The following is a 57,671-nucleotide window of genomic DNA, read 5'->3' on the forward strand; positions in this document are numbered from 1 at the left end:
CGTCCGCCGCATGGGCGAAGCCCCAGTCGAGCAGCGCCCGCGCATCCGCCGCATAGGCGGGGACCGTGCGCAGCAGGGAGACGATCAGAGTACGGCCGTTGCGGGTCGCCGCGCCGACGAACGTGGCGCCGGCCGCCACGGTGTAGCCGTTCTTGATCCCGATGGTGCCGTCGTAGGTGCTCATCAGCGCGTTGTGGTTCGCGATCTCGAAACGCTCGTCGCCGCGCCCCGGCAGCGAGGCCCGCGGGATTGTCAGGTAGCCGCGCACGACCGGCTGGTTGAGCGCCGCGCGGCCGATCACCGCCAGGTCATGGGCCGTCGTGTGCTGGCCGGGGGAGTCCAACCCGGTGGGATCCCCGGCCACGGTGTCGCGGGCGCCGAGCTCGGCGGCCAGCCGGTTCATCCGGTCGAGGACGGCCCGGYGACCACCAGCGGCCTCCACCAGAGCCACCGTGGCGTCGTTCCCACTGGCGATGAGCATCGCCGTGGCCAGGTCACGCACGGTGTAGTGGACGCCGGGAACGAGCCCGACCCGGGTGCCGTCGACCCGTGCCGCCTCGTCGCTGATCGCCACCTGGCGGTCGGGAGGAAGGCTCGGCAGCACGACGAGCGCGGTGAGTATCTTCATCGTGCTGGCCGGCAGGTCCGGCAGCTCCGGGTTACGGGCGGCGAGGATCGCGCCGCTGGTGGCGTCCGCGACCAACCAGGCCTCGGCGGTGATGCCTGCCGGCGGTGACACGCTCGCCTCCGGCCCGCCGGAGGCGGCCGGCGCCCCTGCCGCGGGTGCCGGCGCTGTCACCGCGGCCGCAGCCGGTACCGGAGTCGCCGCCGGTACCCGAGCAGCAGGGGACACCGCGGCCAGCGGCTCACCCGGGATCGCCCGGGCGGCCAGCGGCCAGGGCGGAAGAGGAGCACCCGTACCGGCTCCCACCTGCCCGGTGCTGGCCAGACCGGTGCTCGCCTGGCCTGACGTCGCCGCGGCGGGTGATGGGGCAGCGGTGAGCGCGATGAGAAGCGTGGCAACGAGACCCACCGTCGCGGCGACCGCCTGCCGGACGCGGTGCGGGGCAGGCTGGTGAGGGCAGGGGCGACGCGTGCGGCCGGCGTGCACCTACCGAACGTTACCGGTCGATCTTCGTCTGGTGAGTTTCCCGGCTCACGTGTCTCGGATACGTGTGCGGGTCGTGCGGATAGGTACCTTTCGTCCGCCCCGCGAACCAGTTCGCGTCGGGATGAAGAGATGGCCCCCTGTGGTACCCGCGTCCGCGGGTGTCGTCTCGGATGGGGCACCGGTCTGCGGCGTGGGCGCGGTGCCCTGACCGGCGCGATCCCACGGCGTGAGATCCGTCGAGGCAGGGGCGGCCGGAGCTGGCTCCGCCGGTGTCGGCGGGACGACGGTTGACGTGCCGGACGCTGACGATGCCGCCACGACCGTGCGGGCCGGAAGCGCCGCGGACCCGTTCGGGGTTGCCACAAGAGGTTGCGCCGCGGGCGCCACCGGCACGAGCGCCGAGCGGATCAGGTCCTCGATGTCACCACGCAGCGACTCGAGCTGATGTGACAGCTCGCCCCGCATGTACTGCCGGGTGGCCGTGTCGCTCTGCGCCAGGCGCAGAGCCGCGACCTCGCGGGTCAGGAACTCGGTGTCCTCCCGCATCCGGATCGCGGCGGCCCGGTCCTCGGCCAGCGACGCGCGGTCCCGGTCGTCCTGCCGGTTCTGGGCGAGCAGGATGAGCGGCGCCGCGTAGGCCGCCTGGGTGGAGAAGGCCAGGTTCAGCAGAATGAAGGGATAAGGGTCCCACCGCAGCAGCGGCATGGCCACGTTGAGCGCAATCCAGACGATCACCACACAGGTCTGAATGGCGAGGTATCGCCCGGTACCGAGGAAACGGGCGATGGTCTCCGCTCCCCGGCTCAGAGATTCACGATCCACCCGGGCGGAGATCAGCGGGGAGCGTCCGGCGACCGGCACATCGAGCCGGTCGGGGTGGGCTCCTCGTCGCACTGCGAGGCGGGTGGTGGTGTTCACGCTCATGGGAGACGTCCCCTCCGCGTTCGGGCTGCCGTACACGGGCAGGCCGACACGCACTCCAGAGCAGGCCGCGAGGAGAAGAACCCACGGCGGCCCGAACCGACACGTCGCTGATCGGCCGCACCTGCCGGAAAAACCCGGGACTTACGAGGAACCGGGTGTCATGGACGCGGACCGGACTGACTGGTCGTGCGGACCGCTTCAGAGAGCGGAGACGGCACCGACCACGCCGGTCGCCGGGCTGAACGTCAGCCGGCGTCCACCAGCAGGAAGCGGCTGTTACTGGAGCACCCGCCAGGACTCACAGCGGCCACCTCCTCTGGTCAGCCTCGCTAGAGGATGGGAAATCTCTTGTCAAGGATAACCGCCCCTCGCGGTTGTGCCGCTATGGGGTCCCCCGTGAGCTCTGTCGCCCTTGCGTCGCCTGTCGGCGTCCGGTCACCCGCCAGCATGCGGCCTCCGGGCCGGTGCACAGCATCCCGCCGGCCCGGCAGCTACCGGGCGCGCCCGGCCGCGTCCGCGGCCAGCAACGCATCCACCAGCGTCGGCGGGTCGAGGTCGAAGGGCTCGTTGTGTGCCGTCTCGCCCTCGGCGAGCGCCCGTACCGCGATGCCGCGCAGCAGCTCGATCGGCGGATCAGCCAGCCCGACCTGCGCGAGCGTGCGAGGAAGCCCCACCCGGGCGCTGAACGCGAGGACCTCGGCCAGCTCCTCCTCCGGCCGCCCCTCGACGACCAGCTGGACGAGCAGACCGAACGCGACCTTCTCGCCATGCAGGAAACGGTGCGTCTCGGCCGCCACCGTCAGCCCGTTGTGCACCGAATGGGCAACCGCGAGACCACCGGACTCGAAGCCCAGCCCGGACAACAGCGTGTTCGCCTCCACGAGCCGCTCCACCGCCGGCGTCACCGCCCCGGCCCGCACGGCCCGGATCGCGGCCGGTGCGTCGTCGAACAGGATGCGCCGGCACAGCTCGGCGAGCGCACCTGCGGACGCTGTCTGTGCCCCGTGCAGCTGGTTCGCTCGCCGCGCCTCCCGGACGGTGCGTGCCTCGTACCAGGTGGCGAGCGCGTCACCGATGCCCGCGACCAGCAGCCGGGCCGGCGCGGCCGCGATCGCGGTCGTGTCGACCAGCACCAGATCAGGATTGCGTGGATAGAACAGATAGCGCTCGAACGTCCCGTCCGGGGAGTACACGACGGACAACGCGCTGCACGGCGCGTCGCTGGACGCCGTCGTCGGGCAGGTCACCACCGGCACATCCAGCGCCGCCGCCGCGGCCCGGGCGGTGTCGAGGACCTTGCCGCCTCCGGCACCGACGATCACCGTCGCCTCCGGGTCGCGCGCCGCCGAGAGGACCCGGTCGATCTCCTGGTCGCTGCACTCGCCGCCGAACATGTGCACCGTGTACGGGATTCCGGCGCCATCCAGGCTCGTTCGCCAGGCGTCCTCCAACAGCCGCATCGGCGCCCCGCTGGTGACGATCACCGCCGGGCCGGTGAGGCCGAGGCGGGCCATCTCCGGCCCGAGTGCGGCGGTGGCGTCCCGTCCCTGGACATAGCGGCCTGGCGACCCGAACACGGCGAGCATGGACGGACACGCTAGCCGGCCCCGCGACCCTCCCGCAGGGAGATGCCCTGCGACCAGTGGTCCTCCGGACAGCACGACCTCCGGACGGAGACAGCCCCGGGAGACCTTCCGACGAGCGGGCTGGCTGGCCGTGCCCCTGAGCGTGCGGCCGACACGGTCGGCGAAGGCGAGCTCTGGACGCCTCCGCCGACCGGTCAGGGTGATGCTGTGCGGACCTGGCATCCGCCGACTTCGCCGACTCCTCAGACGAGGCCCAGACAATGAAGGCCCAGAAGAATATCCAGCCCAGGCCCAGGCCCAGGCGGAACGGGGGCCGGGCATGCCCTGATGGCGTCACCTGGATGCTCGCCCGTCCCTGGTGCTGGGGTGACCGGACCGAGTGGTGGGCGCCCCGCCGGCCCCTGGCCGGGCGGGCCAGGGCCGAGGGACGCCGGCGGGGTGGCCATGGAGTCGCACCGGAAGCCGCCGTCGAGGGACTCCACCCGCGAGATCACCTACCAGGCGGGCCGGTGAGTGTTCACGCTGAACCGTTCGATTGCATCAAGAATCGCATCCTGCGTGGCGGAGCTTCCGGTATGGCCCGCCTCACTGATCACCTTCAGCTCCGCGTCGGGCCATGCCTTCGCGAGTTCCCAGGCGGTCCTGAGCGGGCTGGCGARGTCGAGCCTGCCGTGGATCAGTACTGCCGGGATGCCGGCCAGCCGGTGTGCGTCGCGAAGCAGCTGGCCGTCCTCAAGCCAGGCATTGTTCGCGAAGTAGTGCGCGCAGATGCGGACGAAGGCCATCCGCGCATCGTCGGGCTTGCTGCTGTACTGGCCTGGCGTGCCGAGTGTCTCGTGCGCGATGACGGCGTCCTCCCATGCGCACCAGGCTCGGGCCGCGTTGATCCGCACCGTCTCGTCCGGGCTGTTGAACAACCGGTTGTAGGCGGCGGCGAGATTGCCATCCCGGTCCGCCGGCGGTACTCCGTCGCGGAACGCCTCCCAGGGAGCTGGCACGAGGCAGCCGACTCCGCGGTAGAGCCAGTCGATTTCTTCGGGTCTGGTCATGGTGACGCCGACGATGACGATGCCCGAGACCCGCTCGGGGTAACGCTCGGCATAGGCGAGAATCAGCGTCGAACCCCACGAACCGCCGTACAGGAGCCACTGCCGGATGCCGAGCTGCTCCCGCAGCCGCTCCATGTCGGYGATCAGATGGTCGGTGGTGTTGTGTTTCAGGCTCACGGCCGGGTCGGAGGCGTGTGGTCGGCTCTGACCACAGCCGCGCTGGTCGAAGAGAACGATCCGGTAGACGGCCGGGTCGAACATTCTTCGGCTGCCCCGGCGGCCRCCGCTGCCGGGGCCACCATGTACCCACAACGCGGGCTTTCCGTCCGGGTTGCCGCTGCTCTCCCAGTAGATCTGATTGCCATCACCTACCTCGAGCATCCCCTGCGCGTGGGGCTCGATGGGCGGGAACGACTGTTTCATCCAGGGCCCGCCCCGGATCCGCTCGGCAGCATGCTCAGCCGGCGATGAGGGCCGTCACGGCAAAGCCCAGCACCGTGACCGCGATGACCGCCCGGATGGGCACCTGCACCCGTTCCACCACCGCCCGCCGCTCCGAGAGCGCTGACAGCGGCCCGGCGACCATGGCCAGGAGCATTCCCGCCCACACCAGCGCGGACAGGTCGGCCACGTCCGGGTTGAGCCCGACCACGAGGATGGTGGCGGCCAGCCCGGCGGCGAACAGTACCTGGGGAAGCAGCAGGATCGACATCCGCGGCAGCGCGGCCTTCGCGGTGGCACCGGACTCGGGGCGCCCGGACAGCACGACCCGGACGAACGAGAGCGCGTACAGGGGCGCGTTGAACAGTGTGCTCGCGATCGTCCGCTGTGCCCCTCGAAGGCCGGCGTAGGCGGCGACGAGCAGCATCGAGCTGAGAAGGTACGGCAGGGCGTACAGGACGTAGGCGGTCAGCGAGACCCCGGAGGCGATCTCCATCCCGGCCAGCGCGCTCATCGGCGGCCCGAGCAGGAACATCATCTGTACGCACGCCACCAGATACCCGATGCCGGTATGCAGGTAGTGCGCTCGCTGCCAGCCGGTCAGCCCCGGCTTGCGCAGCGGGTTGTCGAACAGCAGCAGGCGTAGCCCGTCCATCGCCCATCGGCTGCGCTGCTTGGCGTACTCCGCCGCCGTGGCCGGTGCGATGCCGACGGACACCGCCTCCGGGTGATAGACGCTGCGCCACCCGCGCGCATGCAGCTCGTACGACGTGTGCAGGTCCTCGACGATGTTCCACTCGCTGAAACCACCGGCGGACTCCAGCGCCGTCCGCCGATACAGGGTGCCGTTCCCGCAGGACGACGCCGCACTGTCGCGATCCTTCGCCGGTTGCACCGCCCGGTACAGCATCGGCTCGGCGTTGTTGAGGACGTCGTACCGCCCGAGGTCGAAACGCTGTTCGGTGCAGACGAAACCGACCTTCGGATCTCTCAGGTAGCCCAGGACCCTCTCCGCCAGGTCGGGGACCGCGATGTGGTCGGCGTCCAGCGTCATGATCGCCTCTGCGTCGGTGCGGGCGAGAGCATGGTTGAGGTTGGCTGCCTTGCCCTTCGACCCGGTGGTCCGGGTGAAGCAGGTCAGCCCGAGCCGGGCGGCGAGCGCGTCGATGTCGCGCCAGTCGTCCCGTCGGGCGATCCGGCCGTCGTTGAGGACGTAGGTGCGGTGCGGGTAGTCGATCGCCAACGCCGCCCGCAGTGTCGCCTCGACGATCTCCACAGGCTCGCCGCAGACAGTGACGAAGACGTCGAGGGTGCCGGCCGGCGCCGGCGGGCGCCGGACGTATCCGGGCCGCACTCGGCACATCATCACGGCCGTCCACACGATCGCGAGGTAGCTGACGACCTCCGCCGTGTAGAACAGGTGGCCGGCCACCCCGGTTCCGTCCAGTGTCCCGGCGCGCCAGACGAGGTACACGACGCCGATCGCCACGACCAGGACGGCCATGACGGGCCCGGCCAGGGCCCTGCAGCGCCCGACAGGCACCCGTGCCCAGGCGTCGCGGTCAGCCAGCGGCGAAAGATCGGACAGCCTTCCGGAAGCGGAGGGGGTGCGGTAGCCGGCGGCGGCGTCAGCGGCGGAGGCCTGAATGGGGATGGCAGGGATTCCACCGGGGAGAGCGACTGGTGAGGCGGGCCCGCCGGGTGGGGTGGTGGCGGGTGCGCCGAGCCTCGGCGGTCGGCGCACCGCGGGGCCGTGCGACGCCGTCAATGTCATGATTTGTTGTTCAACCGTGCTGGTCGTGTCGTCAGGCCCGGCCTGGTCCAGCATGTTTTCTCCTCTCGGTCTGTTCGCGCATCCTCCCATCTGGTTGTTTCGCTCTTGTCTGTGAGGTCACCGGTAGCCCGTTGGTGGTGCACTACCCGTTCGTGCCAGTTTGGAGCAGTGGTTGATCCGTCTACGGTGCTGTGAACTGCCTGTCGTGTYGCAACGTTCGTACCCTCGGGAGAAAATGGCGCCTGCGCAGTGGTCTTCTTCATAAGAAACATGCATTGATATCACTGGATTGTTGGGGGCTGGCCACCCAGATTCGGGGCTGGGGCTGCGCGGCCCCCCTGGTGTCGAACGCCGGTGGGGCCGGCGCGGAACGCACCCTGTCGACGGCCCTGCCGGACGCGGGGCCGGCGGGCAGGCACGCCTGGCACGCTGGCGAGGTGCTCGGGCCTGCGTTGGCAGGCCCGAGGGTAGCTCCAGGTGGTCGAATCGTCCCTTTGCGTGAACGGTTTGTGTCGGGCATGCGAGCTCCATGCCGTCATCCATCCGATGCGTGCGTTGGAGGTGCGTCTTGCGAGGACTTTCGAGAATCAGAGCCCTGGGCCTGATGGTCGGGGTGGGCGCGACGCTGGCCGTTGTTCCCATGCAACCGGCGACTGCGGGTACAACAAACAATCCGCTGACGGCGGCGGGTACCGTCCGGTGTCAGGCCGGCTCGGCCGAATCCATCCTTATCGCCGGTGGCGGAGAGTCCCACGGCGCGTCCGTCGGGGTGAGCGGGCAGTTCTCGGTTACCTTCGGGAACCCGCAACTCCCCAGTATCGCGACTGCTCAGGTGCGGTGCGATATCGCAGGTAAACGAACCTATCCCACGACGAACTTCACCATGTACCGTCCGACCGTCGGGCAGGTTCTGAACGTCACCCTCACGGCCCTCTGATCAGCTGGTTACGGCAGGTGGCGCGCCGGGGCGCGGACACACCACCCGCCGTGATCTGAGGCTGGTAGCCCTGACTCGTGGGTGGGGCCGGTGGGCATGAACTGGCCACGGTGGGCTGTGCGGATGTGGCTCCTCGACTACGGCGGGGTGATGCGGGGCGCCACCCTCGCAACCTCGGCGCCGGCGAGATCGTCCAGCGACGAGCAGGATGGCCGCCACGAACCCGACGACCATGAAGACATCCAGGATGGCGGTCCCCTCGGTACAGGTGATGTCGTCCGCGATGAAGGTCGCGTCTGGCCCCGCAAGCGCGAGGCCGGCGAGCAGGGTCGGGGTGAAGATGCCCACCCCGTAGGTCGCGACGTCCATCAGGAACCACGGCACGGACGTGAGAAGGGCTCGCCGCAGCCAGCGGCGGGAGAACAGCCCGGCTGGATGAACGCCGAAATCCCCTCCGGAACAGGCTCGCCGCGGTCCCGGTCGGCGTCAGTGACGCGCACAGGCCTGTGGCCCAGTTCCTGAGACCTGCCGGGCCTCGTCCTCCCGATCGTTCTGCGCCAGCCAGCGAGGGCTTTCCGGTACGTTGCGGCGCAGCCAGACGACGAAGCAGCGCCGACCAGCCACCGGCCGCGGGATCGGGCCGGCAGGTCTCGGCGAGATACCCGGCGGCGATCGGATAGCCCAGGCCGATCGCCAGTCCGAGCACGAACCGGAAGGCGATCAGGGACCAGACATCCCAGGCCACCACGCACAGGGCAGAGAACGCGACGAACAGCACCAGATCGATGCGGAGGACCCGGCGCCGGCCGAACCTGTCCGCCAACGGGCCGAGCAGCGCGGCGCCGAACATCGCGCCCGCGATCGCCGCCGCGGATATCAGGCCGGTCTCCACCGAACTCGCCCCGAGATCCTCTTCGACCAATGGATTGGCGACTCCGATGATGAAGAAGTCTTCAGACGCCTTGCCCGCCACGGCACCCGCGTTCGTCGGCCACCGACCTCGCCCTTCGTATGCTCCAGGTAGACGTTCCGGTCCGCCAGCGCGGGTGCGAGGCTGGACGGGTGACTGAAGTCGAAGCGTGCGTCCTAATTCCTGATCGCGGCGGATGTGCGGACGTGGGCGATCTGGCATGCGGTGGTCGAGGCAGGCGAATCCGCCGAACGCCCTCAGCCCGTGCGGCATGAGTAGCCCCCGCCCCACTCGGCCGGAGGCGTCGGCCCGCGCCTCGGGCGCAACGACCGGCAGGGTGATCGTGATGACCGGGCCGCCTGGCGGGGGCAAGACCACAGTTGCCCGGCGGGTGGCCGACAGGCTCTCGCTCAGTGTGCATCTGCACGCTGACGACTTCTGGCACTTCATCCGGCAGGGCGCCGTCGCGCCCTACCTGCCCGAAGCACATCACCAGAACACGATCGTCGTCGACATCGTGGCCCACACCGCGTTCGGCTACGCCGCCGGTGGCTACGACGTCATCTGCGACGGCATCATCGGCCCCTGGTTCCTCGACGCGTTCCGTGCCGTGCGCACGACCAGCGGAATCGAGCTGCACTATCTCGTTCTGCGCCCCGATGAGGCGACGACGCTCCGCCGAGCGACCAGCCGGACCGCCACCGACGCGTTGACCGACCCCGAACCGATCCGCTCGCTGCACCACCAGTTCAGCAGCCTCGACATCCTCGAACCCCACGTGCTGGATTCCAGCCACATGGATCCCGCGGCCACGGCCGAGGTTGCGTTGCACGGCATCACCAACGGCCACTACCAGCTCGGTTGATCTCCATTGGTCCGACACGCGGTCCACAGACCTGACAGTTCCTCGGTACCGGGTGGATGGTCTCGACACCGAACGCCCCCAGGCGAAGCCCGTGAGGAAACGTAGTTCGGCCTGTGCGTCGAGCCGGTACCGAGTAGGTAGACCACCTCGGTGATCACAAGGGTGGGTTGATCAGCGGTTTAGATGGGTCTCCAGCAGGTCCGCGCAGGCCTCGTGATGTTGATCGTCGGTGTCGATGTACGCATAGAGCGGACCGGCGTCGACCACGAGGGCTATGACGCCACCTCGTTGGCGAGGATCTCCTCCATGCGTTCGGAGATGTCCTGCCGGCCGCTGCGGCCGGCGCCCCGCGCGCCGAGTACCCGCCGGCCGTTGGTCGTCTCAGTCCGTTCGAGAAGTTCGGCCGGGAGTGATGGCCTTCCCGCCGCGGCGCAACCTGGCGTAGGCGTCGGCGACGTCCTGCCGTCGATGGGCTTCGAGGATGCCGGCCGGGTCGTCGTACCACCGGCCAGGCCTTCGCTGGCGCTGATGCCAGAGGGTGGGCTGGTCGTGCAGGGCGTTGCGCAGGACGACTTCGAAGAGCCCGAGGGCCTCGTGGAACGCGGCGTTGATGCTGCTGTTCCACTCGTACAGGGCCACTGCCCGCTCGAGGTCATGGTTGCAGGTCCGTTCGTACGGATCGAGGCGTTCGGCGCTCAGCCTGCACCGGAGCTGGACAGCGAGGGCATGCGACGGGGTCCCGATATTCGACATCGGGCTACCGGTCTTCTAGATTTCGAGGTGGACACCCCGGATGGCCTCTACCGCTGGATGCCCTTGACGGCTCTGGCGGCAAGCCCCCGGGGTTTTTTCTGTCCGCCCACCTTATGGCGATCAACGTGTCCGAACTCGCGCCCCCACACGGAGACCACGGCTTGCAGCCGGTGCCAGGCTGGTGGGGTGACTCTGTCGAAGCGTGCGTCCTGGTTCTTGATCGCGGTGGGTGTGTGGACGTGGGCGATCTGGCCGAATTTGTAGAACATTCACTTATGACCTAGGTACGGCGCCGGAGGCCGTCGGTCGGGATCAGGGAATCAGGGGTAGTTTCCGGACCCGGACAAGACGGTCGGTGAGGACGATCATGCTGCCGTCCTACAGCGCTTCTGCCAGTTGGTCGAGGTTCGCGAGGAGAAGCCGCAGCTGCTCGGTGGGGCGGCGTCCGCCTTCACGGCGGAAGAGAATCACGGAAGGGCTGTCGAGGCCGGTTCGGGCGAGGATGCCGCCGAAGTCGGTGTCAGCTGAGATCAGGACTCGTCGCTCCTCGCGCGCGAAGCCGAGGACGGCGGTGTCGTCGGCCGCGCCGAGTCCGACGTCTCGGACATGGAGGACGTCATGCCCAGCCTCGCGGAGGCCGGTCGCGAGAGTGTTGGACAGGTTGTTGTCGAGGAGGAAGCGCACGTCGGGGTCACGCTGGGATGATCAGCGGAAGCTGCTGCTCGCGGACGGCTTCGGCAGCGAAGCGGAGTGCCTCGCGGATGTCGTCCTCGTCGAGGTCCGGCAGGTCGGCGATGACCTCGGTGGCGGACATGCCATCCGCGATCATTCCGATGACCGTCGCTACCGGGATGCGCAACCCACGGATACAGGGAACCCCACCCATCTGCGCCGGGTTCACCGTGATGCGGGTGAAGTGCACGGGCCACCCCCTCTCGTGCTTCAGCATACGGTGATCATGACTGTTCCGGGTTGGCGCGCTGAGACGGACCACGATGTCCCCATGAGCACGTGGCTGCTGACCGCRGGCTCCGGCGGCCGGGACATCGGCACCGCCTGGCGTGTCCAGCCTCACGCGCTGTGACAGCGCTCGGTTGGTCCGTCTGCTCATCTGGGTGCGAGGCTGGATGGGTGACTCTGTCGAAGCGTGCCTCGTGGTTCCTGGTTGCGGTGGGTGTGTGGACGTGGGCCATCTGGCCGAATTTCCTTCGGAACGTGTGGAAGGATGATCGTTCCTGGGACGACGGCCCGACCGGCTTCTTCACGGTCCACCTGGTCCTGACGGTCGCCTCCCTCGCGATCGGCTCCGTCGTCGGCTGGCTCGGAATCCGCGGAGCCCGTGCGGGCAGCCCCGGTGCCCCCAACGATGCCGCCTTGTCTGATCAGTTGATCAGTTCCGGTCGCTGACGCCGGCGATCGTGCGACGACCCTYGGCCCGCATCGCTGCGGAGTAATTCGTGGTCAAGGTGAACCGCGATGTTCGTTCATGCGTCCAACAAGCCATGACGTCAACGAGCATTGCTCGCAGGCTGACGGTTGCCGGTGCGCTTGCCTGTCTTGTGGTTGCCGGGTGTGAAGGCTCGGGCAAGCCGACGCCGCCACGGTCCTCGTCGGCGTCGACCAGCGGCGGCACCGGCACGCCGACCGTCGTCGACTGTGGGAGCGAGCGGATCGGGCCGGRCAGCCTGGCTGCCGGGGACGCACGGCGGTGCTTCGTCGAGGCAGTCGCCGCTGGGCGGGCAGCGACACTGGAAAGCACCGCGCTCAGCACAGAGGGCGATCCGACCGTCTACTCGCTCACCAGCGACACCCGAGGTGGCATCACCATCGTCGAGGACCGCAGCGAGGACCGGTTCCGCGGCGTGGGCACGCCAGCCCGGGTCCGCTTCGTCTGTACGTCTATCGACAGCGCCGGGGAGACTAGACCCGGCTATGCCGACCTCGTCGTCAACCGTCTGCGCGGCTGCACCTCTCCCGAGCCCGTCTGATCCACCGATAGTCAGACACTCCCGGTGTGACCGCTCTTGATCGGTTGGGGCTTCTCGCTCGGGTGCGAAGCTGGAGGGGTGACTCTGTCGAAGCGTGCGTCCTGGTTCCTGATCGCGGTGGGTGTGTGGACGTGGGCGATCTGGCCGAATTTGTAGAACATTCACTTATGACCTAGGTACTCCCGCGGGTCGGGAGTGGCCTTGTGTCTCTTGTGTGTATCGGGCTGTTGGAGATCGTTCCCGCTCGTATGGTCGACAGAGGTCGGTTGATCATCCCGAGGGGGTGGCGGTGAGTACTTCGCAAGGTGCGGCCGGTATGGCTAGGCTGATCTCCATGGAGCGAGTGGCGCGGCTGACGGCTGTCGTCACGCATGAGGGCGACTGGTACGTGGCGCGGGCCCTGGAGGTCGAGGTGACCAGCCAGGGCGGCAGCGTCGAGGAGTCGCTGGCGAATCTTCGCGAGGCGTTGGAGCTGTACTTTGAGGATCAGCCCTTCCCCGTGACTGCCGCGGACGGCCCCATCGTCGCTCCGCTGGACATCCGCCTGTCGGCGTGACACCTGCACTGCCCCGGGTTTCCGGGGCGAAGGTTGTGACGGCTCTGGGGCGTGCGGGCTTCGAGGAGGTCGCGACCCTCCCTGTCARCCTCGGGTGAGACACCCGCTGGGTGCGGGTTGGCTACGGGGGGCGTGATCGGAGATCCTCGTGTTCATGGAGTCAGACTCGCGGGAGCATGCGGGCGGGTCGCCGTCGCAGCGTGATCCGGCGCCGCGGCCGTCGCGGCGGGTGTTCAGCGCGGCGTACAAGCTGCGGATCGTCACCGAGTACGAGAACGCCCCGCACGGAGAGAAAGGCGCGATCCTGCGGCGGGAGGGGTTGTTCTCCTCGCATCTGGTGGAGTGGACCCGGGCCCGTGACGCGGGAGCCCTGGGAGGAACGAGTGGTGTGGTGCGTGGTCCGGAGAAGAAACCGGTGAAGTCGGCGGAGCAGATCGAGTTGGAGAAGCTACGCCGCGAGAACCAGCGGTTGAAGGCTCGGCTCGCGACGACCGAAACCGCGCTGGATATCATGGGAAAAGCGCGCGCGCTCTTGGAACAGGTCTCCGAGAGCGCGGACATCGACCGGCCGTAGAGCAGGTCATGAACGACGCTTTCGGTGAGCTACGTGCTGCCGGTGTTTCGGTGAGCCGGGCGTGTGCCCACACCGGATGGTCGAGGGCGACGCATTACCGTCACACCGCGCCTGGGGGGCGTCTGCACGGGCCGTGGCCGGCGCGGACACCGCCACCGGGGACGTTGACCGAGGCCGAGCGCGCCGAGGTGCTGGCGGTCCTGACCAGCCCGGCCTACCAGGATCTGGCGATCCCGCAGGTCTGGGCCCGGGAGCTCGACGCCGGCCGGTACTGGTGCTCGCTGTCGACGATGTACCGGATCGCCCGGGCCGCCGGGCAGACCCGGGAACGCCGTGCGCAGGCCACCCACCCGCCGCGGGTCCGCCCCGAGCTGACCGCGACCGGACCCGACCAGGTCTGGACGTGGGACATCACCGCGTTGAAAGGGCCCGCCAAAGGCGTCTGGTACAAGCTGTACGTCATCCTCGATATCTACTCCCGGTACGTGACCCGCTGGCTTGTCGCTGCCGCCGAGGACGCCGTGGTCGCGAAGGATTTCCTCGCCGACGCCATCGCCCGGAACGGTACCGCTCCTCGGGCGATCCACGCCGACCGTGGTGGGGCGATGGTCTCGAGGCCGGTCTCGGAACTCCTTGTCAACCTCAACGTCCACCGGTCGCATTCCCGCCCGCGAACGTCGAACGATAATCCGTATTCCGAGGCGCAGTTCAAAACTCTCAAGTACAGCTACGATTTCCCGGACCGGTTCGGGTCACTGGCCGATGCCAGGGCCTACTGCGAGGGGTTCTTCACCGCCTACAACCACGACCATCGTCATTCCGGGATCGGGTTCCACACGCCCGCCTCGGTCCACTTCGGGACCGCCGACCAGGTCCAGGCCCACCGCCAGGCCACCCTCGACCGCGCCCACACGGCGCATCCCGAGCGGTTCGCCCGCCGGCCACGGCCACCCCGCCTGCCCGAGACCGTGTGGATCAACCAGCCAGTACCCGACCAGCCAAGCAACAGCCAACTGTCTCAGTTGACTTGACACCTTCCGCGACGCGTGGCTCGCACTGCAAGCTGCGGCACAAGGAGAGCGCCCGGGTTGTGATCGTCCCGCTTCATCGGGAGCTGGCGACAGGCACCCTCGCCTCTGTTCTGCGCCAGGCGGGCATCGAGGCGGAGGAGCTTAGGACGTTGCTCACCTGAGCCCAGTGCGATCCCGGGTGCAAGCTGGACGGGTGACTCTGTCGAAGCGTGCGTCCTGGTTCCTGATCGCGGTGGGTGTGTGGACGTGGGCGATCTGGCCGAATTTCCTCCGGAACATCTGGAAGGATGACCGATCCTGGGATGACGGTCCGACCAGCTTCTTCACGGTCCACCTGGTCCTGACCGTCACGTCCCTCGCCGTCGGCTCCGTAGTCGGCTGGCTCGGCATCCGAGGAGCTCGTGCCGGTCGTGCCGATGCCGCCGGCGATGTTGCCTCGTCTGACCAGCTGATTGGTTCTGGTCGTTGACATGGGAGTCGCGAGGTCGCCGCTCGACGCTGGCGCGCTGTCGGTGCCTCCCACTCGCTGGCCGGTGACCGCGGGGTAGCCGGGGTGGTCGGGGAAGCTGACTTCGGCCGCGGGATCTGTAACGGCTCGGCGTGGCATGGGGGGTGTCCCGGGTAGCACCGGGAGCGTGGATGCGTCTGAGCTGGACATCGTCGACCGCCCGGCTGCCTCCGCTCGTGGTTGGCGTGTCCCCCTGCTCGCGTTCGCGCGGAATCCTGCCGGTTCCATCTACGGGACGGTGGTGGCCGACTCGGTGCTGGCGGTGGAGTCCGAGCGCCAGACAAAGCTGAGTGACCTGATCTACGCCGAGCTGATCACGGTGATCGTGTACTGGTTCGCCCACGTGTACGCCGACTTCCTCGGCTCGCCGCCGAGCGGGAGCCGCCGGGCCAGTCTGCACCGTCTCGCGGTGACGCTGGGGCATGAGTGGTCCCTGGTGACGGCGTCCTTCTTTCCGCTGGCCGCGGTGTTGCTGGCGGCGGCCGCCGGGGCGTCCATCCAGACGGCGGCGCTGGCGGGGATGTGGACCGGGGTGGCCGCGCTGGTGCTGTGGGGGCAGCTCGCCGGCCGTCGCGCCGGGCGCGGTGCCGTGGTCTCCTTCGCCTACGGAATGACCGCGGGCCTGTTCGGGCTCGCCCTGATCCTGCTGCGGGTGCTGCTGCACTGACGCACGGGCGCTGCGCCGCGGGTGCTCCGTCAGGTGTTGCGGCCGCCGTTGACGCCGATGACCTGGCCGGTGATGTAGCCGGCCTCCTCGGAGACGAGAAAGGCACAGGCGGCGGAGATGTCCTCCGGGCGCCCGGCGCGGCGGACGGGTGTGCGGTCGATGACGGTCTGTGGGGGCGTGGCGAGGAAACCGGCCTGGGCGGTTCGCAGCATCGGGGTGTCGACGAAGCCCGGTGGGATGGTGTTGACGGTGATGCCGCTCGGGCCGAGTTCGAGGGCCAGGGCCTTCGTGAAGCCGATGACGCCGGCCTTGGAAGCGACGTAGTGGGTCATGTACGGCACGCCGCTCTGGGCGCTGGAGGAGGAGATGTTGACGATCCGTCCCCAGCCGGCGTCGATCATGTCGGGGACGGCGGCCTGGCAGCAGTGGAACGTGCCGGTGAGGTTCACGGTCATGATCGACGTCCACGTGTCGAGGGTGATGTCGAGGAAGCTGTCGTGGCCGGTCCTTCCGGCGGAGTTGACGAGGATGGCGATCGGGCCGAGGTACTCCCGGACCTCGGCCAGCGCCTGATCGACGCTTGCGCGGTCGGCCACGTCGACGCCGACGGCGTGGGCGGTGCCGCCCGCGGCCTGGATCTCGGTGGCGACGTCCTTGGCGGGGGCCGCGTTGAGATCGAGGACCGCGACCCTGGCGCCGTCCTGGGCGAGCCGCAGTGCGCAGGAACGTCCGATGCCCGAGGCGCCGCCGGTCACGACGGCGACCCTGCCCGCGAGTGTCTGGACCATGTGGCGCCCCTCCAGTGTCAGCTTCCCGTTGCCCGCTCCGCCGACCGGATGGTCGGGATTCTTATTGTTTCCCAGCAAGGACGCCGATGGGCGGGATTGAACGGGGGAGCGGGGGAGCGGGAGGCGGATGACTCGCGGTGTCTCGACGTCCCGGCCGGTGCGGGATGGAGGAAGGCCGTTCGGGTCGCGCACGGCTGACTGATCGTTCCTACAGTGAGGCACGTCGCGCCGCGGGCGGCTCCGGCGGGCGGGCCTTCGAGGTTCTCCAGAGACGGTTCTCCAAAAACGGTTCTCCGGGGACGGGGCTGGCCGGGAGGGGTCCGCGGGACGCGATGTCGGTTGCCATCGGGTCAGCAGGGAGGACGTCAATGCCGTTCGACGGGGTGTCGCATGTGGGTCTGACAGTTCGGGACCTGGAGCGTAGCTGTGCCTGGTACACGGCGGTCCTGGAATGGAAGGAGCTGGTCCGCGGCCGTGGGGAGACGACGTCGTTCGCCCACGGGGTGCTTCCCGGCGGTCTCAGCGTCGTCCTGCGGCAGCACGACGAGAGCAGCGCGGAGCTGTTCGACGAGCGGCGCCCGGGGCTGGATCATCTTTCGTTCTCGGTGTCGGAGCGGGACGACCTGGACGGGCTGGAGAAGCGTCTCGCCGCGGCCGGCGCGGTCTTCACCCCGACCCAGGAGCTGCCGTTCGGCTGGCTGCTGGCCTTCCGCGACCCGGACAACATCGCCCTGGAGGCCATGCTCGGTCGGGGTTGAGAGGGTTCCCGGGGTGCCCGTTGCAACGGCGGGCATCCCGGGGTCCGGACGGCGGTCGCGGTGCGGCCGGGTCAGGTGTCGCGGCCGGCTCAGGTGTCGCAGCCAGCTCAGGTGTCGCGGCTGGCTCAGGTGTTGCGGCCAGCTCAGGTGTCGCGGCTGGCTCAGGTGTTGCGGCCGCCGTTGACGCCGATGATCTGGCCGGTGATGTAGCCGGCCTCCTCGGAGGCGAGGAACGAACAGGCGGCGGCGATGTCCTCCGGGCGGCCGACGCGGCGGACCGGGGTGCGGGCGGCGTGCTCGTCCACGCTCATCCCGAAACGGCCCTTCTTCTCGCTGTCGCGCAGCATCGGGGTGTCGACGAACCCGGGCGGGATGGTGTTGACGGTGATGCCGTTCGGGCCGAGTTCGAGCGCGAGGGCCTTGGTGAAGCCGACGACGCCGGCCTTGGAGGCCACGTAGTGGGTCATGTAGGCCTGGCCGCTGTGGGCGCTGGAGGAGGAGATGTTGACGATCCGTCCCCAGCCGGCCTCGATCATGTCGGGGACGGCGGCCTGACAGCAGTGGAACGTCCCCGTGAGATTCACGGTCATGATCGACGTCCACAGTTCGAGGGAGATGTTGAGGAAGCGGTTCGAGGCGGTCTTCCCGGCGGAGTTGACGAGGATGGCGATCGGGCCGAGGTCTTCACGGGTCTCGGCGAGGGCCGCGTCGACACTCGCGCGGTCGGCGACGTCGACGCCGACGGCGAGTGCGGAGCCGCCCTCGGCCTGGATCTCGGCCGCGACCTCCTTGGCGTCCGCGGCGTTGAGGTCGAGCACGGCCACCTTGGCGCCGTCGCGGGCCAGCCGCAGCGCGCAGGAACGTCCGATGCCCGAGGCACCGCCCGTGACGACGGCGACTCTGCCGATCTGTGATCCGGCCATGTTCGTGTCCTTTCGACGTCTTCCGCCCGCGCGGTGAGTGCGCGGCGGGAGAAGGTGATGGCTGCGCTGGACGTCCGTCTCGGGCAGCGGGAGCCCGTCCGGACGCTGGACCTGGGCCGGGCCGGACGCCCGTCGGATCGGGTGCCGGTCAGAGCGGATGTCCGTCGGCGGGCCCGTTGATCCCGTTGGGTCTGGTGTGCCGGTCGATCTCGGTCAGGGTCTCGGGGGGAAGCTCCAGGCTCGTGGCGGCGAGGACCTCGTCCAGGAAGGTCGTGCTCCGGGCGTCGACGCGCACCGAGGCGACGGGCTTCGTCCACTGCCAGGCCAGCGCCAGCTGGGTGGGCGTGCAGCTGAGCCGTGCGGCCACTGCCCGCACGATGGCCGGGTGCCCGGGACCGGGACCGTGCCCGGACGGGTCGGGCCCGGGCCCGGTGACGCCGATGAAGCCGAGGCCCTCCTCTGTGAGGAGGGGGAGGTGCTCGCGCTCGATGGTGSGTGCCGTCGGGCCGTAGGCGGCCTGCAGGKAGACGAAGCGGGTGCGGCCGGTGCGGTCACTGGCGGCGAGCGCCTTCATGAGCCTGTAGGCGGGAATGCCGGCGGCGCCCGTGTAGAGGACCTTGCCGGCGCGAACGAGATCGTCCAGCGCCTCGACCGTCTCGTCCAGTGGGGTCGCCGGGTCGTCGACGGCGATCTGGTAGAGGTCGATGTGGTCGGTGCCCAGCCGGCGCAGGCTGGCGTCGCAGGCGGCGCGCAGGTGGCGGCGGCTGTTCCGGCTGCCGTGACGGGCCGGGTCGGGTGCCGCGACGGCGCTGGTGGCCAGCACGACCTGTGCACGCCGGCCACGCAGAGCCGCACCGGTGATCTCCTCCGCCCGGGCGTGGACGTCGGCGTCGCGCAGCTCGGTGGGGTCGACGAGGTTCCCGCCGGCGTCGAGGTAACGGGTGACAAGCTCGGTCGCGGTCCGCTGGTCGCAGCCCCGGTGGGGGTCGCCGAGGACACCGGTGCCGAGGGCGAGCGGGGAGACGTACAGGCCACCGCGGCCGAGCGGCTGGTAGCGCATCGGCCGGGCGGCGGCAGCGCTGGATGTCACGCGCGGCCCGGCGGCGGAGGCGGCGGGGGGCACACGCGGTTCGGCGGTGGCTGCGCTCCGGGCCGTGCCCGGTTCGGCCGCGGGTGGATGGTTCGCCGCCGCCGGCGGTGTCGTGCCGCGGGTGAGGATCCCGTTCAGGAAGAGCCGCACGGCGTGCTGGAGGCGCTCGTCCTCGACCTCGGGAGCGCGGTAGATGCCGTAGGCGGCGAGCCAGGCGGGCATGGCACCGACCATGGCGAAGAACTGCTCGGCGGCCAGGGCGACGTCCGGGACGGTCACATCGCCGGCGCGCTCGTGGGCGTGCAGGAGATCGATGATGACCTGGATGCGCGGCGACCAGGTGGTGGCCTGGGAGCTGGCGGCGAACTCCGGGAACCGGGGGGACTCGGCGATGGCCATCCGGCTGAGACGGACGATGTCCGGGTCGACGGAGCGGGCGAGGATCGCCCGGGCGATCAGGGTGAGGGCGGCGGTCAGGTCGTCCGGCAGCGGTTCGAGGACGCGGGTGTCGCGTTCCTGGCGGGTCAGTGCCCAGGAGCTGACGGCGATGAACAACGTCCGCTTGTCGGGGTAGCGGCTGTACAGGGTGCTCTTGGTGACCCCCGCGGCGCGTGCGACGGCCTCCATCGTGGCCCCGTCGTACCCGTGTTCGAGGAACGTGTCGACGGCTGCGCGACGGAGTTTCTCGGTGAGCCGGGCGGCCTCCGCGGACGTCGGCCTRCCGGCCCGGGACCGTCCGCCGTCGCTCTGTCTGGGCTCCACCGGAAAAACGTACGAGTCCGTCGGCTTCTGCGTCAAGGCCTCCCATCGCACCGCTTACGAGGCACGGTGCCGCCCCTGYTTCCAACCACTGTCAGGCCTGATGGCAGGGGTGGTGGACCGGCATCCAGGGTGGTTGACCAAAACCGGACGGCATCGTACGTTTTCCTCCATCCCACCTGGTTGCAGTCACGGAGGCAGACCATGGCCCACTTCGCCAAGCCCACCGAGGGCAGCTGGACGGAGCACTACCCCGATCTCGGGACGGGTCCGGTCTCCTTCGAGGACTCGATCTCCCCGGCGCACTACGAGCTCGAACGCAAGGCGATCTTCCGGCGCACCTGGCTGAACGTGGGCCGGGTGGAGCAGATCGCCCGCGGGGGTGCCTACTTCACCAGGGAGATCCACGCCGCGAACGCCTCGGTGATCATCGTGCGGGACACCGACGACGAGGTCCGCGCGTTCCACAACATCTGTCGGCACCGTGGCAACAAGCTGGTCTGGAACGACTTCCCGCAGGCGGAGACGAGCGGTTCGGCGCGGCAGTTCATCTGCAAGTACCACGCCTGGCGTTACGGGCTGGACGGCGCGTGCACGTTCGTCCAGCAGGAGTCCGAGTTCTTCGATCTCGACAAGTCGAAGTTCGGTCTCGTCCCGGTGCGCTGCGAGGTGTGGGAAGGCTTCATCTTCGTCAACTTCGACAACGAGGCCGCGCCGCTGCGGGAGTATCTCGGCCGTTTCGCGGCTGGTCTTGAGGGCTATCCGTTCGGCGAGATGACGGAGGTCTACCGGTACCGGGCCGACGTGGGCAGCAACTGGAAGCTCTACATCGACGCGTTCGCGGAGTTCTACCACGCCCCGGTCCTGCACGCGAAGCAGTACGTGGGCGACGAGTCACGCAAGCTCCTGGGCTACGGCTACGAGTCGCTGCACTACGAGCTCGACGGTCTGCACTCGATGCAGTCCGCGTGGGGCGGGATGGCCCCGCCGCGGGACCTCRACATGGTGAAGCCGATCGAGCAGAAGCTGCGCAGCGGGAACTTCGGGCCGTGGGACCGGCCGGACATTCCCGGGCTGGACCCTCTTCCGTCGGGTGTCAACCCCGCCGGCCACAAGGCCTGGGGTCTCGATTCGTACGTCTTCTTCCCGAACTTCATGATTGTGGTGTGGGCGCCGGGCTGGTACCTCACCTACCACTACTGGCCGACCGCCTACGACAAGCACATCTTCGAAGGCACCCTGTATTTCGTCCCGCCGAAGACCCCGAGCGATCGGCTGCGCCAGGAACTGGCCGCCGTGACGTTCAAGGAGTTCGCGCTGCAGGACTGCAACACCCTGGAGGCGACCCAGAAGATGCTGGAGACCCGGGCCGTCTCGGAGTTCCCGCTCAACGACCAGGAGCTCGCCGTCCGCCATCTGCACTGGGCTGYCGCCGCGCAGGTTGCCGCCTTCGAGAGGGAGGCCGGGGACGTCTGAGGCCTCGCCTGCGCTGAGGCCTGCGCCGAAGCCGCGGACCCGTCGGAGCGCCGGACTGTCGGTGGCGTTCGGTAGACAGGGGGTATGGCGGAACTGGCGGCGGACGGCACGGGCACTCTCCCGGCGGCATCCGGCGGTGCGTCGCCCGGCGGCCTCCCGGCCGGCGGGGACGGAGCATCGCGGGAGCGGGCCGAGGAGATGCTGCGCGCCCTGGCCGGTCCCGGGGCGGTGCTGCGCGACGACCAGTGGCGGGCGATCGACGCGCTGGTGACCGGCCGGCGCCGGGTGCTGCTCGTCCAGCGCACGGGCTGGGGCAAGTCGGCGGTGTACTTCCTCGCCACGGCGCTGCTGCGCGGTGGTCTGGGCGGCGGGGCCGGGCGGGCCGGGCGGGCCGGGCCGACGGTGATCGTCTCGCCGCTGCTGGCGCTGATCCGCAACCAGGCGGCCGCGGCCGCGCGCCTCGGCGTGCGGGTCGGGGAGATCCACTCGGGCAACGTCACCGAGTGGGACGAGGTGTACGCGGCGCTGCGGGCCGGTGAGCTCGACCTGCTGCTGGTCGGCCCGGAGCGGCTGAACAACCCGACGTTCCGGGACGACTACCTGCCCGAGCTGGCGCGTACGACCGGGCTGCTGGTCGTCGACGAGGCGCACTGCATCTCGGACTGGGGCCACGACTTCCGTCCGGACTACCGCCGCCTGCGGTCGCTGATCGGCGGGCTGTCGTCCGACGTGCCCGTCCTCGCGACGACCGCCACGGCGAACGCGCGGGTGGTGGAGGACGTCAGCGAGCAGCTCGGCGCGGGTTCGGCGGAGGCGGCCACGCTGGTCCTGCGGGGGTCGCTGGAGCGGGAGAGYCTGCGCCTCACCGTGGTCTGTCTGCCCACGGCCGAGGAACGCTTCGGCTGGGTCTCCGACCGGCTCGCCGAGCTCCCCGGCTCCGGGATCGTCTACACGCTGACCAAGCCCGCCGCGGAGGAGCTCACCGCGTTCCTGCGGACCCGCGGCCACCCGGTGGCGACGTACCACGGCGGGACGGAGCCGGCCGAGCGGATCGCCTCCGAGGAGGACCTGCTGGCCAACCGGGTCAAGTGCCTGGTCGCCACCAGCGCCCTCGGGATGGGCTTCGACAAGCCGGATCTCGGGTTCGTGGTGCATGTCGGGGCGCCGAACTCGCCGATCGCCTACTACCAGCAGGTCGGCCGGGCCGGCCGGGCGCTGGAGTCGGCCGATGCGATCCTGCTGCCGGCCGCGGAGGACCAGGCGATCTGGAAGTACTTCGCGGACACCTCCTTCCCGCCCGAGCACCTGGTGCGGGTGGTGCTCGGGGCGTTGGAGCAGGCGTCGCGGGCGATGTCGACGCAGGCGCTGCTCGCCGTGGTCGATCTGGGGCCGGGTCGGCTGGAGCAGATGCTGAAGGTGCTGGACACCGACGGCGCGGTGCGCCGGGTCAAGGGCGGCTGGGAGTCGACCGGCGCGCGGTGGGACTACGACGCACCCCGCTACGCCCGGGTCTCCGCAGCGCGCGCGGCGGAGCAGCAGGCGATGCTCGACTACATCGCGACCACGACCTGCCGGATGGAGTTCCTGCGCCGCGCCCTCGACGACCCGCACGCGAGCCGCTGCGGCCGCTGCGACCGGTGCACGGGTCGGGAGTGGACGTCCGTGGTCTCGGCCGAGGCGCGTGCCGGCGCCCGCACCGAGCTCCGGCGCCCCGGTGTCGTCGTCGAAGCGCGCCGGATGTGGCCGACGGGCATGCGCACGCTGGGAGTCGAGGCGTCCGGGCGGATCCCCGCCGCGGCCGGCGCGCTTCCCGGCCGGGCGCTGGCCCGGCTCAACGACCTCGGCTGGGGCAGCCGCCTCCGGGCCCTGCTCAGCAGCCCGCCGGCCGCCCGCGGAACCGACCCGTACGCGGCCGGCGCCGGCCGCGCCGACCCGGATCCGGGAGCGCACAGCTCCGGGTCCGGTGATCCCAACAGCACCGCCGGCTCCGGTGTCGCCGGGCTCGACCGGCCGGTGCCCGACGACGTGTTCGAGGCCGTGGTGCAGATGCTCGCCGCGTGGAAGTGGGAGCGGCGCCCGGCCGCTGTCGTGACGGTCGCGTCGAGGACCCGGCCGCGGCTCGTCGCCAGCCTCGGCGAGCGCATCGCCCAGGTGGGTCGGCTTCCGCTGCTCGGGGAACTGCCCCGGATCGCCGCCGGGCCGTTCGCCGGCCAGGTCCACAACAGCGCGCACCGGCTCGCCGGTCTGTGGTCGGCCTTCGAGGTGCCGCCCGCGCTCACCGGCGCGCTGGGTGACCTGCCCGGCCCGGTCCTGCTCGTCGACGACCTGATCGTCACCGGCTGGACGATGACGGTGGCGGCTCGTGCCCTGCGCGCGGCAGGCGCACCCGGGGTCCTGCCGCTCGCCCTCGCGGTCGAAAGCGGCTGAGGCCCGAGTCGTGTCTCCGCGCCAGCTCCCCGCCGGTGTCGCGACCTCCGCGATCGGCGGGCTGTACCTCGCCTGGCTGCTCACCCGCGAATGCCGCTCGGGCCGGGCCCGAGCAGGCCTGAGCGGGCCTGACCGGCGGGGTCCCTGAGAACACCGCCGAAAGCGGTGGTGGGCGGCTGGGCCCGGTCCATAAGCTGCATTCCGTGGCCGGGAATGACCGGATCAGTTCGGGGCGGGGGGTCTGGTGGCGCTGCGCGACGTGCTCGCTGCCCGGGTGGCTGGTTTTCTGGTCCCGGGGGAGCGGGTCGAGTCTGTCTTCCTGGCTCAGACCGGGTTGCCCCCGTACCTGGGAGCGGTTCCCCTGCTCGGAAGCACCGTGTTCCTCCCCCTCGCTTCTCGCCTCCCCTGGCCGTACCCCATGGCCGCTCTCGCCGTGTTCTCGGTGCTGATACTGGCCGGGCTGTGGCTGCACATGAGCCGGCTCCAGAACAGGATCATCGTCGTCACCGACCGCGCCATCCTGGTACTACGGGCCGGCCTGTTCGCCTGGGCCACTCCGAGCGCGGAGGCACCGCTGGCGCGCCTGCCACGAGAGACTGCTCTGGGGCCGCTGAGAGGCCCTTACGGGTCCCTCCGCCTGGCGGGCGAGAAGCTGTGGATATCCTTTCCCGCCCGTCGGCGCGTCGCCGCCGCGGACGCGATCCTGGCGGGCTCACACCGYGGACGCGCCGGGGTGTGAGCCCCGCTCTGCGGGGGTCTCTGCTCAACCGGCAGCTCGGTGGCTCAATCGGCAGCTCGGTGCCGTGCTCAGGCTGAGACCGACCCTGCCCGTCGGGCAGGGATGCCCGCCGTCACCATGCGCCCGGCGCGCCTGCGGCCTACTGGTTGGTCAGCTTGCCGGCGATCTGGTCGATGAAACCCTGCTCGATGTCCGGCGGCGGGACGTCGCCGACGTTGGTGACGTCGAGCTCGACGGCCACCTGGCCGACGTAGAAGTAGATCGTGTCGAAGACGTAGCCGTAGGTGCCGTACTCGTCCGTGATGCCCATCGTGGTGCGGACCAGCGCGGTGGTACCGCGCGGCGTGGGTGGTGTCTCCACCGCGACGATCTCGTAAGTCAGGCCGTTCTCGTCGGTGCCCGCGAGCTGCTCCTCCAGCGCCCCGCGGTAGCAGTCACCGAAAAGTGGGCTGGAAACGATTTCGGCGCTCTGGCTGATCTGGCTCGCGGGCAGAATCTTTGCCCGGCTGAAAACCTGGAACTCGGATTCCTCGGTGTTGGTGAACGTGTCGCCCGTCGTCTCGTCCGACGGCGGGGGCGGGTCGTACCCGGGGACGCCGACACACTCGGCGATCTCGGCGCGCATCGCGGTGCTGTCGCTGTCGGGCTCGTCGGCCCCACCCGAGCTCTCGAAGCCCGCCGTCTCCGGGGCGGCCGTCAGCACGTAGTCGCTGGCCTGCAGGTCTCTCGCGGGCGCGGCGGCCTGCGTGGGCGGGACCGCCGGGACGGTCGCGGCCACCGGTGCGGCGCCCGGCGTCGCCGTCGCCGTCGCCGGGGGGATCGCGAGGCTGCCCTCCTGACAGCCGGCGAAGAGCACTGCCAACGCCGCCGCGGCAATCCAGCCGGTCGCCGCCCGGACTATGTTCCGCCCTCGTCGCATGCCGCCCATCTCCAGCCTCCGTGATATGCACCCGAGTCGTACGTGAACGACGACGACTCCCCTTATCGACCAGCAACACGATGCCGGAGAAAAACGGCTCCGCGCCAATTCCGAGGATGTCGTTCGCGGGACATGGGATGGTCGGGAGACTATTCGACAGGAATGTGGCCGGGTGGCTTCCGGCGGGTCGTCGTGATGCCACCCTTGACAGCGGGACGCCGGGGTTCGCGGCGGGCGCGGCCGTGCAGCGAAAACGCCAGGCCCGTCGGTGACGGGCCTGGCGGTGATCAGATACTGCGGGACCCGGCCGGGCCGGGTGGTCAGGCCTTGCTGGTGGTGGGCTCGGCCCAGGACAGGCTGTCGCCGGGCAGCAGCGGCAGCTCGACGGCCTTCTCGCCGCGGACCCCGCGGGCTGGATGTGGTTGGTCTCGGTCATCACGGCGCCGACGACCTTGGCGCCGAACAGATGGTTCATCCGGTCGCCGCTGTAGGTCTGCATGGTGCCCGTGCGGTCGACCGCCGTCGCGAGGGACTCGGAGGAGGCGGTGAACCGCGCCGTGAGCGCGTCGCTGTCGGTCAGGGCCTTCTCGCCGGAGGCGAACGCGCCTTTCAGGCGAGGCTCGCCGGGTCAGTTCTGCGGCTGGGCGTTGGGCCGGGGGTCGAGATAGGGCGGGTCGGGCAGGGACGCGTGGGGGATGCCCGGCGCGATCGCGGCCAGGGGCGCTTCGAGGTCCTGGCGGCGCAGGACCGAGCCGAGGATCTCGCCGGCCCGGATCGAGATGTTCGACAGCAGTGACGAGGAGATCCCGTGCGCGTACTCGCTCGCCCCCGGGATGTAAATGCCGGCGCTGGTGTCGGGCGTGGTGTCGACGCTGTAGTCGCGGCCGACCTGGAGCTGGCCGTCCTGCCCGACGAGGCAGAACGAGTCCATCCCRCCGAGCACCTTCCGCGGGTCGCGGGCGTGGTAGCCGGTGGCGAGCACGACGATGTCCGCCTCCAGCACCCGCTTCTCGCCGGTCGGYAGATGACGGATGTGCAGGCGGGTGCCGTCGGGGAGCTTCTCATACGACTCCACCTGGGACGCGCGCAGGAAGTGCAGCCGGCGCGGGCCGCGGACCTTCTCCTGGTAGGTGCGGCGGTAGAGCTCGTCGATGAGATCGAGGTCGACCGCGGAGTAGTTGGTGCCGCGGTGGTATGTCAGCAGCATCTCCCGGACGCTTTCCGGGGCGTGGTAGAACTCGCCGACCGCGTCCGGGTCGAAGATCTGGTTGACGAAGCCGCTGTTGTCGGCGGGGCTCAGCCCGTACCGGGAGAACACCGCGTACACCTCGGCCTGCGGGAAGCGGGTGTGCAGGTGCTCGGTGACCTCGGCGGCGCTCTGGCCGGCGCCGATCACGACGAAGCGCTGGCGCGGTGTGGTGGGCAGCGCGGCGAGCCGGTGCAGCAGGTCGGTGTTGTGCCAGGTCCGCTCGTCGAGCACCACACCGTCGGGAACCCGGGGCGCCAGCCCGGCAGCGATGACGACGTTGCGGGCGCGCCGGACGACGGTGCGGTCCGGCTGTCCCGGCCGGCGGCTGATCACGTCGATGTAGGCGATGACGCCCTCGTGGACGACCGGCCGCAGGTCGAGCACCTCGGAGTCGTACTCGACGAGGTCGTCGAGCCGGCCGGCGGCCCACTCCAGGTAGTCGTGGTACTCGCACCGCAGCGGAAACATCGTCTTGTGGTTGATGAAGTCCACCAGGCGGTTCTGCGTGTGCAGGTAGGACAGAAAGCTGAAGCTGCTGGACGGATTGCGCAGCGTCACGAGGTCCTTGAGATAGGACACCTGCATCGTGGCCCCGTCGAGCAGCATTCCCCGGTGCCAGCCGAAACGGGGCTGGCGTTCAAGGAAAACCGCGCGTAGGGCGGCCCCGGCGGAGACGCTGCTGTTGTGTTCCTCGATCGCGATGGCCAAGGCGATGTTCGAGGGCCCGAAGCCGACTCCGATGACATCGTGCACACCGAGTTCCGCGGTCGGTGGACGGTCTCCCACGGCTGCCCCTCTTGTCGGTTGATCTGACCGGATGGGTCCGGCTGGACGTGAATTTAGGTTAACTTAACTTATGTTCGGGATGRCATGTTGTCCTGTCAAGGAGTTCGCCGAGGTCGGTGCGGCTGGGGCGTGAACTGCGGCCCGAGCGACGAGGGTCTGGTGGGGCCGGATTCGCGTGGCCGCAGGGCATGGCGGACATCGGGTCGGTCGGCCCGCCGGAATCGGCGGGTGACGGGCCGACGGGCCGGGGGGCGGCGGGCCGCGGCGCGCGGCGCCGGTCTGGCGGCGGCGGTGTGCTTCGGGGTGGACGCGTTTGTCCGCCTCTGTGATGGCTAGCTATAGGTTAGCCTAACTTTACATCTGGCGTGGGCGGATCGCTGCCTCAGTCCGCCTGGCGAGCGGTCAGCGGGCGCCGGCGGCCACGGCCGCCCGGCCCGTGCGGGTGTCGCCGCCCTCACCGGTGCCGTGCGACATTGCCGGGGCCTCCCGCGCGAGCTGCCGGCGGCGCGCCCGGGCGGCGGRCACCACCAGCGGCGTCCCGGTCTCCGGGTCCGGCACGACGATGCACGGCATCCCGAAGACCTCCTCGACCAGCTCCGCGGTGACGATCTCGCTCGGATCGCCCTGCGCGACGATGCTGCCGGCCTTCATCGCCACCAGATGGTTGGCGTAGCGGCAGGCCTGGTTGAGGTCGTGCAGCACCGCGACGAGCGTCCGGTTGCTCTCCTCGTGCAGGTCCGCGCACAGGTCGAGGATCTCGATCTGGTGCGCGACGTCCAGGAACGTCGTCGGCTCGTCCAGGAGCATGATCGGGGTCTGCTGGGCCAGTGCCATCGCGAGCCAGACCCGCTGGCGCTGTCCGCCGGAGAGCTCGTCGACGTAGCGGTCCGCGAGGTCCTGGGTGTTGGTGGCGGCGAGTGCGTCGCGGACGGCCTCCTCGTCCTGCCGCGACCACTGGCGCAGCAGTCGCTGATGCGGGTAGCGGCCCCGGGCGACCAGGTCGGAGACGAGGATGCCGCTCGGGGCGATCGAGGTCTGCGGCAGCAGCCCCAGCCGGCGGGCGACCTCCTTCGACGGCAGCGACCGGATGAGCGCCCCGTCGAGGTAGACCGCCCCGGTGCGGGGGCGCAGCATCCGGGCCAGCGCGCGCAGCAGCGTCGACTTGCCGCAGGCGTTGGGGCCGACGACCACCGTGAAGGAGTTGTCCGGGATGCGGACGCCCAGATCGGTGGCGACGACGCGCTGCTCGTAGGCGAGGGTCAGATCCTCGGCGTACAGCCGGGGCTCGCCCGGCGACGTGCCCGCTGCGGCGGCAGCCATGCCCCTGGCGGCGGCCGTGCTCGCGGAGCCGCCGGCCGCGTCGGCCGTGGCCGACGCGGCCGGAGTGCTCGACGCGGCCCGCGCGGTCTCCGTCCCGTCGGGGCCTCGGGAGCTGTCGGTCCCGTGCTGTGCCGCCTGGCGCCGTCCGCGTCGTATGTCCAAGGCCTCAACCAATCCGATCATATTAAGTGAGCCTCACTTATCCTGTGGGCTCGTCCCGTTGCTGGTCAAGGGCGGTCGGTGACGGCGGGCACGGTCCGTGGCGAGTCCGTCGTGCAGGGATTTGACTCGCACAGGTAAGCCTGACCTAAATAGCGGGGTGAATCAGGGAGCGGCAATCCGGATGCCGGCCGGACAGACGGTGCAGGCGGCGCGGGCGCCCACGCCGCCTGACGGGGGCCTTGACGGGCCGGCGGAGCCGCCGGCGCTCCGCGCCGTCCGGCCGCTCGGGCTCGCCGCCGCGGTCGCGCTGCTCGCGGCCGGGGTTCTGTTCAGCATCGCTCTCGGCGCCAAACAGCTGCCGCTCGCCGATGTGTGGCACGTGCTGTGGCACGACGACCGCTCCGAGACCGCCGTCATCGTCCACGACCTGCGTGTCCCCCGGACGCTCGTCGGCCTCGTCGTCGGCGTGGGGCTGGGGGTGGCCGGCGCGCTGGCGCAGGCGTTGACCCGCAACTCCCTCGCGGACCCGGGCCTGCTCGGCGTCAACCTGGGCGCCTCGGCGGCAGTGGTGGCCGCGGTGTCGTTCCTGGGGGTGACGACACCCGCCGGCTACATCTGGTTCGCCCTGGCCGGCGCCGGCGCCGCGTCCGTCGCGGTGTACGTGCTCGGCGCCACCGGCCGCGCCGCGGTGGCGCCGGAGCGCCTCATCGTCGCCGGGGCCGCGCTCAGCGCGGTGCTCGGCGCGTTCACCTACGGCGTGGCCTTCCTCGACCACGAGACGTTCGACCGGCTGCGCTTCTGGGACGTCGCCGCCCTCGACCGGGCCGACCTCGGGCAGCTCGGCGCCGTCGCGCCGTTCATCGGCGCGGGGGTGCTGCTGGCCGTCGTGATCGCCTCGGCGCTCAACGCGATGGCGATGGGGGAGGACGCCGGCCGCGGCCTCGGGGTCCACGTGGTTCGTACCCGGGTGCTGGGCGTGCTCGCGATCGCGCTGATGTGCGGCGCGGGCACCGCGGCCGCCGGGCCCATCACCTTCGTGGGGCTGGCCGTGCCGCACGTCGCCCGCGCGATCTGCGGGCCGGACCAGCGCTGGGTGATCGCCTACTCGGCCGTCCTCGCACCGACGCTGCTGCTCCTCGCCGATGTGGTGGGCCGACTGATCATCGCACCCGCCGAGCTGGAGGTCGGGGTCGTCACCGCCCTCGTGGGCGCCCCGGTGTTCATCGTGCTGTGTCGGCGCGCACGGTTGGGCCGTTTGTGAGCGGGCCGGGCGTCGACCTGGCGACGATGACCGCGGCCACGGCTGGTGCGGGGAGGTGAGCGGGCGATGACGCGGGCGGCAGTGAGCGGGGCGGCGAACGCAACGGTGGACGGGGCGGTGGGCGGGGCCACGACGCGAGGGTGGGTCCTGCGCGACCGCGGCGACCGGATGTCCCTGCGGGTCGACGGCCGGGTGGTCGCCGTGTGCGCGGGCCTGTTCGCCGCCATCCTGGCAACCAGCGCCGTGACCATGACGACGGGCGACTACCACGTCTCGGTCGGGGCGGTGGTCGACAGCATCCTCGGTCGGGGCAGCTCGGGAACGGACTTCGTCGTCCGCACGCTGCGGCTGCCGCGGCTGCTCACCGGGATCATGGTGGGCGCCGCCCTCGCGGTCAGCGGGGCGATCTTCCAGACGATGACGGCGAACCCGCTCGGCAGCCCGGACATCATCGGTTTCACCGCCGGCTCGTCCACAGGCGCTGTCCTCGTCATTCTGGTCCTGCACGGCACCGTCTACGAGACGTCCCTCGGCGCACTCCTCGGTGGGTTGGTCACGGCGGTCGCGATCTACCTGCTGTCGTTCCGGCGTGGGGTCGCCGGCCCGCGGCTGATCCTGGTCGGGATCGGGATGGCGTCCATGCTCACGGCGGTGAACAGTTACCTGATCGCCCGGGCCACGCTCGGCGACGCGATCACCGCCCAGACCTGGCTGCTGGGCAGCCTGAACCGGCGAAGCTGGGACAATGTCCGTCCGCTCGCGATCGCCATGGCGGTGCTGCTGCCGGTCGCGTTCTATCTGAGCCGGCGGCTGTCGATGCTCGCGATGGGGACCGACACCGCGCGGGCGCTGGGCGTTCCGGTGGAACGCACCCGGCTCGCCCTGCTCGGGACGGGCGCGGCGCTCGCCGCCTGCGCGACGGCCGCGGCGGGCCCGATCGGCTTCGTGGCGCTGGCCGCGCCCCAGCTCGCCCGGCACCTGACGCGCACGGCGGGCGCGGGACTCCTCCCGGCGGCGCTGCTCGGCGCGCTGCTGGTGGTGGCGGGGGACCTGGCCGCCCAGCGGGYGTTCGCGCCCTCGCAGCTTCCGGTGGGAGTGGCGACGAACGCGGTCGGCGGTCTGTACCTGGTGTGGCTCCTGTCCCGGCAGCGGCGGCGGCTGTGAGGCCGGTATCGATTGACTATCAACAATTGCTTAAGTTAACTTCACTTAAAGTATCGGTGTTGCATCGCGTGGCGATGCGTGGCTGTCCCGTCATAGGCACTGCGACCCCGTCTCTTCGCCCCGCGCACCGGGCGCGCCCTCAGGCGACGCCCGCCCGGGCCGGGCACCCACCCTGGAGTGGTCCCAGATGACCATGTCAGCCGGCAACACCGTCCTGTGGGCACAGCTCCGCTCGATGCCGGGGCCGCTGTCGCTGAGCGTGCTGGCCACCCTCGTCCAGCAGCTGGCGATGCTCGCGCTGCCCTGGTGCATCCAGCGCGCCCTCGACGACGGGATCACCCCCCTCGACGTCGGGCAGACGGTGCGCTGGGCGCTCGTCACCACGCTGGTCTCCCTCGCCTTCCTGCTGGGCGGGGTGGGCGGCCAGTGGTGGTCGGGCATCGCGGCCAACCAGGTCGCCCACGGGCTGCGCGGTGCCCTGATCGACAAGGTGACCGTGCTGGACCGCCCGGCGCTGGCCCGCTTCGGGCGCGGCGACCTCGTGATGCGGGTCACCCGGGACGTCGACCTCGTCCGGATGTGGCTGCAGAACCTCGGGATCTGGGTCCGGGTGATCGTCACCCTGGTCGTCGTCCTGCCGGCGCTGGGCCTGCTCGACCCGCTGCTGCTCGTCGTCGGCCTCGTCACCGTCCCGCTGGTCGGCCTGGCCAACGCGTTCTTCCCCGGCCGTTACGACGCCGCCAACGAGGCGCTCTCCGAGGCGCACGGCACCCGCGCGGACGCCGTCGAGGACCTGCTGGCCGCCAGCGCCGCCGTGCGGGGCCTGGGCGGCGAGCGGGTACTGGTCCGCCGCCACCACGACCTCTCCCGCTCCGTGACCAGCTCGTCGCTGCGGGTTGCCGGGGTGTCGGCCTGGTGGTCCGCGGTGCCGTCGGCGCTGCCCCGGCTGGCGATCGCGGCCGGCCTGGGCATCGGCGGGACCGCCGCGATCCGCGGCGACCTGACGATCGGCGGCCTGGTCGCGTTCACGTCCTGGATGACCACACTCGCGCTGGCCGTCGCGATCCTGGTGGACCTGCTGGCCGGCCGCGGCCAGGCCCGCGTCGCCGCCACCCGCATCGCCGAGGTGCTCGGCACCCCGGGGATGGCCGACGACGACGCCGACCCGGTACCGCTGCCCGCCGCCGGCGTCCTGCAGGCCGAGGCGGTCGTGGTCCGCCACGACGGGCGCACCGTCCTCGGGCCGGTCGACCTGTGCGCCGCGCCCGGCGAGTTCGTCGCGGTCACCGGGCCGACCGGGTCGGGCAAGTCCACCCTGGCGCGCCTGCTGTGCCGGATCGACGATCCGGATTCGGGCGCCGTCCGCTTCGGCGGGGTCGACCTGCGATCGGCGGCGCGCATCGAGGTGCTCTCCCGGATCGGGCTCGTCCCGCAGCGCCCGCTCGTGCTCTCCGGGACCATCGCCGACAACCTGCGCCTCGGCCGCGACCTCGAGCTGGCCGACCTGCGGGCCGCCTGCCACGCGGCCGCGCTCGACGAGTTCGTCATGAGCCTGCCCGACCGGTACGACACCGTGCTCGGCGAGCGCGGCGGCACCCTGTCCGGCGGGCAGGGTCAGCGTCTGGCGCTGGCCCGCGGGCTGCTCGGACGTCCCGCGGTGCTGGTGCTCGACGACGTCACCTCGGCACTGGACGTCGAGACCGAGGCGGCCGTCCTGCGGCGGCTGCGCGCGTGGAACCCGGACGGCGCGCTCGTCATCGTGTCGCACCGGCCGGCGGTGCTCGCCGCCGCGGACCGGGTCGTGACCCTGCCACCCCCCGACCGGACCACCGCACCCGCTGACGGCGGGGCCACGGCACCGGCCGGCGACGGGGCGGCCCTGCCCACCACCGGAGGTCACCGTGGCTGAGATCCGCCTGCTGCGCGAGGATCCGGACACCTCCGGGGTGGTGCGCCACGGGTGGGGGCACCTGCGCCCGCACCGCGCCATGCTCGCGCTGGCGCTCGTCGTCACGGTCGCGAGCACCGCGGCCGTGGTCGGGATCGCCCCCGTGGTCGGCCGCGGCGTCGACGCGGTGATCGCCCGGGACCGCGCGGCGCTGGGATGGGCGGTCGGCGGTCTCGCCGTGCTCGTCCTCGCCCGCATGCTGCTGCTGCGCTGGTCGGAGGTCCTGCTGGCCCGCGCCGGCGAACGGGTGGTGCAGGACCTGCGCGACCTCGTCGTGGAACGCCTCGCCGGCGCCCCGCTGCGGTTCGTGGAGGCGCACCGCACCGGGGACCTGCTGCGGCGTGCCACCGGAGAGATCGCCGACCTGGCCCTGTTCATCCGCGAGCAGGTGCCGAACCTGCTCGGTGTCGGGCTCACCGTCGTGCTGACGACGGGCATGCTGATCGTCTACTCGCCGCTGCTGTCGCTGGTACTCATCGTGCTGTTCCTCCCCGCGGCGGTCGCGGTCGTCCGCTGGTTCGACCGGGTGGCCGGCACGGCGTTCGGCCGGCAGGCCACGGCGGACGCGTCGATGACCGCGACCTTCACCGAGACGCTGGCCGCCGGCGAGGCGCTGGTGGTCGTCGGACGTCCCGGCGAGTGGGTCGAGCGGTTCCGCCGGGACAACGACGAGCTGCTGCGGGCGTCCAACGGGACGATCGGGGCGCAGAACCGGCTGGAGCTGTTCAACCTGCTCGAAGGACTGGCGACGGCCACACTGCTGCTGCTGAGCGTGTGGCTGGCCCGGGCCGGCCATCTCGGTGTCGGCACCGTCGTGGTCTTCGTGTTGGCCACCCGCAACCTGTTCGAGGGGATGGCCGGGCTCTCCCGGCTGGTCGGGCAGCTGCAGACCGCCCGGGTGGGCGTGGCGCGTCTGGCCGACCTGCTCGACGCGACCGACGTTCCGGCCACCGACGTTCCGGCGACTGCTGTTCCGGCAGCCGCTGCCCCTGCCACCGAGGGCCCTGCTGCGGAGGGCGCCGTCGTCGGGGGCGCTGCTGTCGGTGGGCCGGCGAAGGGCGGGGTGCTGCCGGCGCGCGGGGAGTTGGTGACCACAGGGCTGCGGTTCGGGTACGGGGCGACGGGGGACGAGGTGCTCCGCGGGGTGTCGGTGACCTTCCCGGCCGGCGACCGCGCCGGTCTGGTGGGCACCACCGGCTCCGGTAAGACCACCCTCGCCAAGCTGCTCTGCGGGCTCTACCAGCCCGACAGCGGGGTGGTGACGTTCGGCGGGGTCGATCTGAGCACCGTGTCGCCCGCCGAGATCCGTCGTCGCATCGTGCTGGTGCCCCAGCAGGTCCACATCATCACCGGCTCGCTTGCGGAGAACCTGGCGCTGGCGCCGGGTGAACCCGACCGGGCGGCTATGGAGCGGGCGGTGGCCGGCCTCGGCCTCACCGAATGGGTGGCGGGCCTGCCCGGCGGGCTGGACGCGTCGGTCGGGGCCCGCGGCGAGATGCTGTCCGCGGGCGAACGCCAGATCGTCGGCCTGGTGCGGGCCGCGCTGGTCGACCCGCCGGTGCTGGTACTGGACGAGGCCACCGCCGATCTGGACCCGGATGTGGCACGCCGGCTGGAGACCGCGGTGGAGCACCTGCGCCCCGGTCGGACCCTGATCGTCATCGCGCACCGCCAGTCCACCATTGACCGGTTGCCGCGCCGCGTCGGGYTGGTCGCCGGGCGGATCGTCACAGCCGATTCCGCGCCCTCCGTGCCTGGTCAACCGCAGAACGGGCAGGTCGCCCGCGATCGCGCCTAAGAGCTGACAAAGGCACACTCCTTAGGCTAACCTCACTTAAGGCCGACTTAGGTCGGCCTTACTCTGTTGGTGCGATCCGAGGAGACGGCAGGCATGTCGACGAATCCCTTCGACGACGAGAGCGGGAACTTCTTCGTCCTGATCAACGACGAGGGACAGCACTCGCTGTGGCCGAGCTTCGCCGCCGTCCCGGCCGGCTGGACCGTCGTTCACGGCGAGGAGACCCGCCAGTCCTGCCTGGACTACGTCGAGGCCAACTGGACGGATCTGCGTCCGCGCAGCCTGGTCGCCCAGATGGCCGCCGCCGCGTCCGCGGGCGCCACCGGCTCTGACGAACCCACCCCGCGGTGAGCTCGCCGTCGAACAGCCATCGCAGGACCGTCCCGCTCGCCCAGCCGCCGGCCACCGTCGCCGCGCGCCTCGCCCGCGGCGCCAGCGGACCGTTCGTGGTCTACGAGCGTGCCGGCGAGTGGTCCTTCGGCGTCGGCGTGCTCGCCGAGATCGAGCTGCGGGCCGGCGAGCTGCGCCACCGCACCGGCACCGGGCCCTGGCACGTTGAGCCACCCGGCCCCGCCCCGCTGGGCAGGGTCGCCGACATCCTCGCCGGTCTCGGCCTCACGGACTGGCGGGCGTACGGCTGGGCGGCGTTCGAGCTCAGCCACCTGTTGGCGGGCCTCGCCGTGCCGGCCGGTCCCGACCCACTGCTGCACCTGGTCATTCCGCGCAGGGAGGTGCGGCTGACCGACGGGGTCGCCGTCGTGCGGTCCCCGGACGCCGACGACCCGCGGGACCGGTCCAACCGGGGTCAGGCCGGCGAGGCCGAGTCGTCCGACCTGGCCGACCTGGCCGACCTGGACGACCTGGACGACCTGGTGGGGGTCGTCACGTCGGCGGCGCCGCCGGCAGCCACCGGTCCGCTGCTCACCGTCGACCTCGAACACGGGATCGACGCCTACCAGCGATCGGTGGCCGCCGCGGTCGCCGACATCCGCGCCGACCGGCTGCGCAAAGTGATCCTCTCGCGGGTCGTCCCCGTCGACGGGGACGTCGACCTGGTCGCCACCTACGAGGCGGGGCGGGCCGGGAACACCCCCGCCCGGTCGTTCCTCCTGGACACCGGCTACCTGCGTGCCGCCGGCTTCAGCCCGGAGACCGTGGTCGAGGTGACCGCCGACGGCCTTGTCTCCACCCAGCCGCTGGCCGGCACCCGCGCCCTGACCGGTGAGCGCGCCACCGACGGCGAGCTGCGGGAGGAGCTCCGCTCCGACCCCAAGGAGATCTACGAGCACGCCGTCTCCGTGCAGGCCTGCCAGGACGAGCTGAGCCGCTTCTGCCGGCCTGGTTCGGTGACCGTCGACGAGTTCATGACCGTGCTCGAACGCGGCAGTGTCCAGCATCTCGCCTCCCGCGTGGCCGGGCGCCTCGCCGCCGGCCGCGACGCCTGGGACGCCTTCGGGACGGTCTTCCCCTCCATCACCGCCTCCGGTGTGCCCAAGGTCGCCGCCTGCGCGGCGATCCCCGGCTACGAGACGGGCCCGCGCGGGCTCTACAGCGGCGCGGTGCTGATGGTCGGAGCGGACGGCTCCCTGGACGCCGCGCTCGTGCTGCGCACCGTGTTCCAGCGTGACGGACGGACCTGGCTGCGCGCCGGCGCCGGGATCGTGGCACAGTCCGATCCCGTCCGTGAGACCGAGGAGACCCGGGAGAAGCTGCGTAGCGTCAGCCGCTTCCTCGTCGCCGCACCCGCCCCGGTGGCCTCCGCTCCCGCACCCGCCCCGGCCGGTGTGTCCGCCGCAGCCGCGGCCGGCCCGGTGCCCGGGTCTGACATCGAGGCCATCCGGGCGACGGTCGCCGAGCTGCTGGACGAGGAGCCCGCCGCGATCGGCGACGAGGAGAACCTGTTCGAGCTGGGGCTGGAATCCATTGCGCTGATGAAGGCTGTCGGGCGGTGGCGCCGCGCCGGGGTGCCGGTCTCGTTCGGCGAGCTCGCCGAGAACCCGACTGTCGACGGCTGGTTCAAGATCCTGTCCATCCGGGCGCCCGAGGCCGCCCCGGCCGGTGCCCCGGCTCGCCACGGTGACACCACCGGCAGGCGCGGCGGCGGCCGTGGTGACGAGGCAACCCCCGCCGGCCCCGGGCTGACCGCCGGCACCGCGGCCGAGTCCGACGCGGGGCCGGCACTCGACACCGCGGGGAAGCCGGGCGCGCCTCCCACGGCGGGTCCGGCGACCGAGGCGGCTCCGGGAGCGGGTGGCGAGTTCCCGCTCGCGCTCATGCAGCACGCCTACTGGGTCGGCCGCGACGGCGGCCAGCCGCTCGGCCAGGTCGCTGCGCACCTGTTCACCGAGTTCGACGGTGACGGCGTCGACCCCGAGCGGCTGCGTCTCGCGGTGGAGAAGCTCATCGCCCGCCACGACATGCTCCGCATGCGGGTCACCGACAACGGCGCCCAGGTCATCGAGGAGACGTCCGGCTGGCGCGGGCTCACCGTCCACGACCTGCGCGACCTGGACGAGGCGGCGGCACAGGCCCGGCTCGCCGAGATCCGCGACCTGATGTCGCACGAGATGCTGGACATCGAGGCCGGCGAGGTGTTCGCGACCGCGCTGAGCCTGCTGCCAGGCAACCGCAGCCGGCTGCACCTCGACGTCGACATGGTCGCCGCCGACGCGGTCAGTTACCGCGTCCTGCTCGCCGACCTCGCGCACTTCTACGACCGGCCGGCGGAGGAGCTGCCGCCGCCGGGCTACACCTACCGCGAGTACCGCGCTGCGCGTGGCCCCGACCGGACGGCCGCCGCGCGTGCCGCGGCGGAGTGGTGGCAGGGCCGGCTCCCGAGCCTGCCCGGGCCCCCTGGCCTGCCCCGCGCCTCGGCTACCACCGACCTCACCGCGGCTGCCGGTCCCGCGGGCGCCGCCGGCGCCGACGGGCGGGCGCAGGGATGTCCGACGGTCTCGCGCCGGTACTTCGTCCTCCTGCCGTCGACCCGTGAGGCGCTGCGCCGGGCCGCCCACAGCCGGGGTGTCACCCCGGCGATGGCGGTGGCCACGGCCTTCGCCGAGGTCCTCGCGGGATGGAGCACCGAGTCGCGGTTCGTGCTGAACGTGCCGATGTTCGACCGCGAGCCTGTCCATGCCGACATCAACCAGGTGGTCGGCGACTTCACCAGCTCGGTGCTGCTCGAGGTCGACCTGACCGAACAGCTGCCGTTCGCCGCGCGGGTGCGCCAGGTCCAGGCCCGGCTGCACGCCGACGCGGCGCACGCCGAGTACTCCGGCGTCGAGGTGCTGCGGGACCTCACCCGCCGCACCGGCGAGCAGGTCCTGGCCCCGGTCGTGTTCACCAGTGCGCTCGGGCTCGGCGAGCTGTTCGACACCGGGGTCCGCCGCCACTTCGGCGACCCGGTCTGGATCATCTCGCAGGGTCCGCAGGTGCTGCTGGACGCGCAGGTCACCGAGCTCGACGGCGGCCTGCTGGTCAACTGGGACGTCCGCGAGGACGAGTTCCCGGCGGGGGTCGTCGACGCGATGTTCGGCGCCTTCGAGCGGCTCGTCCGCGACCTCGCCGATGCCGCCGGTGCCTGGGACGCCGCCGTGGACGACCTGCTGCCGGGCACGGCCCGCGACGTCCGCCGGGCGGTCAACGACACCGCGGGGCCGTCGTCGTCCCGCCTGCTGCACGAGGCGTTCTTCGAGTGGGCCGGGCACACTCCCGACGCCCCCGCCCTGCTGTGGGACGGCGAGCACGGTCCCGCCGCCCTGACCTATGGCCAGCTCCGCACACGGGCGCTGGCCCTCGCCGGTGCGCTGGCGCGCCACGGCGTGCACCGCGGTGACCTGGTCGGCATCAGCCTGCCCAAGGGGCCGTCCCAGGTGGCCGCCGTCCTCGGCGTGCTGGCGGCGGGCGGGACGTACGTGCCGGTGGGCGTCGAGCAGCCGCCCGCCCGGGTGGAGCGGATCGCGACGGCCGCCGGGTTCACCGTCCTGATCACCACCGCGCCGCGGGACGGGGTCCCCGCCGGAATCGTCCAGATCGCGCCCGACCAGGCGACCACCGACGAGGCCACTGACCCGGCCGCCGGCCCGCCCGCGGACCAGGCGACCGACCCGGCCGCCGGTCCGGCTCCGGAGCCGGACGTGCAGGCGCCCACCGAGCTCGGCGGGCTGGACAGGCCTGCCTACGTGCTGTTCACCTCCGGGTCGACCGGCCAGCCCAAGGGCGTCGAGGTCGGGCACCGGGCCGCGGTGAACACCATCGACGACCTGGTCGAACGCCTCGGCCTCGGCGCCGGCGACCGCACCCTGGCGGTGTCGGCGCTCGACTTCGACCTGTCGGTGTTCGACCTGTTCGCGCCGCTGTCCGTCGGCGGTGCGGTCGTGCTGGTCGACGAGCAGTCCCGGCGGGAGGCGCGGCGCTGGGCCGAACTGGTCCGCGACCACCGGGTGACGATCCTGAACTGCGTGCCCACGGTGCTCGACCTGGTGCTGTCCGCCGGCGTGGAGCTCGGTGGGTCGCTGCGCGCCGTCCTGCTCGGCGGCGACCGGGTCGGCGTCGACCTGCCGGGCCGCCTGGTCGCGGCGGTTCCCGGCGCCCGGTTCCTCGGCCTCGGCGGCACGACCGAGACCGCGATCCACTCGACGGTGTGCGAGGTCGCCGGCACCGGGCCGGTGCCCGGCTGGTGGCGGTCCGTGCCGTACGGGACGCCGCTGCGCAACGTCCGGCTGCGTGTCGTCGACCCGCTCGGGCGGGACTGCCCCGACCACGTCGCCGGCGAACTGTGGATCGGCGGGGACGGTGTCGCCCGCGGCTACCTGGGTGATCCGGAGCGGACCGCGGACCGGTTCGTCGAGCACGCCGGCCTGCGCTGGTACCGCACCGGTGACCTGGCCCGCTACCAGCCCGACGGCACGGTCGAGTTCCTCGGGCGGCGCGACCACCAGGTCAAGATCCGGGGGTTCCGGATCGAGCTGGGCGAGGTCGAGGCTGCGCTGGCGACCCTGCCCGAGGTGCAGGCCGGCGTCGCGGTGCTCGTCGACGGTGCCGGCGGGCATCCCGCCGCACTCGGCGCCGGGATCGTCCCCGCCGGTGCCCCGGCAGGCACCGAGCTGTCGGCTGCCGTACGGGAGGGCCTGCGGCGGGTGCTCCCGCCGCACATGGTGCCGGACCTGGTCGTCACGTTCGAAGCCATGCCGCTCACGGCGAACGGGAAGATCGACCGGCGGGCCGTCACCGCGGCCGTGCGCCGGGCCGTGGGCGGCTCCGGCGACCACACGCCGCCGCGCAGCGACCTCGAACGGGTCGTGCACACCGTCTGGCGCGAAGTGCTGGGGATCACGGAGTTCGGCGTCGCCGACGAGTTCTTCGCACTCGGCGGCGACTCCGTCCTCGCCACGGCCGTGGTGCGGCGGCTGCGCGACGAGCTGGACACGACCGCGGTCAGCGTGCGCTCCCTGTTCGCGGCCCCGACCGTGGCGACGCTCGCCGACCGGATCCGCGCGGCCGACACCGTGCCCGGACGGTCGGAGCGGGTCGCCACGATCGCCCTGGAGATCGCGGCGATGACGGACGAGGAGGTCGCCGACGAACTCGGCGACGTAGGAGGCCCCCGATGACCGCCCCGTCGACGGCACCCGTGCCAGCCCCCCACCAGGGGGAGGCGGACGAGGGCTGGGTGCGGTGGCCGGCCGAGTTCGTCCAGCGTTACCAGGACGCCGGGTACTGGGGCGACCAGACGCTGGATGGCCTGCTGCGCGAGTGGGCCCGCCGGTTCGGGCCAGCCACAGCGCTGGTCTCGGGGGCCGAGCGGATCAGCTATGCCGCGCTCGACGAGGCGGTGGACGACCTCAGCGCCGGCCTGGCATCCCTCGGCATCGGCCCCGGCGACCACCTGGTGGTGCACCTGCCCAACCGGGCCGAGTTCGTGACCGTCCTGTTCGCGCTGATGCGCCTCGGGGCGATCGGCGTCATGGCGCTGCCCGCCCACCGGCGGGTGGAGATCGAGCACTTCGCGCGCCTGTCCGGCGCGGTCGGGTACGTCGTCGCCGACCGGCATGGGGGCTTCGACTACCGGGAGCTGGCCCGCGAGGTGGTCGACGCCGTCCCCTCGGTGCGCCACGTCCTGGTGGCCGGCGACCCCGGACCGGGCTCCGGCCGGGGCGTGTTCACCGGGCTCGCCGAGCTCGCCGCAGCCGGGCGCTCCGCCCGCCTGGCCGCGACGTCCGGTGCTGCCGGGGTGGGGCGGGAGCCGGGCGACATCGCCCTGCTGCTCATCTCCGGCGGGACGACCGGCAAGCCCAAGCTGATCCCGCGCACCCACCGCGACTACGCCTACAACGCCCGGGCCAGCGCCCAGGTGTGCGGGCTCACCGCGGACGACGTCTACCTGGTCGCGCTGCCCGCCGCGCACAACTTCCCGCTGGCGTGCCCGGGGATCCTCGGCGCGTTCGGCGTGGGCGCCACGGTCGTGATGGCGTCGGCGTCCAGCCCGGACGTCGTCTTCGACCTGATTGCCCGTGAGCGTGTCACCGTCACCGCGGCCGTGCCGCCGCTGGCGCGGCTGTGGGTCGAGGCCGCCGGGTGGGAGGGGCCTGACACGACCAGCCTGCGGCTGGTCCAGGTAGGCGGGGCCAAGCTCGACGAGGGYCTGGCCCAGCGGATCCCCCCGACGCTCGGGGCCCGCGTCCAGCAGGTCTTCGGCATGGCCGAGGGGCTGCTGAACTTCACCCGCCTCGACGACCCCGACGAGATCGTCTTCACCTCGCAGGGCCGTCCGCTGGCCGAGGCCGACGAGATCCGGGTGCTCGACGGGTCCGGCCGCCCGGTGGCCCCCGGGCAGGTCGGCGAGCTGTGGACCCGCGGCCCCTACACCATCCGCGGGTACTACCGGGCCGCCGAGCACAACACCACCGTCTTCGGCGCCGACGGCTTCTTCCGCACCGGCGATCTCGTCCGCCAGCTCCCGACCGGCCACCTGGTGGTCGAGGGCCGGGTCAAGGACGTGATCAACCGGGGTGGGGAGAACGTCTCGGCCGGGGAGCTGGAGGAACACCTGCTGACCCACCCGGCGATCGCCCTGGCGGCGGTCGTCGGCCTGCCCGACCCCGACGTGGGGGAGAGCGTCTGCGCCGCTGTCGTCCCCGTCGCGGGCGGCGCGGTCCGGCTCAAGGAGATCAAGAACTACCTGCGGGACCGCGGCCTGGCCCGGTTCATGCTGCCCGACCGCCTGGCCGTCGTCGGCGAGTTCCCGTACACGGCCGTCGGGAAGATCGACAAGCGGGAGCTGCGTCGCCGGCTCGAACAGTGACACCACCCCGCTGACCCCGGCCGATGCCCGCCCCTGCCCTCGGCGGCCCGGCCCGCACGCATGAGATCGGTCCGTTCCGCCCCGCCCCACCTGCCCGTCCGTCCCGTCCGTCCCGCCTCTGGATGCCGGCCGCCGCCCGCGGCCCCCTGCCTCCGGTCGCGGACCGGACGGAAGCCGGGGCCGCGGGGCGGGGCTCGCGGCCTGCCCGCGACGTATTCCGGAGGTAGTGGACACGTGGCCAGCCCCGACCCGCAGGAGCGCAAGCGCGAGCTGCTCCGCCGCCGCCTGGCGGCCGAGAGCCTCGCCTCGGCCGGGCCGGCCGACGTGGGCGCGCGGCGCAGCCGACTGCCCGGCGCGGGCCACCCGCTGAGCCCCGGGCAGCTGCGGATGTGGTTCCTGCAGCAGCTCGACCCGTCGAGCACCGCCTACAACGTGGCCGCCGCCTTCGACCTCACCGGCCCGGTGGACGCCGCCGCGCTGCACGACGCTCTGCGCGCGCTCGCCCACCGTCACGAGATCCTGCGCACGACCTACCGCTCCACGCCCGGCGGCCAGCCCGAACAGGTGGTGCACGCCGACCTGGAACCGGGCTGGTCCAGCCACGACGTCTCCGCTGACCTGTCCGCCGACCTCTCCGACGAGGTCTCCGCCGAGCCGGCGGGAGGGCGTGAGTCGCTCGTCGACGAGATCGCGCAGCGCGCCGCACGCCACGTCCTCGACCTCACCGCCGCCTCGCCGCTGCGGGTGACCCTGATCCGCACCGCGTCCGAGCGGCACGTCCTCGTCGTGGTCGCCCACCATGTGGCCTGGGACGACACCTCCTGGGAGATCTTCTTCCGGGAGCTGTTCGCCGACTACGACCGGCTGCGCGCCGGCGCCGGCGCGGCACCGGTGGACGTCCAGGCACCGCAGTACCTCGACCTGGCCGTGCCCGCCACCGCCGCCACCGCCGGCACCGCCGCGGGCACGGGTGCTGTTCCGGGTGCCCCGGCGGGCGTGGCGCCGGGCGACGCCGAGGCGCTCGCGTACTGGCGCGGCATCCTGACCGGGATGCCCGAACCGCTGCGGTTCACCGGCGGCGAGCAGACATCCGCCGCCAGGGACGCCGACGCCGACCGGGGCGGTCAGGTCGTCCACCGGGCGGCGGCCGGGACGGCGGCGCGGGTGCGGGCCTTCGCCGCCGACCACGGTGCCACACCGTTCATGGTGCTGCTCGCCGCGTTCGCCGGGGTGCTGCACCGGCACACCGGTGCCACCGACCTCGTCATCGGCTCCCCGGTGGTCAACCGGGACGCGCCGGGCGCGGACCGCCTCCTCGGCTACTTCGGGAACACCGTGGCCCTGCGGGTCGGCGTCCGGCCCGGCGACACCTTCGCAGACCTGCTGGCGCGGACCCGGCAGACCTGCCGCGGCGCGTTCGCCCACCAGCACGTCGACCTCGAGGACGTCGTCCGCGCCGCCAACCCGGACCGTTCCGACGGAGTCTGGAGCGTCTTCACCACGATGTTCGCGGTGCGGACGCCCGCCGCGGAGCACCTCGCCGCCCAGCAGCTGCGCGGCTCCCGGCGACCACTGCACCACGGCAGCTCCCAGTTCCCCCTCGGGGTCATGGCCGAGATCGGTGACGACCACCTCGACCTGGAAGCCACCTTCCTCATCGGGGAGGTGGCCGCCTCGACGGCCGCGGCGATGCTGCGCCACCTGGAGGCGTTCCTCGACCAGGCGCTGCGGCATCCGGACCGCCCACTGGCCTTTGTCGACCTGCTGACTCCCGCCGAACGTCACCRCATCCTCACCACGTGGAACGACACCGCGGCACCCAGCCCGGCGGCGACCTGGGTCGAGCTGTTCACCCGGCAGGCACGCGGGAACCCCGGCCACCCGGCCGTCGTGACCACCGACGACTCCCTCCCCGGCGCCTCCCTCACCTACGGCGAGCTGGCCGAACGCGCCGAGCTGCTCGCCGGCCGGCTGCGCGCGCTCGGCGCGGGCCCGGGCACCATCGTCGCACTGGCGCTGCCGCGCACCCCCGACCTGCTCGTGGCGCTGGTGGGCGTCGCCCGCACCGGCGCCGCCCACCTGCCGGTGGACCCCGACTACCCGGCCGACCGGATCAGCTTCGTCCTCGACGACGCGGCACCGGCGCTGCTGGTGACCACCCGCGAGCTCGCCGCCGACCTGCCCACCCCTGCCGGGACCAGGACAGTCCTCATGGACGCACCCGCCTCCGTGGAACCCGCGCCTGTCCCGCGAGCCGCGGACGGCGGCCCGGACGCGGCGGACGCGGCGGACCCGGCGGACCCGGCTGCTCTGACAGGGCCCGGTGCGCTGGCGGGCGCTGCCTACGTGATCTACACCTCGGGTTCGACCGGACGTCCGAAGGGCGTCGTCGTGCCGCACCGGGCGCTGACGAACTTCCTGGACTGCATGGTCGACCTGTTCGGGCTCGGCCCGGCGGACCGGGTGCTCGCGCTGACCACCCTGTCGTTCGACATCGCGGCCCTGGAACTGCTCGCCCCGCTGACCGCCGGGGCCACCGTCCACCTCGCCGGCCAGGACGAGGCCCGCGACCCGGCCGGCCTCGCCGCACTGCTCGCCGCGGGCACCCTCACGTTCGCGCAGGCGACACCGTCGATGTGGCAGTCGATCCTCGCGGCGGCCGGCGACGCGCGCTTCGGTGGCGTGCGCCTTCTCAGCGGCGGGGAGGGCCTGCCGGCCGGGCTGGCCGGTGCGCTCACCGCCCGCGCCGACGACGTCGTGAACATGTACGGCCCGACCGAGACGACCATCTGGTCGACGACCGGCCCGGTGCCGCCGGCCGGGGCGGCCGGGGCGGCCGGGGCCCGGCCGACCGTGGGACGCCCGATCCGCTCGACCCAGGTGTACCTGCTCGACGCCGGGCTCGCCCCGGTCGCCCCCGGCATGCTCGGCGAGCTCTACATCGGCGGCGACGGCGTCGCCGCCGGGTACCTGGGCCGCCCCGGGCTCACCGCGTCCCGCTTCGTGGCCGACCCGTTCGGTACCGGTGCGCGGATCTACCGCACCGGTGACCTGGCCCGCTGGACGTCCGACGGCGACCTGGACGTCGTCGGACGGGTGGACGACCAGGTCAAGCTGCGTGGCTTCCGGATCGAGCCGGGCGAGATCGAGGCGGTGCTGTCCACCCACCCGCAGGTGGGGCGCGCCGCCGTGATCGTCCGAGACGACGGTCCGGCCGGACGTCACCTCGTCGCCTACGTCGTCCCCGCCACCGCCACCGCCGGTGCCGCCGGTGTCACCGCGCCCGATCTGGCGGAGCTGCGTGCGCACGCGGCCGCCGCGCTGCCGGAGCACATGGTCCCCGCCGCGTTCGTGGTGCTGCCGGCGCTGCCGACGACGCCGAACGGCAAGCTCGACCGGCGGGCGCTGCCGCGTCCCGACCTCGCCGCCGCGGCGGGGTCGCGTGCGCCGGTCACGGAGGCCGAGGAACTGCTCTGCGAGCTGTTCGCGTCCGTCCTCGGAGTGGAGCGGGTCGGCGCCGACGACGCCTTCTTCCACCTCGGCGGCGACAGCATCCTGGCCTTCCAGCTGGTGGCCGGGGCGCGGGCCCGCGGGCTCACCTGCACCCTGCGGGACGTCTTCGCACATCCCACCCCCGCGGCCCTCGCCGCAGCCGCCGCCCCGACCGCGGACACCGTGAGCGGGGCGGGCGCCATGACCGGGGCGGGTGCCGGGACCGCCGCCGGCGCGGCGACCGACGGCGCGGTTCCCCCCGACGGGATCACGCTCGCCGGGGTCAGCCCGGCCGACGTCGAGCGGTGGCGTGAGCTCCACCCGGACCTGGCCGACGTCTGGCCGCTGTCGCCGCTGCAGTCCGGCCTGCTGTTCCACGCGCTGCTCGACGACGCCTCGGCGGACGCCTACATCCTGCAGTTTGTCGTGGACGTCCACGGAGACGTGGAGCCGGCGCGGCTGCGGGCCGCCGCCCGGGCCCTGTTCGACCGGCACCCGAACCTGTGCTCGGCGTTCGTCTACGACGGGGACGTCCCCGTCCAGATCGTGCCGGCGCGGATCGGTGAGGCGGCCTTCGACGAGGTGTGGACCGAGGTCGACCTGGCCGCGTGGCCGCGGGCGGAGGCCCTGGCCGAGGCCGAGCGCCTGGGGCGCGGCGACCGCCAGACCCCGTTCGACCTCACCGCCCCGCCACTGGTGCGCTTCCTGCTGCTGCGCACCGGCCCGCGGGAGTGGCGCCTCGCGGTCAGCCCGCACCACATCGTCCTGGACGGCTGGTCGGTGCCGCTGCTGCTGCGCGAGCTGTTCGGGCTCTACACCGCCGCCGGGGCCGGCCCGCCGGACGTCTCCGCTCCGGCGGCGACGGCACTGCCGCCCGCCCCGTCCTACCTGGACTACCTGCGCTGGCTCGCCGCCCGGGACAGCGAGGCGTCCCGGCGCGCCTGGGCCGCGATCCTCGACGGCGTCACCGAGCCGACCCTGCTCGCCGCCGCTGAGGCGACCGGCGCTGAGGCGACCGGCACTGAGATGACGGGCGCCGAGGTGACGGGCGCCGAGATGACCGCCACGCTGGAGCGCCACGCCGGCGCCGACCTGACTGCGCGGCTCGGTGGGCTCGTCCGCGCCCACGGCTCGACCCTCAACACGGTGCTGCGCGCCGCGTGGGCGATCGTGCTGGGCCGCGCCGTCGGCCGCGACGACGTCGTCTTCGGGACGTCCGTCGCCGGGCGCCCGGCCGAGCTGCCCGGCGCGGCGGAGATGGTGGGCCTGCTGCTCGCGACGGTGCCGGTGCGGGTCACCGTCGACCCGGCGGAGAGCTTCGCCGGGCTGCTCGAGCGCGTCCGTGCCGAGCAGGCGGCGACGTTCGACCATCACCACCTGGGGCTCGCCGAGATCCACGCGGCGGTGGGGCTGCCGGAGCTGTTCGACACCCTGCTCGTCCTGGAGTCCTACCCGTTCGACCAGGCCGGCCTGCTCGGGCCGGCCAGCGGCCTGACCCTGGCCGGTCTGACCGGCCACGACGCCACGCACTACCCGCTGACGATCCGGGTGATCCCGGGTGAGCGGCTGCGCTTCACCCTCAGCTACCGGCCGGACCGCCTGGACGGGGCTGCCGTCGCCGCGCTCGCCGACCGCCTCCTCGCCCTGCTCGCCGCCGCGGCGGTGGACCCGCTGCAGCCCGTCGGCGCCATCGGTGCGGCTGGCAAGGCCGCCGCCGCCGGCGAGGCCGCTGCGGTTGGTGCGGCCGGTGCCGTCGAGTCGTCCGGGGCCGGGCTGTCCGACGCCGGGGCGGTGACGCTGCCCGAGCTGTTCGAGGCCCAGGTGGCGCGGGTGCCCGGCAACGTCGCCGTGACCTGGGGCGACGTCCAGCTGACCTACGCCGAGCTCGACGCCGCGGCGAACCGCCTCGCCGGGCTGCTGGCCGCGCGTGGCGTCGGCGTGGAGTCGATCGTCGCCGTCGCGGTGCCGCGGTCGGTCGACCTGGTCGTCGCCCTGCTCGCGGTGCAGAAGGCGGGGGCCGCCTACCTGCCGCTCGACACCGCCTACCCGGCCGACCGGCTGGCCTACATGATCGCCGACGCGGCGCCGGCGTGCCTGGTGACGACGTCCGAGGCACTGCCGGCCGTCCCCGCGCGCACCAGGGTGCCGGTGATCACACTGGACGCTCCGCCCGTGGTCGCCGCGCTGGCAGAGCAGGCGTCCGAGCCGTTGGCGCCCGAGCGGCGGGCCCGTCCCGGCAACGCCGCCTATGTGATCTACACGTCCGGTTCGACAGGGCGTCCGAAGGGCGTCGTCGTCCCGCACCAGACCGTGACCAGGCTGTTCGCGCACACCCATCCGTGGTTCGGCTTCGACGAGACCGACGTGTGGACGATGTTCCACTCGGCGTCGTTCGACTTCTCCGTCTGGGAGCTGTGGGGGCCGCTGCTGTACGGCGGGCGGCTCGTCGTCGTCGACCACCACGTCTCGCGCTCCCCGGAGCTGTTCGAGCAGCTGCTGCGGCGCGAGTCGGTGACGGTGCTCAGCCAGACCCCGTCGGCGTTCGCTCAGCTCATYGAGGCCGACCGCGCCCGCCACGAAGCCCTGGGCGCCCCCGGGGCCGACAGCGCCGGTGCCGGGGAGGTCCCGGCGGAACTGGCGCTGCGCTACGTCGTGTTCGGTGGCGAGGCRCTCGACTTCGGCCGGCTGCCCGGCTGGTACGCCCGGCACCGCGACGACGCGCCCGTGCTCGTCAACATGTACGGGATCACCGAGACGACCGTCCACGTCACCTACCTGCGGCTGGACGAGCAGGTGGTCGCGGCGGCACGGGCCAGCCTGGTCGGCGAGCCGATCCCCGGCCTGCGGGTGCACGTCCTCGACCACCACCTGCAGCCGGTGCCCCTCGGCGGCGTCGGTGAGCTGTATGTCAGCGGCGGGCAGCTCGCCCGTGGCTATCTGGGACGTCCGGAGCTGACCGGCACCCGTTTCGTCGCGGACCCGTTCGGGCCCGCGGGTACGCGGATGTACCGCACCGGTGACCTCGCCCGGCGGACCGCCGGCGGCGAGGCAGGCGGCTTCGAGTACTTCGGCCGGGCCGACGACCAGGTCAAGATCCGCGGGTTCCGGATCGAGCTGGGGGAGATCCAGGCGGCGATCGCGACGCATCCGGTGGTGGAACAGGCCGTGGTGCTGGCCCGCGAGGACCAGCCGGGGCAGCTCCGGCTCGTCGGCTACGCCGTGCTCACCCCGGGTGCCCAGGTCGGCTCCGAGGAACTGCGCCGGCACGCCGCGGCCACCCTGCCCGACTTCATGGTCCCCGTCGCGGTCGTCGGGCTGGACGCGTTCCCGCTCACCGGCAACGGCAAGCTGGACCGCGCCGCGCTGCCCGCCCCGGACCTCGCGGGCGCGTCCACCGGCACCCGGGCGCGCACCGACCGCGAGCAGACGCTGTGCGACGTCTTCGCCGGCGTGCTCGGCCTGGAGCAGGTCGGGGTGGACGACGACTTCTTCACCCTCGGCGGCGACAGCATCAGCGCCATCCAGCTCGTCAACCGGGCCCGCCGCGAGCTGATCAGCTTCACCCCCCGGGACGTCTTCACCCACCGCACCCCGGCCGCACTCGCCGCCTCCGCCGGCTCCCTCGCCGTCCCCGCCGAGTCCGCCGGTCCCGTTTTCGCCGAGTCCGTCATGTCCGTCGGGCAGGGCGATGCCGCCGGTGCCCCGCAGGGGGATGCCGCGGCCTCCCCTCCGGCTGTGGCCGCGGCCGGGCCCGATCCCGAGGCGATCGGTGTGTTCACCCCGCTGCCGATCGTCGCCCGCCTCGCCGGCTGGGGCGGGCCGGTGCGCCGGTTCAACCAGGCGCTGCTGGTGACCGTCCCCGCCGGGATCACCGAGGACGTCCTGCGTACGAGCCTGCAGGCTCTGGTGGACCAGCACGACGCGCTGCGGGCCAGGCTGCTGCGGCCGACGCCGGCACTGTGGCTGATGGAGACCCGGCCCGCCGGCTCGGTACGGGTGGACGGCCTGCTGCGCCGGGTGGACGTCGCCGACCTCGACGAGGCCGGGCTGCGCGCGGCCGTCGCCGCCGAGTCCGACGCGGCCGCCGGGGCGCTCGACCCCGAGACCGGCGTGGTGCTGCGGGTCACCTGGCTCGACGCCGGCCCGGCCCGCCCCGGGCGGCTGCTGCTGGTCGGTCACCACCTCGTCGTCGACGGTGTGTCGTGGCGGATCCTGCTCGCCGACCTGCAGACCGCCTCGGCGGCGGTGCGCGCCGGCTCGCAGCCCCGGCTGGACCCGGTCGGCACGTCCCTGCGCGGTTTCGCCCGGGTCGTCGCCGAGCGGGCTCAGGACCCGGCCCGTCTCGCCGAGCTCACCCACTGGACGGAGACCCTCGCGCCGGGCGGCCGCCTGCTGGACCACGCCCCCGCGACCCAGGCCACTCCCGCCACTCCCGCCACTCCCGCCGCGGCCGGCACCGTCGCGCAGACCGGCCGGCATGTCGTGGAGGTCCCGGCGGAGGTCACCGCGCCGCTGCTGACCTCGCTGCCGGCGGCCGCACGGGTGGACGTCACCGAGGTGCTGCTGGCCGCACTGCGCACGGCCGTCTCCGCGTGGCGGCACGGCCAGGGCTGGGACGCCGCGACCGACCTGCTCGTCGACCTCGAGCGCCACGGCCGCGACCCGATCGCCCCCGAGGTCGACCTCGCCCGCACGGTCGGCTGGTTCACCTCGATCGCACCCGTCCGGCTGTCTGCCGACAACCGGACCACCGCGGCCGGGACCACCGCGGCCGGGACCAGCGAGGCCGGGGCTGCGGGCGTCGGGGTGGCGGGCACGCTTGCCGCCGTCGCGGCCCGCCTGCGCGCCGTCCCGGACGGCGGCGCCGGGTTCGGGATGCTGCGCTACGCCAACGCGGCCGCGGCGCCGGTGCTGGCCGGGCTGGAACGCCCGGAGATCCTGTTCAACTACCTGGGGCGGTTCGGCGCCGACGCGGCGGACGCCTGGGCGCCGGCCCCCGAGCTCGACGCGCTGGCCGCCGACCCGGACCAGGAGATGGGCGTCGCCTACCCGCTGACGGTCGACGCCGTCTGCGTGCAGACACCCGCCGGGCCCGTCCTGCGGGCGACATTCACCCATCTGACGACGCTGATCGACCCGGTCTCGGCCGCGGCCCTCGGCGCCGCCTGGCGCGACGCCCTGGTCGCCCTGTCCACCCTCGACCCGTCGGCCGTGTCCGGTGCGGGTGGCACGGCACCGGCACCGGCACCGGCACCGGCGTCCGGTGATCTCGTCGAGCTGTCGCCGCGGGAGCGGGCGCGGGTCGAGGCGGCGAGCCCCGGCCCGGTCTCCGAGATCTGGCCGCTGTCACCGCTGCAGGAGGGTCTGTTCTTCCACTCGGCGTTCGACCGCTCCAGCGACGCGTACACCGCGCAGTTCGCCCTCGACTTCGGCCACCGGTTCGACGTCGACCGGCTGCGCCGCGCCTGCGAGACGTTCCTTCGCCGCAACCCGACCCTGCGGGCCGGCTTCGTCGGTGACGGGCTGCCCACCCCGGTGCAGTTCGTCGTCACGGAGGTGCCCGCACCGCTGTCGGAGATCGACCTCACCGGCCTGCCCGAACAGGAACGGCTGGTGCGGGCCGAGCAGATCGCCGAGCGTGACCGGTCCCGGCCGTTTGACGTCGCCCGTCCGCCGCTGTGGCGGCTGACCCTGCTGCGCCTCGGCGACAGCCATGACCGGCTGGTGTTCAACCGGCAGGTGCTGGTCTGGGACGGCTGGTCCGGAGCGCTGGTCATCGACCAGCTCCTCGGCCTCTACGAGCGCGGCGGCGACGACGACGGGCTGCCCGTCCCGGCCGCCTCGTACCGCGACTTCCTGGTGTGGCTGCAGGCTCGGGACACCGAGGCCGCCAGGGAGGCGTGGCGGTCGGCGCTGGCCGACCTCGACGGCCCGACACTGGTCGTCCCGGAGGCCCGGGGGCTGCCGCCGGTCGAGCCGGGGCGGATCACCGCCGAGGTTCCCGAGGCGACGGCGAGCGCCGTGCGGGAGCTGTCCCGTCGGCACGGCATCACGGTGAACACGGTGTTCAACACGGCCCTGGCGTTCGTCCTCGGCGGTGCGGTGGGCTCCGACGACGTCGTGTTCGGCACCACCGTCGCCGGCCGGCCGACCGACGTCGACGGCATCGACGAGGTCGTCGGCCTGTTCCTCAACACGGTGCCGGTGCGGGTGCGGATGGACCCGCAGGAGCCCGTCCTCGCCCTGCTGCGCCGCGTCCAGGACCAGCGGGTCGAGCTGATGGACCACGAGTACCTGGGCCTCGGCGACATCCAGCGCGCCGCCGGCAGCACCGTGCTGTTCGACACCCTGTACGTGCTGCAGAACTTCATCGACGAGGTGGCGACCGAGCAGAGCAGCGACCGGTTCGGGATCACCGGTGGCACCAGCATCGACCACACGCACTATCCGCTCACGTTCGTGCTGTTCCCCGGCGCGCGCATCACCGTGCGCCTGGAGTACCGCCCGGACGTCGTCGACGTCACCCGTGCCCGCGCGCTGTTCGACCGGTTCCTCGGGCTTCTCGACGAGCTCGTCCGGGACGTCTCCGCACCCGTCGGGTCGGTCGAGGTGCTGCTGCCGGCGGAGCGGGCGGCGCTCGCCGCAGACTGGTCGCGCCCGTTCCTCCCGGTCGGGACGGAGACCGTCGCCGACCTGCTGGCCGCGCAGGCGGCCCGCACACCCGAGCTGACCGCGCTCGTCCTCGGCGACGAGCGCGTCACCTACGCCGAGCTCGACGCGCGGGTGAACCGGATGGCCCGGCTGCTGCTGGCCCGCGGCGCGGGCCCGGAGACGGTGGTGGCCCTCGGGCTCGGCCGCTCGGTGAACATGGTCGTGGCGCTGTTCGCCGTGCTGCGCACCGGCGCCGCCTACCTCCCGCTGGAACTGGACCACCCGCCGGCCCGCCTGCTCGGCATGGTCGCCGACGCCGGCGCCGGGCTCCTGGTGGCGACCGCCGCCACCGCCGCCTACCTGGACGGCCCCGCCGCCGCCCCGGCCGGCGCGGCGCGCCTGCTGCTGGACGACCCGGCGACGGCCGCGGCGCTCGCCGCCGCCGACGGGGGTGCGCTGTCCGACGCCGAGCTGGGCGCGTTCGCCCGCGACCGCGCGGGCCGCCTCGACCACCCGGCCTACGTCATCTACACCTCGGGCTCGACGGGACGTCCCAAGGGCGTCGTGACGCCGTACCGGGGCCTGACGAACATGCAGCTCAACCACCAGGCGGAGATCTTCGCCCCCGCGGTGGCGGCGGCCGGCGGGCGGCGGCTGCGCATCGCGCACACCGTCTCGTTCGCGTTCGACATGTCCTGGGAGGAGCTGCTCTGGCTCGTCGAGGGACACGAGGTCCACGTCTGCGACGAGAACCTGCGCCGGGATGCCGAGGCGCTGGTGGCGTACTGCGACACGCACCGCATCGACGTCGTCAACGTGACCCCGACCTACGCCCACCACCTGATCGAGCTGGGCCTGCTCGACCACGCCGGTGGGGGGCACCGGCCGCCGCTGGTCATGCTCGGCGGCGAGGCCGTCTCGGAGGCGGTGTGGAGCCGGCTGCGCGACACCGAGGGCACGGCCGGCTACAACCTGTACGGCCCGACCGAATACACGATCAACACCCTTGGCGGCGGCACCGCGGACAGCGCCACGCCGACCGTCGGCCGGCCCATCCGCAACACCCGCGCCTACATCCTGGACGGCTGGCTGCGCCCGGTGCCGGACGRCATCCCCGGTGAGCTCTACATCGCCGGCGACGGGCTGGCCCGCGGCTACCTGGACCGGTTCGGCCTGACCGCCGCCCGGTTCGTCGCCGACCCGCACACACCGGGCGGGCGGATGTACCGCACCGGCGACCTCGTCGTGCGGGGAGCGGACGGGAACCTGGACTTCCTCGGCCGCACCGACGAACAGGTCAAGATCCGCGGTTACCGGGTGGAGCTTGGGGAGATCACCACCGCGCTCGACCGCCACCCCCGGGTCAGCCAGGCCGCGGTCGTCGCCACCGACGACACCGGCGCGCCGGGGACCCGCCGGCTGGTCGCCTACGTGGTGCCCGCAGAGCTGACCGCCGCAGACCGGGCAGCCGTCGAGGCCGACCAGGTCGGCGAGTGGCAGCAGGTCTACAGCGACGAGTACGTCCAGATCCCGACCGCGGTGCACCAGGAGGACTTCGCCGGGTGGGACTCCAGCTACGACGGGCAGCCCATCCCGCTGGAGCACATGCGTGAGTGGCGGTCTGCGACCGTCGAGCGCGTCCGCGCCCTCGCCCCGCGCCGCATCCTGGAGATCGGCGTCGGCACCGGCCTGCTGCTCGGCCAGCTCGCACCGGGCTGTGAGAGCTACTGGGGGACGGACTTCGCCCGCCCGGTGATCGACAAGCTGCGCACCGAGGTCGCCGCCGACCCGCAACGGCTGTCCGGCGTCGAGCTGCGCTGCCAGCCGGCGCACGTGACCGACGGCCTGCCCACCGGGTTCTTCGACGTCGTCGTGATCAACTCGGTGATCCAGTACTTCCCGAGCCCGGACTACCTGCGCTCGGTCCTGCGCGCCGCGCTCGACCTGCTCGTGCCCGGCGGCGCCCTGTTCGTCGGCGACGTGCGGAACCTGGCCCGGCTGCGAACCTTCCACACGGCGATCGAGGCCGGCCGCTCCGGCGGCGCGGACCGCGGCGGCGACCTCACCCGGCTCGCCGCGGCCGTGGACCGGCGGGTCCGGCTCGACAAGGAGCTGGTGCTGGCACCGGAGTTCTTCACCGAGCTCGCGCGGGAGACCGGCGCCGAGGTGTCGCTGCGGGTCAAACGCGGCTCGTTCCACAACGAGCTGACCCGCCACCGGTTCGACGTCGTGCTCTCCCGCCCCGCCGCGACCGGCGCCCCGGACGCGCTGGCGTCCGCGGGTAGTCCGGCGTCCGCGGGCAGTCCGGCGTCCACGGGCGGGCCGCTGTCCGCGGGCGGGTCGCCGGTGCGTCTCGCTGGCGCGCCGACCCTGCTCTGGGGGAGCTCGCAGGTCACCGACCTGGCGGCAGTCGAGACGCACCTGCGTGAGCAGCGCCCGGTGCTGCTGCGGGTGGCCGGCATCCCCGACGCGCGGGTCGCCGCCGAGCTCGCCCTCGCCGCGCGCGTCAGCGGCGCCGAGCCCGCGGGCCCGGCTGCCGCGGTCGACCCGGAGGAGCTGTTCGCGCTGGCCGACCGGCTCGGGTATGAGCAGCACCTGACGCTGTCGGCGGCTGATCCCGGGCTGCTGGACGCGGTCTTCGTCCGCACGGAGGCCGTCGTGGCTGGTCCGCGGGTCGACGGCTACCTGCCCGACCCGGTCCCGGTGCCCAGCGTGCCGCTCGCGAACGATCCGACGGCGGCCCGCGGCGACGCCGCGATCGCTGCCGTGCTGCGCGCCGATCTCACCGCCGTCCTGCCGGACTACATGGTTCCCGCCGCCTACGTGACGCTGCGGGAGATCCCGCGCACCGCGAACGGCAAGCTGGACGTGGCGAGCCTGCCCGCGGCCGAGCCGTCGGTGGCCCTGGTTGCCTCCCGCCCGGCGTCGTCACCGGCCGAGGTGGCGCTCTGCGCCCTGTACGCCGAGGTGCTCGGACTGCCCGAAGTAGGCGTGGAGGACGACTTCTTCGCCCTGGGTGGCCACTCGCTGCTGGCCACCCGCCTGGTCAGCCGGGCCCGCGTGGACCTCGGCGCCGACCTGGCCATCCGCGACCTGTTCGAGGCGCCGACGGTGGCCGCGCTCGCGGCGCGTGTCGCCGCGGCCGGCGGTGCGCCCGACGTGGCGTCACCGGGGGCGTCGCCCCGCCCGCAGTTGCGCCCGGCGCAGCGGCCCGAGTGCGTACCCCTGTCGTCGGCGCAGCAGCGCCTGTGGCTGGTCGACAGGTTCGCGGACGGTACCGACGCCTACAACTACCCGCTGGTGATCCGCCTGCACGGCCGGGTCGACGTCGAAGCGCTGCGGCTGGCGGCGGCGGACGTGGCGGCTCGCCACGAGATCCTGCGCACCGTCGTGGCGGAGCACGAGGGGGAGGCCTACCAGCGGATCCTCGCCCCGGACGAGGCCCTCCCGCCGGTCCGGGCCGTCGACCTGACCACGGGCGCCGACCTGGCGGCCGGGGCCGGCCTGGTGGCGGAGACGGCGCTGGAGCGGGCGGTCGAGGAGTTCGTCGCCGAACCGTTCGACCTGCGGTCCGACCCGCCGCTGCGGCTCGCCGTGTTCCAGACCGGGCCGCCCGGATCCGCGGTGGAGTCGGTGCTCGCGGTCGTCCTGCACCACATCGCGACCGACGAGTGGTCGGACCGGCCGTTCCTGGAGGACCTCGACGCTGCCTACGCGGCGCGCAGGGCCGGCCGGGCCCCCGACTGGGAGCCGCTGCCCGTCCAGTACGCCGACTACACCCTCTGGCAGGCCGAGCTGCTCGGCGACCCCGCGGACCCGGCGTCGCTCGCCGGCCGCCAGCTCGCCTACTGGCAGCAGGCGCTGCGCGGCATGCCCGAGGAGATCGCGCTGCCGCTGGACCGGCCGCGCCCCGCCGTCCGCGGCGGCACGGGCGGGCGGGAGATCCGAGAGCTGCCCGCCGCGACCGTGACGGCGCTGCGCGCCCTGTGCGCGCGCACCGGCGCGAGCATGTCGATGCTCGCCCACGCGGCGACCGCGACCCTGTTGCACCGGTTCGGGGCCGGCGACGACATCCCGCTGGGGGTGCCGATCGCGGGCCGCACCGACACCGCCCTCGACCGCCTCATCGGCTTCTTCGTCAACACCCTGGTGTTGCGCTCCGACCTGTCCGGGGAGCCGACGTTCGCCGAGCTGCTGGCCCGCACCCGGGAGACCGACCTGGGGGCGTTCGACCACGCGGACGTGCCGTTCGAACAGGTCGTCGCGGCGGCCAACCCGCGCCGCTCGGCCGGGCGCAACCCGCTGTTCCAGGTGATGACCGGCTACCACCGCCTCGTCGAGGACGAGCACACCCTGTTCGGCCTGCCGACGACCTGGCTGCTCACCGAGGCCGGCACGGTCAAGTTCGACCTGGATGTCACCTTCGTCGACCGAGCCGCGAGTGACCGGATCACCCTGCTCGTCGAGTACGCCCTGGACGTCTGGGATCCCGCTACCGCCCGCGGCCTCGCCGACCGGCTGGCCGCCCTCCTCGACGCGCTCGCGCGGGAGCCGGACCGCCCCGTCGGCCGCCTCGACCTGCTCGGCCCGGCAGCTGCCGGTGCGGGTGCCACGTCCGGTCCTGGTGCCATGTCCGGTGCCGGTGCGGAGGCCGGTGCCCGGGGCGATGAGCGGGAGCGGGCGCTGCGTGGGCTCGCCGGCCCGCGCCGCGAACCCGCGCGGCCCACCGCCGTGGAGCTGTTCGCCGCCACAGCCGCCGCCTTCCCGCATGTCCCGGCGCTGGTCACCGGGGGCGAGGAGCTGACCTTCGCCCAGCTGTCGGCGCGAGTCGACGCCATCGCCGCCCTGGTCGCCGGCCGCGGCGCCGGTCCCGAGGATGTCGTCGCCCTCGCGCTGCCGCGGGCCCGGATGGTGTCCGCCCTCCTCGGCGTCATGGCGGCTGGCGCGGCGTACCTGCCGCTCGACACCGACCACCCCACCGAGC

At 72.6% G+C, this 57,671-nt stretch carries 38 protein-coding genes (2 of these 38 cut by a window edge); 22 read left to right on the forward strand and 16 right to left on the reverse strand.

Going from position 1 to position 57,671, the window contains the following annotated elements; translation table 11 throughout:
* The 5 genes from CC117_RS12890 to CC117_RS12910 all read right to left on the reverse strand — a co-directional run.
* On the reverse strand, positions 1-1,033 hold the 5' portion of the coding sequence (locus tag CC117_RS12890) for a D-alanyl-D-alanine carboxypeptidase family protein (RefSeq protein ID WP_071083927.1). The gene continues 848 nt to the left of window position 1, outside the view; the window shows 1,033 of its 1,881 coding nt (coding positions 1-1,033); it begins with the start codon at positions 1,031-1,033; its stop codon lies off the left edge, out of view.
* 123 nt (positions 1,034-1,156) lie between these two features.
* Complete coding sequence (locus CC117_RS12895; protein ID WP_071083928.1) at positions 1,157-2,035, reverse strand: DUF1003 domain-containing protein; 879 nt, start codon at positions 2,033-2,035, stop codon at positions 1,157-1,159.
* A 491-nt stretch (positions 2,036-2,526) separates the two neighbouring features.
* Positions 2,527-3,621, reverse strand: a complete 1,095-nt coding sequence (locus CC117_RS12900) for a glycerol dehydrogenase (protein WP_071083929.1) — start codon at positions 3,619-3,621, stop codon at positions 2,527-2,529.
* A gap of 494 nt (positions 3,622-4,115) precedes the next feature.
* Complete coding sequence (gene pip, locus CC117_RS12905) at positions 4,116-5,093, reverse strand: prolyl aminopeptidase (RefSeq protein WP_071083930.1); 978 nt, start codon at positions 5,091-5,093, stop codon at positions 4,116-4,118.
* Positions 5,094-5,127: 34 nt separating this feature from the next.
* Positions 5,128-6,939: a glycosyltransferase gene (locus tag CC117_RS12910; RefSeq protein ID WP_241830053.1), complete on the reverse strand. Its 1,812-nt coding sequence runs from the start codon at positions 6,937-6,939 to the stop codon at positions 5,128-5,130.
* Positions 6,940-7,489: 550 nt separating this feature from the next.
* Between CC117_RS12910 and CC117_RS12915 the strand changes: the two genes are divergently transcribed.
* On the forward strand, positions 7,490-7,822 hold the full coding sequence (locus tag CC117_RS12915) for a hypothetical protein (RefSeq protein WP_241830054.1): 333 nt from the start codon (positions 7,490-7,492) through the stop codon (positions 7,820-7,822).
* Here the strand turns inward: CC117_RS12915 and CC117_RS40505 are convergent.
* Entirely contained in the window at positions 7,809-9,182 is a 1,374-nt protein-coding gene (locus CC117_RS40505; protein WP_407673510.1) for an MFS transporter, read from the reverse strand. The genes CC117_RS12915 and CC117_RS40505 overlap by 14 nt on opposite strands.
* Here CC117_RS40505 and CC117_RS12920 point away from each other — a divergent pair.
* Positions 9,079-9,597: an AAA family ATPase gene (locus tag CC117_RS12920; protein ID WP_071084010.1), complete on the forward strand. Its 519-nt coding sequence runs from the start codon at positions 9,079-9,081 to the stop codon at positions 9,595-9,597. The genes CC117_RS40505 and CC117_RS12920 overlap by 104 nt on opposite strands.
* A 381-nt stretch (positions 9,598-9,978) precedes the next feature.
* Here the strand turns inward: CC117_RS12920 and CC117_RS12925 are convergent, their stop codons facing one another.
* The 4 genes from CC117_RS12925 to CC117_RS12935 all read right to left on the reverse strand — a co-directional run bounded on the left by CC117_RS12925 (position 9,979) and on the right by CC117_RS12935 (position 11,299).
* On the reverse strand, positions 9,979-10,350 hold the full coding sequence (locus CC117_RS12925; protein ID WP_198541819.1) for a hypothetical protein: 372 nt from the start codon (positions 10,348-10,350) through the stop codon (positions 9,979-9,981).
* Between the two features lie 47 nt (positions 10,351-10,397).
* Complete coding sequence (locus CC117_RS38015) at positions 10,398-10,619, reverse strand: hypothetical protein (RefSeq protein ID WP_198541820.1); 222 nt, start codon at positions 10,617-10,619, stop codon at positions 10,398-10,400.
* A 109-nt stretch (positions 10,620-10,728) separates the two neighbouring features.
* Positions 10,729-11,034 carry a DUF5615 family PIN-like protein gene (locus CC117_RS12930; protein WP_241830055.1) on the reverse strand — a complete coding sequence of 102 codons (306 nt, stop codon included), beginning with the start codon at positions 11,032-11,034 and terminating at the stop codon, positions 10,729-10,731.
* A 7-nt stretch (positions 11,035-11,041) separates the two neighbouring features.
* The gene (locus CC117_RS12935; protein WP_071083932.1) at positions 11,042-11,299 is read right to left on the reverse strand and encodes a DUF433 domain-containing protein; all 258 of its coding nucleotides are present in this window, start codon (positions 11,297-11,299) and stop codon (positions 11,042-11,044) included.
* Between the two features lie 182 nt (positions 11,300-11,481).
* On the opposite strand from CC117_RS12935, the gene CC117_RS12940 reads away from it, so the two are divergent.
* The 8 genes from CC117_RS12940 (at position 11,482) to CC117_RS12970 (ending at position 15,674) form a co-directional block, all read left to right on the forward strand.
* Entirely contained in the window at positions 11,482-11,757 is a 276-nt protein-coding gene (locus CC117_RS12940; protein ID WP_071083933.1) for an SCO4848 family membrane protein, read from the forward strand.
* A 95-nt stretch (positions 11,758-11,852) separates the two neighbouring features.
* Entirely contained in the window at positions 11,853-12,338 is a 486-nt protein-coding gene (locus CC117_RS12945; protein ID WP_131803061.1) for a hypothetical protein, read from the forward strand.
* 316 nt (positions 12,339-12,654) lie between these two features.
* Positions 12,655-12,894, forward strand: coding sequence for a type II toxin-antitoxin system HicB family antitoxin (locus CC117_RS12950; RefSeq protein ID WP_084132001.1), 240 nt, complete (start codon positions 12,655-12,657; stop codon positions 12,892-12,894).
* 148 nt (positions 12,895-13,042) lie between these two features.
* Complete coding sequence (locus CC117_RS12955) at positions 13,043-13,468, forward strand: transposase (protein WP_116287774.1); 426 nt, start codon at positions 13,043-13,045, stop codon at positions 13,466-13,468.
* Positions 13,469-13,476: 8 nt separating this feature from the next.
* Positions 13,477-14,499, forward strand: coding sequence for a DDE-type integrase/transposase/recombinase (locus tag CC117_RS12960; RefSeq protein WP_071083935.1), 1,023 nt, complete (start codon positions 13,477-13,479; stop codon positions 14,497-14,499).
* Entirely contained in the window at positions 14,439-14,660 is a 222-nt protein-coding gene (locus CC117_RS39795; protein WP_256385380.1) for a type II toxin-antitoxin system HicA family toxin, read from the forward strand. Before CC117_RS12960 ends, CC117_RS39795 begins: the two co-directional genes overlap by 61 nt.
* Positions 14,661-14,692: 32 nt before the next feature.
* Positions 14,693-14,968, forward strand: coding sequence for an SCO4848 family membrane protein (locus tag CC117_RS38925; RefSeq protein WP_071083936.1), 276 nt, complete (start codon positions 14,693-14,695; stop codon positions 14,966-14,968).
* 166 nt (positions 14,969-15,134) lie between these two features.
* Positions 15,135-15,674 carry a hypothetical protein gene (locus CC117_RS12970; protein ID WP_071083937.1) on the forward strand — a complete coding sequence of 180 codons (540 nt, stop codon included), beginning with the start codon at positions 15,135-15,137 and terminating at the stop codon, positions 15,672-15,674.
* 29 nt (positions 15,675-15,703) lie between these two features.
* Here the strand turns inward: CC117_RS12970 and CC117_RS12975 are convergent, their stop codons facing one another.
* Complete coding sequence (locus CC117_RS12975; protein WP_071083938.1) at positions 15,704-16,462, reverse strand: SDR family NAD(P)-dependent oxidoreductase; 759 nt, start codon at positions 16,460-16,462, stop codon at positions 15,704-15,706.
* 368 nt (positions 16,463-16,830) lie between these two features.
* On the opposite strand from CC117_RS12975, the gene CC117_RS12980 reads away from it, so the two are divergent.
* A complete protein-coding gene (locus CC117_RS12980; protein WP_071083939.1) occupies positions 16,831-17,220 on the forward strand; it encodes a VOC family protein in 390 nt (129 codons plus the stop codon).
* 161 nt (positions 17,221-17,381) lie between these two features.
* Here CC117_RS12980 and CC117_RS12985 read toward each other — a convergent pair whose 3' ends face one another.
* Entirely contained in the window at positions 17,382-18,143 is a 762-nt protein-coding gene (locus CC117_RS12985; protein ID WP_071083940.1) for an SDR family NAD(P)-dependent oxidoreductase, read from the reverse strand.
* A 148-nt stretch (positions 18,144-18,291) separates the two neighbouring features.
* The gene (locus CC117_RS12990; RefSeq protein ID WP_071083941.1) at positions 18,292-19,995 is read right to left on the reverse strand and encodes an aldo/keto reductase; all 1,704 of its coding nucleotides are present in this window, start codon (positions 19,993-19,995) and stop codon (positions 18,292-18,294) included.
* A 201-nt stretch (positions 19,996-20,196) separates the two neighbouring features.
* On the opposite strand from CC117_RS12990, the gene CC117_RS12995 reads away from it, so the two are divergent.
* The 3 genes from CC117_RS12995 (at position 20,197) to CC117_RS34645 (ending at position 24,634) form a co-directional block, all read left to right on the forward strand.
* The gene (locus CC117_RS12995) at positions 20,197-21,468 is read left to right on the forward strand and encodes an aromatic ring-hydroxylating oxygenase subunit alpha (protein WP_071083942.1); all 1,272 of its coding nucleotides are present in this window, start codon (positions 20,197-20,199) and stop codon (positions 21,466-21,468) included.
* Positions 21,469-21,552: 84 nt separating this feature from the next.
* Positions 21,553-23,895 (forward strand): RecQ family ATP-dependent DNA helicase, encoded by a 2,343-nt coding sequence (locus tag CC117_RS13000; protein WP_071083943.1) that lies wholly within the window; start codon positions 21,553-21,555, stop codon positions 23,893-23,895.
* A gap of 244 nt (positions 23,896-24,139) precedes the next feature.
* A complete protein-coding gene (locus CC117_RS34645; RefSeq protein WP_084132006.1) occupies positions 24,140-24,634 on the forward strand; it encodes a hypothetical protein in 495 nt (164 codons plus the stop codon).
* Positions 24,635-24,773: 139 nt separating this feature from the next.
* Here the strand turns inward: CC117_RS34645 and CC117_RS13010 are convergent, their stop codons facing one another.
* The 3 genes from CC117_RS13010 to CC117_RS13020 all read right to left on the reverse strand — a co-directional run bounded on the left by CC117_RS13010 (position 24,774) and on the right by CC117_RS13020 (position 28,908).
* Positions 24,774-25,553 carry a hypothetical protein gene (locus CC117_RS13010; RefSeq protein WP_321572604.1) on the reverse strand — a complete coding sequence of 260 codons (780 nt, stop codon included), beginning with the start codon at positions 25,551-25,553 and terminating at the stop codon, positions 24,774-24,776.
* 628 nt (positions 25,554-26,181) lie between these two features.
* Positions 26,182-27,588 carry a lysine N(6)-hydroxylase/L-ornithine N(5)-oxygenase family protein gene (locus CC117_RS13015; protein WP_071083945.1) on the reverse strand — a complete coding sequence of 469 codons (1,407 nt, stop codon included), beginning with the start codon at positions 27,586-27,588 and terminating at the stop codon, positions 26,182-26,184.
* Positions 27,589-27,990: 402 nt separating this feature from the next.
* Positions 27,991-28,908, reverse strand: coding sequence for an ABC transporter ATP-binding protein (locus CC117_RS13020; protein WP_084132029.1), 918 nt, complete (start codon positions 28,906-28,908; stop codon positions 27,991-27,993).
* Between the two features lie 343 nt (positions 28,909-29,251).
* Between CC117_RS13020 and CC117_RS13025 the strand changes: the two genes are divergently transcribed.
* The 8 genes from CC117_RS13025 to CC117_RS39930 all read left to right on the forward strand — a co-directional run.
* Positions 29,252-30,331 (forward strand): FecCD family ABC transporter permease, encoded by a 1,080-nt coding sequence (locus CC117_RS13025; protein ID WP_071083946.1) that lies wholly within the window; start codon positions 29,252-29,254, stop codon positions 30,329-30,331.
* A gap of 66 nt (positions 30,332-30,397) precedes the next feature.
* Positions 30,398-31,495, forward strand: coding sequence for a FecCD family ABC transporter permease (locus CC117_RS13030; RefSeq protein ID WP_071083947.1), 1,098 nt, complete (start codon positions 30,398-30,400; stop codon positions 31,493-31,495).
* 187 nt (positions 31,496-31,682) lie between these two features.
* Positions 31,683-33,404 (forward strand): ABC transporter ATP-binding protein, encoded by a 1,722-nt coding sequence (locus CC117_RS13035; RefSeq protein ID WP_071083948.1) that lies wholly within the window; start codon positions 31,683-31,685, stop codon positions 33,402-33,404.
* The gene (locus CC117_RS13040) at positions 33,397-35,241 is read left to right on the forward strand and encodes an ABC transporter ATP-binding protein (RefSeq protein WP_084132008.1); all 1,845 of its coding nucleotides are present in this window, start codon (positions 33,397-33,399) and stop codon (positions 35,239-35,241) included. The genes CC117_RS13035 and CC117_RS13040 overlap by 8 nt, the downstream gene beginning before the upstream one ends.
* A 93-nt stretch (positions 35,242-35,334) precedes the next feature.
* Positions 35,335-35,592: an MbtH family protein gene (locus CC117_RS13045; RefSeq protein WP_071083949.1), complete on the forward strand. Its 258-nt coding sequence runs from the start codon at positions 35,335-35,337 to the stop codon at positions 35,590-35,592.
* Positions 35,589-40,853: a salicylate synthase gene (locus CC117_RS13050; protein WP_071083950.1), complete on the forward strand. Its 5,265-nt coding sequence runs from the start codon at positions 35,589-35,591 to the stop codon at positions 40,851-40,853. Before CC117_RS13045 ends, CC117_RS13050 begins: the two co-directional genes overlap by 4 nt.
* Positions 40,850-42,544, forward strand: a complete 1,695-nt coding sequence (locus tag CC117_RS13055) for a (2,3-dihydroxybenzoyl)adenylate synthase (protein WP_071083951.1) — start codon at positions 40,850-40,852, stop codon at positions 42,542-42,544. Before CC117_RS13050 ends, CC117_RS13055 begins: the two co-directional genes overlap by 4 nt.
* A 234-nt stretch (positions 42,545-42,778) precedes the next feature.
* On the forward strand, positions 42,779-57,671 hold the 5' portion of the coding sequence (locus tag CC117_RS39930) for a non-ribosomal peptide synthetase (protein ID WP_198541821.1). The gene runs 6,620 nt beyond the window's last position; the window shows 14,893 of its 21,513 coding nt (coding positions 1-14,893); its start codon is at positions 42,779-42,781; its stop codon lies off the right edge, out of view.

The sequence above is a fragment of the Parafrankia colletiae genome (assembly GCF_001854655.1).
GTDB classification, from domain to species: domain Bacteria; phylum Actinomycetota; class Actinomycetes; order Frankiales; family Frankiaceae; genus Parafrankia; species Parafrankia colletiae.

What these genes read in the sequence shown, in the direction of transcription:
- CC117_RS12895 (WP_071083928.1), bottom strand. Translation starts at nt 2,035, where the DNA reads ATGAGCGTGAACACCACCACCCGCCTCGCAGTGCGACGAGGAGCCCAC.
- CC117_RS12900 (WP_071083929.1), bottom strand. Translation starts at nt 3,621, where the DNA reads ATGCTCGCCGTGTTCGGGTCGCCAGGCCGCTATGTCCAGGGACGGGAC.
- CC117_RS12910 (WP_241830053.1), bottom strand. Translation starts at nt 6,939, where the DNA reads ATGCTGGACCAGGCCGGGCCTGACGACACGACCAGCACGGTTGAACAA.
- CC117_RS12915 (WP_241830054.1), top strand. Translation starts at nt 7,490, where the DNA reads ATGGTCGGGGTGGGCGCGACGCTGGCCGTTGTTCCCATGCAACCGGCG.
- CC117_RS12920 (WP_071084010.1), top strand. Translation starts at nt 9,079, where the DNA reads ATGACCGGGCCGCCTGGCGGGGGCAAGACCACAGTTGCCCGGCGGGTG.
- CC117_RS40505 (WP_407673510.1), bottom strand. Translation starts at nt 9,182, where the DNA reads ATGAAGTGCCAGAAGTCGTCAGCGTGCAGATGCACACTGAGCGAGAGC.
- CC117_RS12925 (WP_198541819.1), bottom strand. Translation starts at nt 10,350, where the DNA reads ATGTCGAATATCGGGACCCCGTCGCATGCCCTCGCTGTCCAGCTCCGG.
- CC117_RS38015 (WP_198541820.1), bottom strand. Translation starts at nt 10,619, where the DNA reads ATGTTCTACAAATTCGGCCAGATCGCCCACGTCCACACACCCACCGCG.
- CC117_RS12935 (WP_071083932.1), bottom strand. Translation starts at nt 11,299, where the DNA reads ATGCTGAAGCACGAGAGGGGGTGGCCCGTGCACTTCACCCGCATCACG.
- CC117_RS12950 (WP_084132001.1), top strand. Translation starts at nt 12,655, where the DNA reads ATGGCTAGGCTGATCTCCATGGAGCGAGTGGCGCGGCTGACGGCTGTC.
- CC117_RS12960 (WP_071083935.1), top strand. Translation starts at nt 13,477, where the DNA reads ATGAACGACGCTTTCGGTGAGCTACGTGCTGCCGGTGTTTCGGTGAGC.
- CC117_RS12975 (WP_071083938.1), bottom strand. Translation starts at nt 16,462, where the DNA reads ATGGTCCAGACACTCGCGGGCAGGGTCGCCGTCGTGACCGGCGGCGCC.
- CC117_RS12980 (WP_071083939.1), top strand. Translation starts at nt 16,831, where the DNA reads ATGCCGTTCGACGGGGTGTCGCATGTGGGTCTGACAGTTCGGGACCTG.
- CC117_RS12985 (WP_071083940.1), bottom strand. Translation starts at nt 18,143, where the DNA reads ATGGCCGGATCACAGATCGGCAGAGTCGCCGTCGTCACGGGCGGTGCC.
- CC117_RS13010 (WP_321572604.1), bottom strand. Translation starts at nt 25,553, where the DNA reads ATGCGACGAGGGCGGAACATAGTCCGGGCGGCGACCGGCTGGATTGCC.
- CC117_RS13025 (WP_071083946.1), top strand. Translation starts at nt 29,252, where the DNA reads ATGCCGGCCGGACAGACGGTGCAGGCGGCGCGGGCGCCCACGCCGCCT.
- CC117_RS13035 (WP_071083948.1), top strand. Translation starts at nt 31,683, where the DNA reads ATGACCATGTCAGCCGGCAACACCGTCCTGTGGGCACAGCTCCGCTCG.
- CC117_RS13045 (WP_071083949.1), top strand. Translation starts at nt 35,335, where the DNA reads ATGTCGACGAATCCCTTCGACGACGAGAGCGGGAACTTCTTCGTCCTG.